Raw genomic sequence first — 57,671 nt, 5'->3', positions numbered from 1 at the left:
AGCGAGCATGGGCAGGCCCCGATAATCGACGCCGCGGTCGGTGGCATGCGCGCGCGCGGCTGCGGCCATCTGTTCGCAGACGACCTCGAAAACGCCGAGCGCCGCCTTTTCCGCCGAGACGCCGAGCTTGTCGCCCAGCGCCCCGAGCGCTGCGCGCGCGCCGTCGGCGTCGAGCTTCATGTCGCCGCCGAGGAAGTTGTCGGGATCGAGGATCCCGAGCACCACGTCGGCGTCCGTGATGCAGGGTTGTGTGCCGCCACGCCCGTAACAAACGGGACCGGGGTCCGAGCCAGCGCTGTCCGGCCCTGTTTTCAGAAGCCCGAGCGCATCTACGCGCGCTATCGAGCCACCGCCCGCGCCGATCTCTATCATGTCGATCGAGGGGACGGTGATCGGCATGCCGCTGCCCGGCTTGAACCGGTATCGGCGATCGACCTCGAACTCACCTGTAACGAGCGGTTCGTATTCGAGGATGAGGCAGGCCTTGGCGGTGGTGCCGCCCATGTCGAAAGAGATCAGGTTCGGGATATCGAAACGCCGGGCGAAATAGCTCGCCACCAGCGCTCCCGCGGCGGGACCGGATTCGATCATCCGCACCGGATTGCGGCCGGCCGTCGGCGCGCCCACCACGCCGCCGCTCGACAGCATGATCAGCGGCAACTGCGAAAAGCCGCGGTTCGAAAGTTCCTCGGTCAGCGCATTGAGATAGGGTCGCGTTATCGGCTGGGTGAACGCGTTGATCGCAGTCGTCGAGCTGCGCAGGTACTCGCGCATCTGCGGGGCGATATCGCTCGACAGTGAAACGAAGAGATCCGGCAGTTCCTCGGCGAGTACGCGGCCGACGACCTGCTCGTTTTCCGGGTTCTTGTAGGAATTCAGGAGGCATACGGCGACGGATTGGACGCCCTTCGCCTTCAGCTCCTTCGAGATGGCGCGAACCGCGTCCTCATCGATTGCCGCACCGATCCCGCCGTCGGCATATGTGCGCTCGGCGAGCGGGAAGGTCAGCTCCCGCGTGATCAGCGGATCGGCGAACTCGATCTGCGGATCATACATGTCATAGCGGTGCTCGTTGCGGATGTAGAGAACATCCCGGAACCCTTCGGTGACGATCAGGGCCGTCGGCGGGCCCTTGCGTTCGATCAGCGCGTTGGTGACGACCGTGGTCGCATGGACGATGACGTCGTCGACGTCACCGGGCTGAAGCCCGGCATGGTCCAGCACGAGATCGACACCTCGGAAGAACCCTTCCAGAAGGTTGTTATGGGTCGTGAGCGTCTTGTCGACGAAGCTCGCTCCGTCGTGGGAAACGAGTACGACGTCCGTGAAGGTTCCGCCGATATCGACCGCGAGCGCGTGGCGCGTCATACAGGGTACTCCGTGCAACCTAGATTCTCGGATATGCGTCGCGCCGCCTGCATGACCGACGCGAGAAGTGCTTCGGGTGGCCGGGCCGGAACGTGCTGCAGGGAGCCGGCCACCGTGATCGTCGCGATCAGTTCGCGATTGGCGCCGAAGATCGGCGCCGCCAGCGCATTGACGCCGACGAGCGTCTGTTCCGGCGCCGTCGCCCAGCCACGCTCCCGGGCTTCTGCGACTTCGGCTTCCAGCGTCGCCAGGTCGGTGTTGGTGTGTGGCGTCCACTGTGTCATCGGCTTGTCGCGTACCGCCTGCCAGAGGCTCGCCGACCCGAAGGCGAGGGCGACGCGTCCCTGAGCCGAGGAATGAAATTCGAGCAACGCGCCGGGACGGGTCACGATCTGAACCGGGGAGTGCGCACGCACGATATCGAGAACCCGCACACCGTCGTTCTCGATGCTCGACAGGGTGACTGTCTGTTGCGTTTCCTTCCGCAGCTGCACCATGGCGGCGCGGGCCTCGGTCAGAAGCTGCGTGGAGTCGGCGACCGCCTGGCCGATATGGAACAGGCGCAGCGTCAACCGATACTTCTCGGTGGAACTGTCCTGCGACACGTAGCCGAGCGTCTTGAGCGTCCGCAGGTAGCGGAAAGTGCGGGTTTTCGGAATGCCCAGTGCCTTGGCCAGTTCGGTGACGCCGATTGGTTCGCCGATCGCGGCCATCTTCTCGATGACCTCGAAGGCATGCTTCAGCGACTGGATGCCGGCCGGCGCGCTCTCCCCTGTCATCTCAGTTTCCCCCTTCCGCGATCAGGCTTGGCAGGAACAACGTCAGGTCGGGGACGAAGGCGACGAGCAGAAGCACTGCGACGCAGATGACGATCATCGGCAGCGCGGCGCGGCTCACGCCTTCGATCGGCACGCGGCCGATTGCACTGACGATGAAGAGACATAGACCGACTGGCGGCGTGATCATGCCGATCATCAGGTTCAGCACGACCATGACCCCGAACTGTACGGGATCGAGCCCGATCGTCTGAACCACCTCGATCAGGATCGGCATGACGAGGATCAGGGCGGCGAGCGGTTCCAGGAAAAGTCCGAGCATCAGAAGCAGCGCGTTGATCAGGAGGAGCAGCAGTGCGGGATCCTGCGTCAGCGATGTCAGACCCGCGGCAATCTGCCTTGGGACATTCTCGAAGCCGAGCACGAAGGCTGTCATCGATGCCATCGCGACGATCAGCATGATGCCGGCCGACAGCGTCGCTGTTTCGAACAGTGCGTTCCAGAAGGCTGCAAAGCCCATCGTGCGATAGAAGAAAACGGCGAGCAGCAGCGCATAGAGCGCTGCGATCGCCGCGGCCTCGGTCGGGGTGAAGATACCCGAGCGGATGCCGCCGACGATGATCACCGGCAGGAGCAGAGCCGGCGCGCCGCGGCGGAGCGAACGGCGGCGCTCCGCCTTCCCCAGCATCGGCGAAGGCGGATGTCCCTCGCGCCGCGCCTTGATCAGCACATAGGCGACGAGCGCCAGGCACAGGATGATCGCTGGGCCGATGCCGGCGATGAAGAGGTCGCCGATCGAGGTGCCAGTCAGGACGCCATAGAGGATCAGCGCCAGCGAAGGCGGTACCAGCGGCCCGAGGATCGAACTGGTGGCGACCAGTGCGGCCGCGTAGCGCGGATCGTAACCGTCTCGGCGCATGGCCGGAATCAGCACGCTGCCGAGCGCCGAGGCCTCCGCGGTCGCCGCGCCGCTGACGCCTGAAAACAGCATGCTGGCGACGACGGTCACGGCGGCAAGACCGCCGCGCACGCGCCCGACCAGCGTTTGCGCGAGTCTGACGATTTCATCGGTGATGCCGCCTGCGTTCATGAAGTTGCCGGCCAGCAGGAAGAATGGGATCGTCAGCAGTACGAACTGGTCGACGCCGGCGATCATGCGTTGCGGGAAAGCAATCAGGAGGTGCGTGTTGCCGGTCAGGTACAGGTACACAAGCGATGCGAGCCCCAGCGCCAGGGCGACTGGTACGCCGACCAGGAGAAAGGCCGCGAAGCCGGATAGATAGAAGATCACGGCGCGCTCCCCAATTCAGAGGGGGAGGTCGGCGGGGTTCCGCCCGCCAGCGCTTTCAGCGTGGAGAGCGTGTGAATGACGATGTGGACTGCGAGCAAGGCCATGCTGATCGGGATCGAGACATAGACCCAGAACAGCGAGAGATTTGCCGAGCCCTCTCCATGAAAGACGTCGGACCAGATGAAATCCGCCGCCGGCATGGTCTGGCCGCCGCTGAACACGGCGTAGCGCCAGCCGAAAACCACCAGGAAGGCCAGAAGCACCAGGATCGCGACATCGGCGATGAGGGTGAGTAGGGCGGCCGCGCGCGCCGGCAGCGCCTCGACGAGAATGCGCATCGCTGCGATCTCGCCGCGCTGATAGGCGACTCCGCAGGCCAGGAAGGAGACCCAGATAAGAAGATAGCGGCAGACCTCTTCCGCCCAGATCAGCGAGTTGTTCAGGCCGTAGCGGAAGAATACCTGAACGCACATCACCGCGAACAGGATCGCCATCATGGCGCCCAGCAGGGCGACCATCAGTGTCCTGTAGACCTTTGCGATACTGGTCAGTGTTTCCGTCATCTTGCTCTCGTCACCGCGGCGCCGTTGTCGGGCACAAAGCTGTCCTTTCGGCCGGCACGGTGCCGGCCGCGAAGGCGGCTGCCCCACGCCGAAGACGGTCAATTGGGTTCGAAGGTGCTCTTCTGATAGGTCACGAGGTGCAGGTAGTCCTGGCGAAGCGGCGAGAAGACGTCGAGGTTGAGGACCGTCTCGTCGCCGAGCACCTCGCCGCAATGAACGACATTCGGCGGAATGCGGACGAGGCCACCCTCCTCTACATCGACGGTCTCGTCGCCGATGTAGAAGCGCATCCTGCCCTTCACCACCATCACCAGCTGTTCCTCGGGGTGGCTGTGCGGACGCACCTCCATTCCTGGCTCCAGCCAGTTCATCACCATCATGGCCTGGTTGCCCCGGAAACCGGCCCGGGAGACCCCGGGCCGTACCTGCTCGCGGGGCAGGTCTTCCCAGCGGAAGGCTTGCGCCCCCTCGCTCTTTCCAGCGGTCATTGTCACGACCCCTTGCGGACGGCTTCGATGAACTCGACGATGATCGGGTCCTTGCCCGACCACTCCGTCACGACCGGCGCCGTCTTGTCCTGCATGGCCTTCAGGTCGTCGAGCTGGTTTATGGTGACGCCCTTCGCCTTCAGGGCCTCGGCCACCCGCGCCTCGTCTTCCTTGGCGAACTGGTAGTGCTTGGCGATGGTCTCGTGGCCGGCCTCGATCATCGCCTTCTGGATGTCCTCCGGCAGGGCGTCGAACTTGGCCTTGTTCACGACCAGCACACCCGGCCAGAAATAGTGGCCTGTGAACGTCACTTCCTTGGCGTTCTGGAACAGGTTTTCGGACTCGACGGAGGAGAGGTTGATTTCGACGGCGTCGATCACGCCGGTTTCGAGACCCGAGTAGACTTCGCCGTAGGGCATGCCGACCGGGTTCGTGCCGACCGCTTCCCAGGTCGCCTTGTGCAACGGGATCGGGACGATGCGGGTCTTCAGACCCTCGAAGTCGGCGACCGACTTCACCGGCTTCTCACGGCTTAGGAAGTGGCGCTGGCCGGCTTCGTAGAAGGAGAGGCCCTTCATGCCCTTGGCATCGAGGCTGTCGAGCAGCTTTTGGCCGACCGGGCCCGAGAGGACGGCCGACATGGAGTCGTAGGAGGGCACCACGAAGGGCAGCTGCAGCGCGTCGAACGCCGCCGCGCCAGCCGCCAGCGGGAAGACCGGCGCCGAAACCAGGGCGCCGTCGATCGTGCCGAGCTGCACGCCTTCCAGAAGCTGCTTGTCGTCGCCGAGCTGCCGGTCGCCCACCACTTCGATCGCAACCTTGCCGCCGGTCTTCTCCGCGACGGCCTCGGCGAACATCTCAACGCCGATGTTGAAGGCGTGCTTGCTGGAGGCCGCGTGGCCGATCTTGAAGTTGTAGTCGGCGGCAGACGCAGCAGCGCTCATCGCGCCGAAGGCAAATGCGCCGGCAAGAAGGGTGTGAAGAACCCGCATTGTTTGTTTCCTCCGGTGTTTCTCATTATGAAACATTGTTTCTAATTAAGATATAACGCAGTGTGCGAGGAGCGTCAACGCGACTGCTTAGTCGACTGGATTGATCGAAAATGCGGAACCGGGATCGACGAGCGTGTCGCTGCACACTGGCGCGACGGTGCGCGGTGCGAATGAACGGCTTCCGGCCGGGAATCCCAAGCGACAGTGCGCGTTTCGAGCTCGCCGATGGCTTGCTTCGCGACTGGCGCCTGATAGCGAAATCGTTCGCTTCAGTGGCCGGCGTGAGGGCCAGAATAGAGGCTGGCGCAGGAAGTACGACGAGGTGCGCCCGCATGGGGGATCGGGCACGGGGTGCCGATCTCGTTATTCAATCCCGACGGCGCCGCCGGCCCGCCATCGGGACAAGGCCGGGGAGCCCTGTCCTCAGCAGCTCCAGGGATGGGGGCTGGACCAATCCGACCGAACCCGCCCAGGTTCGAAGGTGATTTTCTGGGAGCGGGCCACGCGCCCCGGCACGCCTGGCCGCACCGAAGGGTCAGGCGTCTTTGATACCTGCGGCATGGATGGCCGCGACATAGCCGAATGTGATCGCCTGGCCGATGGTGATCCCCGGACCCGGATACTCGCCACCCATCATCGAGTTCATGTCGTTGCCGCAAGCATACAGACCGGGAATCGGCGCGCCGGCACCATCCAGGACTTGCGCATGGGTGTTCACGTCCAGGCCGCGGCAGGTGCCGATGTCGCCCTTGAAGACCTTGATCGCGTAGAACGGTCCCTTGTCGATCGGCGCAAGGCAGGGATTCCCGGGGTTGCCGGCATCGCCGAGATACCGGTTGTAGGGCGAGCCACCCTTGTCGAAGTCCGGATCCTGCCCTTGTGCGGCAGCCGTGTTGTAGCGGGCAATCGTCGCCTCCAGCGCGTCGGGGGCGATACCGATCTGTCGCGCCAGTCCGGAAATGCTGTCGGCCTTGATCAGATAGCCGGACCGCAGGAACTTCTGGCGCATCGCGAATTCCGGCGGGACCGGCCCGAAGGTGTATTTACTGAGGAACGTGCTGTCGGCGATCAGATAGGCGTTGTCGGCATTCTGCTTCAGCATGGCCTTGACGAACTCGTGGTACGAATCGGCCTCATTCGTGAACCGCTTGCCGTTGCTGGTGACCGCGATGAGCCCCGGTTTGGCGCGGTCGAACATCAGGTGCGGGAAATGGGCTACCGACCCGTCGTCGCGCGGCACCAGCGAAACGGGCGACCAGTAGGCGCCGTTGGAATTGCGGTCTGCGATCGTCCCGCCGACGGCTTCGGCCAGGGCGATACCGTCGCCGGTGTTGTCGGCGATGGCGGCCGACAACGGCTCCGGCGCGTCCGGAAGCAGGCGCTCGCGCATCCGCGCCGAGCCGGGGAAGCCGCCGCTCGCGAGGATGACGGCGGACGCGTTGATGACAAGGCGCTCGCCGGCGCGTTCGACCTCGACGCCACAGATCTGCCCGTCCGCCGTCAGCAGGCGGCGCGTCTCGGTCTCCAGCCAGATCGGCGTGTCCTTGCGCAGCAACGTCTTGTACAGGGCGGCAGCAAGGGCATTGCCGATCAGCAGCCGTGTGCCCCGCGGGTAGCCGCGCAGGCGGTCGCGAAAGTAGCGGAACACGATGCGGGCCGAATGCATGGCAGCCTTCGGAGAACGGCGCGCGGCGAGCAGCGCCTCAAGGTCCGCACGGTTGACCATCATCTTTCCGAACAGTCCGAACTCCGGAAGCGGCGGGCGAAGATCGTTGAACCGGTCGCCGAGTTCCCGGCCGTCGAACTCGGCAGGGTCCATCAGGCGCCCGCCCAGGCTCGATCCCGGCCGGTCGAGATAGTCCGGTCCGTAGGGGCGCGCCGAGAAGTGAAGGTCGGTGTTTTCCTCGATATACCGGATCGCCTCCGGTCCGCGCCGCAGGAACGCGTCCTTCATGTCGGCGCTCGCGAGATTGCCGACGACGGTATCGAGGAAGAGTCGGGCGTTCTCGTAGCTGTCTTCCACGCCGGTTGCGGCGAGATGCGGGTTGTTCGGAATCCAGACCGCGCCGCCGGAGACCGCGGCGGTGCCGCCGACATAGCGGCTCTTCTCCAGCAGGATGACTCGCCGCCCCTCGCTGGCGGCGACCGCGGCCGCTGTCAGACCGGCGCCACCGGCGCCCACCACGACGATATCGGCCGAATGGGAAGTCGCGTTCATCTTGGTCGCTTTCCTTCTGCGGGCATCGTGCCTTTCGGGGGGCTTCGAGACCGCCGCCGCGTGCCCGCTTGGCCGCCCGCCCGATTGGCTGCGCCCCGACTTGTTAGTTGACCGCGTGGAAGGCGTTCAACAGCGCGTTGCTGGCCTGGCCGACATCCTGGGGGCCGGCGATTCCGGCGACGAAGCGGTCGGGACGGAGAAACACCACGCTTCCATCGCCGCCCTGATCGGCGAACCATTCATGCAGGGCACCATCGGTATCACTGAGGACCTCGGTCCCCGGGAGGATGTTGCCCTGGAAGCCGCCGTGCTGCGTCTCCGGCACGATCGCGAAGAACCGCGCGCCGAGTTTCGACCAGCGTTCGCGCTCCTCGGGCTTCAGGAAAAGCTGTGGGTCGTTGCCCCAGGACAGGATGGCGATATCGAGACCGAGGACGTCGTCCAGCCTGCGGCGCGCGCCGTCGGCGTCGAGGACATTCGGCTGCGGAAACATCTTGCCGGTGGCGCTGCCCTGCACCTCGCCGCGGGCGGTCTTCATCACCACGCCGTCGCGATACCGCGGCATCGGCTTGAAGCGCATCTCGACGAAATAGCGTTTGACCGGCGGGATCGCGTTCATCAGCAGCCCGAGCTTGTCGCGCAGCCAGGATACGGTCTTGCTCGTCGGGGAGAATATCTTGCCGGCGGTCACCGACAGGTCGATCATAGCCTTGGCGTGATCGCGGCGTTCGACGCCATAGCTGTCGAGCAGTGCCTCGCGGGCTTCGCCCTTGGCGACCATCGCCAGCTTCCAGCCGAGGTTGGTCGCGTCGCGGATGCCGCTGTTGTAGCCCTGTCCCTGCCAGACCGGCATCAGGTGCGCGGCATCGCCGGCGATGAACACGCGGCCCTTCTGGAACTGGCGGGCGAGGCGGGCATTGTGGGTGTAGACCCGGCTGCGCATCACGTTGGCGTCCTCGGGACGCGGCATCACCCGGGCGAGCAGCTTGCGCACGCCTTCGTCCGAGCACAGCGTTTCCTCAGCCTCGGTATCGAACACCATGAACTCGACCCGCCGCTTGCCGTGCGGCAACGCGATCGAGACATAGGGCCGCTCTGGCACGCAGTGCAGGTAGGATCCGGGGCGCCCGATCGGATCGTCGTGCAGGTCGATCACGACCCAGCGCGTGGAATCCGTGACGCCCTCGAAGTCGATGCCGAGTTCTTTGCGGACCATGCTTCGCCCGCCGTCGCAACCTACGAGCCAGCGCGCCTCCACCTGGGCCGTCTTGCCGCCGTGGGAGATGTCGAGAGAGACGGAATCGCCCCGGTCCTGGAACGCTGTGACCTCGGCGCCCATCACGGTCGTCACGCTGTCGAAGCGGTCCAGGCCGGAATAGAGGATCCTGTCGACCATCGGCTGGATGAAGGAGTTGCGCCGCGGCCAGCCGAATACCCGAGTCTTCGGTTCGATCGAGGCCAGGATCTGGCCGTGCATCGTCACGAAGCGCATCTTCTGGTCGGGCGTGGTGTTGGCCGCGACCGCGTCGGCCAGACCGATCGCCTGGAAGCTTCGCAGGCACTCGTCGTCCATGCCGACACCGCGCGGGTAGTCGATGAGCTCGTCGCGTTGTTCCAGCACCAGCGTCGACACGCAGCGCGCACCGAGGAAATTCGCGATCGTCAGCCCGACGGGGCCGGCCCCGACGATGGCGACGTCCACTTTCTTCGGCAAACTGGTTTTCGATCTGCCCGCCATGGATCCTAATCTCCTATCGGGATGCCAATCCGGCCGACCTCAGCCTTTGACCAGGTCGAGGGCGACATCCACGATCATGTCCTCCTGCCCGCCCACCATCTTTCGCTTGCCCAGCTCGACCAGAATGTCGGAAGCGGGAATGCGGTGGTCGGCGGCAGCCTTCTCCGCGTGGCGCAGGAAGCTCGAATAGACGCCGGCGTAGCCCAGCATCAAGCTTTCCCGGTCGACCCGCACGGGGCGGTCCATCAAGGGCCTGACGACGTCGTCCGCCACCGCCGCGAGCTTGACGAAGTCGCAGCCGGTCTTGAGCCCCATACGGTCGAAGACGGCGATCATCGCCTCGATCGGCGCGTTGCCGGCGCCCGCGCCCAGCCCGGCGAGCGAGCCGTCCACCCGAACCGCGCCGGCGCGAACGCCGGCGATTGCGTTGGCAATGCCGTGATGCAGGTTCTCGTGGGTATGGATTCCGACCTCCGTCTCGGGCCTCAGCCCTTCACGCAGGGCTCCCACCCGCGCGGCAACGTCCTCGGGCAGCATCGCCCCGGCGCTGTCGACGACATAGACGCATTCCGCGCCATAGCTCTCCATCAGTCGCGCCTGCTCGAGCAGCAGCTCGGGGCTGATCATGTGGCTCATCATCAGGAAGCAGGCTGTGTCATATCCCAGATCCCGCGCCACGCCGATATGCTGGCGCGACACGTCGGCCTCGGTGCAATGCGTGGCGATCCGTACCGAGCGCGCCCCGACGCCATAGGCATCGACGAGGTCGTTGGCCAGGCCGATGCCGGGAACGAGGAGAACGGTCACCCGTGCCGTCTGCACCGCGTCGGCGGCGGCGGCGATCCAGTCGAGGTCCGAGTTGCTCCCAAAACCATAGTTGAACGAGCTGCCCGACAGTCCGTCGCCGTGCGTCACTTCGAGGGCGTCGACGCCGGCATCGTCGAGCGCGGCGGCGACCGTCCGTACGGTGTCGAGGGACATCTGATGGCGCAGGGCGTGCATCCCGTCGCGCATCGACACGTCCTGGATGTACAGCCGGTCGGGATTGGTAACGCTCATCTCAAGCCTCCTTGGCGCAGCTCTGCGCCCAGCGCTCCGCAACCGCCTTGGCCGCCGAGGTCATGATGTCCAGGTTGCCGGCATAGGCCGGGAAATGGTCGGCGGCGCCTTCCACTTCGAGGAAAATCGAGGTCTTCAGCCCGGCGACACGGCCGATGCCGGGAATCACCGCGGGGGCGTCTTCGGCGATCCGCTCGAACTGAACGTCCTGCTTCAACCGGTAGCCGGGGACGTAGCTCTGCACCGCCGCGACCATCTCCTCGACCGAGGCGCGGATAGCGCCTTCGTCGCCGCCCTGGCTCAGCGTGAACACGCTGTCGCGCATGATCATCGGCGGTTCGGCGGGATTGAGAATGATGATGGCCTTGCCGCGTTCGGCGCCGCCGACCGCCTCGATGGCACGGCTGGTCGTCTGCGTGAATTCGTCGATGTTGGCGCGCGTGCCCGGCCCCGCCGAACGGGAGGATACCGAAGCGACGATCTCGGCGTAGATCAGCCGGTCGACGACGCGATTGACCGCATAGACCATCGGCACCGTCGCCTGGCCGCCGCAGGTCACCATGTTCATGTTCGCCGCAGCAATGTGTTCGTCGATGTTGCAGACGGGCACGACATAGGGGCCAACGGCAGCCGGCGTCAGGTCGATCACCTGTTTGCCGTCGGCCTGGAGAACCTGCGCGTGGCCGATGTGTGCGCCGGCGGACGTCGCATCGAACACGAGGCGGATCGCGTCGTAGCCGGGCAGGCGGCGCAGCCCCTCCAGCCCCTCGTGCGTCACCGGCACGCCGCGCTCGGCGGCCATGCGCAACCCGTCCGACGCCGGGTCGATCCCGACCATCGCGCCCATTTCGAGCGTCTCGGAAGACTTGAGGATCTTGATCATCAGGTCGGTACCGATATTCCCGGAGCCGACGATCGCCACTTTCTGCTTCATTGCCTTCGTTCCCAACCCGATGTGCCTCTAGCCGGCGAAGCCGACGTGAAACGGCTCGAATCCCTGGATTTCGACCGAGAATTCGTCGCCTGCCGCTATCGGCACGACCGGGCCCAGCGAGCCTGAAAGAATGATGTCGCCTTCTTCGACCGGCCGCCCGATCGACGCCATCTTCCGCACCAGCCAGAGCACCGCGGTCAGCGGGTGGCCGAGACAGGCCGCGCCGAGCCCGAGCGAGGCCTGTGCGCCATTGCGGCTCATGATCATGCCGCACAGCCGCAGGTCGACGTCGCTGATCCGGCGCGGGCTCTTGCCCAGTACGAAACCACCGCCCGATGCGTTGTCGGCGACGGTATCGACGAGCCCGATGTTCCAGTCGGCGATGGCGCTGTCGATAACCTCAAGCGCCGGAACCGCGTAGGCGACCGCGCGGATCACGTCGGTCATGGCGGCGTCGGGGTCGGCCAGACCGCGGTCCATGACGAAGGCGATCTCTGCCTCAGCACGCGGCTGCATGAAGCGCGCCATGTCCACCGTGTCGCCGTCGGAAAACGCGTAGTCGGCCCACAGCACGCCGTAGTCGGGCTCGTCCACACCCATTTGTTTCTGGACGGCTTCGGCGGTTAGTCCGATCTTGCGGCCGACCAGGCGGCGGCCCCGGTCGAGCCACCGGCCGGTCACCGATTCCTGAACGGCCAGCGCGTCCTCGATCCGCGCCAGACCCATCGTTTCGCGCAGCGGCGCGATCTGACGCAGGTTCGAGCGGGCCTCGAACAGCGTCGCGGCCATATCCTCGATGCTCGTCGTCATACCTAGAAGCTCCTGCTGTCCCCGGTACGGCTCATCGGCCGAGGAGGAAGTCGATGTGCAGCGTGTTGAAGTGCGGCGCGTTCTCGAACTGCGGCCAGTGCCCGCAGCCGTTCATCACCTCGTAGCGCGCGCCGGGGATCATCCTGGAGATCATCTGCCCTTCCTCCGGTGTCGCCGTGGGGTCGTGCGAGGTCCACAGCACCAGCGTCGGCGCCGTGATTTTCGCCGTATCCTCTTCGGAGAGCATGTTGCGCTTGCGGGTCTCCATGTCCTGGAGGCACAGCACCCGTTCCATCGTCTCGACGTAGCCGGGCTGGGAGTAAATCGCGCGGCGCGCCTCGACGAGATCGTCGTTGACGTGCGCCTTGTCGTGCATGAGGAATTCCAGCCGCTCGCGGATCCGGTCGTAGTTCGGGTCGCGCACCGCTTCCATCGAAAGCCGGTGGATCCGCTTCATCACCTCGGGATGAGCCGTCCAGCCGCCCGACGTGTTGAGAACGAGGCGCTCGACCATCTCGGGATGATGAATGGCGATCCACGCCGCCACCCAGCCGCCCAGCGATTCGCCGGAGATATGTGCCTTGTCGCGTCCCAGCGCCTTGATCACGGACATCACATGGGCGCCGTAGGCGGGAATTTCATAATCGATGGTCGGCTTGTCGGACCAGCCGTGGCCGACCAGGTCGATCGACACGGTCCAGAAATGCGCGCCGTGCGCGGCCATGTTGCGGCTGTACGCTTCGGCGTGGCCGCCGGTGCCGTGAATGAGGATCAGCAGCGGCTTGTCGGGCGAACCCGACGAGAGATAGCGGGTCCTGATGCCGTCGGCATCGATATAGCCCTGGGAGAACGGAACCGCCGTCAGGTCGGTCCATATGGATTTATGCTGCGTTGTCACGACGATACTCCTGACGCAGTGGTCCGATGCGCTGCCGGGCGCGCGCGAAGGTGTGTGAATGGGGGGCTCGCCCCCGCTCAGGCAGGATCGGCCTTCAGCACGCCCATACCGGTCAGCCAGACGTTCATTGGCTCGTAGAACAGCTCTTCCGCCTTGTAGTTCGGCCCCAGTGCGGCGAGCGTCGCAAACCAGCTGCGCACCTCGTGGCCGCCGCGTCCGCCCGTTGCCGTGATCTCCTCGTCACTGCTGGCGTCGAGCGTGGTCAGGTCGCCGGAGAGGAAACCGTCCAGCAGTTTCCTGTCCCAGGCGGGATCGAGCGGAAGCGTCTTCGACGTGCCGGCAAGGACCTTCTCGCTTTCCTGAACCGCCTTGGATTGCCGCGCCACGCGCTGGGCGTGGGTCAGCTCACCACCGTTGATGAGGCGGTTGCGCACCTCCGGCGCGGCGCCGGCGAGCGCCGGCATGGGCGGATCGTGCGACAGCCCGCCCGAGCCGATAATCAGGATCCGCTCCGGACGCCGCTGCGCCCAGGCGCCGACGGCACGGCCGAGGGCGCGAACACGATCGAATGTCGGTCGCGGGGCGGCGGCGCAGTTGATGAACACCGGGATCAGGTTGGACAGGTCGTGCTTGGCCGACAGAATCTCTACCGGCTGCACCGCACCGTGATCGACTTCCATCTTATAAGAAATCGCCGTGTCGACTCCGTCGTCGAGGATGGAGCGCGCCAGATCCATCGCGGTGTCCTCGGGGATCGAGAGCTTGCCGGCCGCGGTGCCGAAATCGCCGATCGAGGTCGCCTGGATGCCGACGCAGAACGCGGGCAGAAGGTCATAGAAGAAGCCGTTGATGTGGTCGGGGTGGATGACGATCGTCAGATCCGGGGCCAAGTCGGCGACATAGTCGGCCGCTGCCGCGATCGCCGCGTTGAAGCGCTGTTCGATGCCGGGATCGGCGCGATTGCGCTCAAGCAGCGGACTGTGGGACATGCAAACAGACCCGACGATCATCGACACTTCTCCTTGTTCGACCGGCGCGCAGCAGCCCCGCCGACCCGTCATCCACTCGTGGCGTGAACCTGAAAAATGGCCCGACCCTTGACAACCTCGTTTCCAGGGTTGTTCGCTATGAGAACAGGGGGGTGCCCGAGAAGGATTAGGACGTGTCCCGGCCATACAAGGACGTGCGCTCGCTGGCGCGCGGGCTGCAGATTATCGAGGCACTTGGGGAACTGGGCTGGACGTCGCCGCAAATCCTGAGCAAGGCCGTGGGGATCGACCGCACAACGGTTTACCGGCTGCTCAGCACGCTAGCCGATCAGGGCTATGTCGTCCGCCGCGAGGAGGATGGTGCGGTCTCCCTGACCTCCAAGCTGTCGCAGATCGCGGACGGGATCAAAACCAATGACCTGCACGCGCAGATCGCCGCCCCCTATATCCGCGAACTGACCTCGGAGATCCTGTGGCCCAGCGACTTCGCCAGCTTCATCCTCGGCGAGGTCGTCATCCGATACTCCACCCACAAGATCAGCCCGATGTCGATCCATCACGCGATGATCGGCAAAAGCCGGCTATTGCTCCGGTCCGCGCTGGGCAAGGCGATCATATCGGCGATGACCGAACGGGAGCTGGAGGCGATCCGCGCGATCGTCTGTACCACCGGTGGCCAGGATGCGGAGGACCTGCGCAGCGAGTCCTTCGTCCGACGCACCATCGAGAAGGTGCGCCGGGACGGTTTCGCCAGTTCCGTGGGGGAATCCGAGCGCAAGATCAGCGCCATAGCCCGGCCCGTTCTCAGTTCGAACGGGCATGTGCTCGGGGCTCTGAACCTTGTCTACTTCACGACGGTCATGACCCCCGAAGAAGCCGCCAGGCGGTATATGGAGCCGTTCTCGGCCTGTATCGGCGCTATCGAGAAGGCGATTGCCGCCGAGAGGGCGGCACTGGCGGGAACCTGACGCGGCGCGTCGGGTCTCCAGGCGGCGTTCTCTAGATTCGCCGGCAAATGACCTCCTGTAGGGGAAGCTGCGCCCGTGCACGGGCCGGGTTTGTGCGCACAGTGCACTACGGTCTCCGGCGTGTTGCATGACGGCTATGTCCCGGGTCGTATTGCGCCCTGTTCCGAGAACGGGCTTTACCGACAAAAAGGAGGAGGGTCTTTATGACCAATCACTGGAAAACGTTCGCCGCGGTTGGACTTGCCGCGTCGCTGACGGCATTCGCCGGAAGCGCGGCCGCCGACGACGACAAAGTCTACACCCTGCGCTATCAGGTCTCGCACCCGTCGAACCAGGCCTACGCCACCAAGAACGGCGAAGGTTTCCGCAAGCTCGTCGAAGAGATGAGCGACGGCCGCATCAAGTTCGAAGTCTATGATGCCGGTGCACTGGTATCGGTCACCGGGATGCTTGAGGCGGTCGATCAGGGTGTGCTCGACATCAGTCAGTCCTGGGGCGGTTTCTATAGCGGTGATATTCCGGAGGCGGACGTCGAGGTCGGGCTGCCGCTCGCCTGGCAGGAGCCCTGGGAAGCCTACGACGCCTACTTCAACCGTGGCCTCAAGGACGTCATCGAGGAAGCCTACGAGAGCCGCTTCAACGTCAAGTGGTTCCCGGCGATCATCAGCCTTAACTACGGCATCGCCCTGCGCGAGCCGATCGAGAGCCTCGAGGATCTCAAGGGCAAGAAGATCCGGGCAGTCGGCGTTTACGGCGAACTGATGCAGAAGCTCGGCGCGTCGCCGGTCGTGGTGCCGGGCGCGGAGCTGTACACGGCGCTTCAGCTCGGCACCATCGATGGCATGGTCTACGGCCCCGCGGCCATCCACGAGCAGGACCTGCAGGGCTTCGTGAAATCGATGATCCTGTCGCCGAACCTGAATACCGGCGTGGGCCACTGGGTGGTCAACCGCGATACCTGGGAGTCTCTGCCGGAAGACCTTCAGGAGGTGATCGAGTTCGCCGCGTACTACGGCAATCTCGCGCAGACCATGAACTACTCGGCGGTGGAGACCGAAGGCGTGGGCACGATCAAGGCGGCGGGCGTGACTCCGGTCGAGCTGTCCGAGGCGGATCGCGCCAAGATGAACGCCGTGGCGCTTGAGCTGTGGAATGAAATCGCCACCCGTTCGGAGCTGGCTGCCAAGGGCGTCGAGATCGTCAAGCAGCAGCAAAAGGATTACGGCGAGCTTGATTGATCAAGGGTTTCCCGGGCGGCCGCTGGCCGCCCGGGACGGTCCGCAACGTCCCGCGAGGTCTGTGAAATGAGCATGCCGGATCCGACGAGCGCGCCGGGCGGAAAGACGACTTTCTTGGACCGTTTCAGCCAAGGCGTCGCCACGGTATCGTCGTTTCTGCTGGGCGCCATGGCGCTGGTCGTCGCCTACGAGGTGGGCTCGCGCTATTTCTTCGGCCGGCCGACGATCTGGGCCTGGGACGTCAACGTCCAGTTGATGATGGCGATGATCATGCTGGGCATTGCCGACGTCTATCGGCGTGACATGCATATTCGCGTCGACGTGTTCACCAGCAGGCTCTCCGAGCGGGCCCGTGCCTGGCTCGACGTCCTCTACGCCCCGCTGCTGCTGTTCATCGCGGTCATCATCCTTTGGACCGGCTGGGAATATTTCTACAAGGCCTTCTTGCGGGGACAGCGCGCTTCGACGCTGCTCGCGCCGCCGCTGTGGCCGATCAAGTTCCTGCTGCCGCTGTGCGGCGCCCTGCTTGCGGTACAGGTCGTCGTCAAGTTCTTCCGCGACCTGCGTGTCGCCCTCGGAAAGGCACGCGCGTGAGTCCCGAACTAGCCACGATCCTGATCTTCGGCAATCTGATCCTGTTTCTCGCGACGGGCCTGCCGGTTGCATTCGCTCTGATCGGCGTCTCGCTGATCTGGTCCCTGCTGCTGCAGGGAACCGTCATCCTGCACCTCCTGCCGGCGACGATCTTCGAGACCTCGACGACCGAGATCTATATAGCCGCGCCACTGTTCATCCTGATGGCGGTTGCGCTCGAGAAAACCGGCATCGGCGCGATGCTCTACGAAGTCATATACAAGTGGACCGGCGGCGTGCCGGGCGGATTGGCCGTCGGGACCATCATAGCCTCGACGCTTGTCGCCGCGATGACCGGCATCGGCGGCACGGCGGTACTGGTGCTCGGCATTCTGGCCGTGCCCGAGATGATCCGCCGTGGCTACGACGTGCGGCTTGCGCTCGGCGGTTTGCCGCCGGGCGGCGCGCTCGGCATCCTGATCCCGCCCACGGTGATCGGCGTCCTGCTGGGCGGCTTCACGGGCATCCCGATAGGCAGCCTTTTCTTTGGCGGCATGGTGCCGGGGCTCCTGATCGCATTGTGTTTCTGCATCTATGTGCTGGTCATCTGCGCCCGCGACCCGTCGCTGGCCCCGCCGATTCCGAAGGACGAGCGTCCGACGCTGCGGGAGAAGATCCGCGCCACGGGTTTGATCGTGTTGCCGGTCGGATTGATCGTGCTCGTGCTCGGCGCGATCTGGACGGGCGCCGCGACGCCGTCGGAGGCTGCCGGCATCGGCGCATTCGGTACGCTTGTCATCGGGCTTGCGCGCGGTCAGCTCGGCCCGAAGCGCATGAAGGAGGTCATGGTCACTTCCGGCCAGGTTTCCGTCATGGTGATGACGCTGTTGATCGGTGGCGCGCTGTTCTCGCGCCTGTTGCAGTTTTCCGGTTCGGCCAATCTCATTGCCTCCTACATCATCGGCATGGAGCTGGGCGTCACGGAGATGCTGCTGGTGTTCATCGTCCTTACGACGCTTCTGGGAATGTTCATCGACGGCGCCGCGATCATTTTCATCGTCAGCCCGATCCTGATGCCCGTGGTCCAGATGCTCGGCATCGATCCGGTCTGGTTCGGCGTGATCCTGATGATCTCGATCGCCGCGGGATACGTGACGCCGCCGTTCGGCATGAATCTCTTTTATCTCAAGGGAATTGTTGAACAGACGAAAGACATGCCCGGGTGCGATCGGCTTCGGGGCGTTACGATCGCCGACATCTGGGCCGCGGTCCTGCCCTATGTCGTGATCATCTACCTGGTGATCGGCCTGGTCCTGGTGTTTCCGGAGCTGGCCACCTGGCTCCCGACGCAACTGCGATAGCGGGCGCGCACGGGAAACGCCTTCAAAAGGCCCGTTGTCCTGTTCGCCTCGCTATGCCGTTGGCCGCGGCGTGGAACGGGCCATCGCCTCCGGCTCTCCCGCTGGTGGAACCGAAGCGACAGCACCCTGCCGGGCCTTCCCGCCGTCGACTGCTCGTTGGACAGGGGCGACACGGCTGAAGGGGCGCCGCTGGCGCGCCCTACAGGTACGGCTCCTGAAGCCGCCCTTCACGTACGACTGTTTGTCCGTCCAGTTCGACGGTGCATGCGCGCATCGGAAAATCGAAATGGCAGGGCGTATATCGATTGGCGAACTCGTTGGCGCCGGTCGAGATCAGGAAATTGCCCTCGACGGCCCGCAGCTCGGTCCCATTGATCTCGTTCTTGTCGTACATCATCAGGGAGTCCCAAGTAGCCCCGGGATTCAGCCCCCAGCCGACATGCGCGATCGTGTAGGCGACGGGATCGTTCCACGCGGCGAAGTACGAGCGCAGCGTGACGGCATCGAGCCCGTCACCTGATATTTCGACAACGATGTCGTTGTCGATCATCAGTGTCACGGGGGTCTCGATATACCGCTTGAACGTCAGGTTGACGTCGCCGACATCGAGAACGACGCGTCCGTTGACGCTCCCCGCCAATGGAAAGCACAGGGCAAGCCCGGCCGGCCAATAGGCGATCGGAACATTCGGCCCGAGGAATCCCGCCCCGCCGCGAACCGGCGCGCCTGCGATGTCGACCGTCAGGTCCGTTCCGGCCGACGACGTCACATGCATGCGTTTGCCCTCGGCGAGCCGCTTGAGAGAGTAGTCGACCCTGTCGGCCAACTTCGGGTCGGGCCGGCAGCGCTCCAGCACCTCGGGATGTTCATTCGAAATCATGTAGATCCGGCCGCCGGCCTTCAGCACCTCCTGCCGTACCGGGCTGTGCAGCAGCCCCTCGACGGTGACATCGACGATCAGTGCGCAGCCCGCGATCGCATTCAGAAGCATCCCGTAGTCATCATAGGCGGCGGCCGTGCCGGTAGAGCGTATCGGCTGCACTGTTCTGACCGCGGCGCTGGGCACAGTGACCGTGACGACGCGCGCTCCGCACAAGCCAAGACCGAGCTCCGCCAGCCTGACGAGGACGGGATTCGACTGGCTCTCCGAGACGATCGCGACCATCTGGCCCGGCTCGACGCCCGAAAGCTGGAAGCTCTCGTGAAACATCTTCACCCATTTGAGATCGAGGTTGGCTTCCATGGGCACGATACGGTTCCTTCAATGGCAAGAAGTCCAGGCCGGTAAGCGAGACATCAGGCGGGCAGGCTCTTGCCGCCGTCGACAAGTATGCACTCGCCGGTGACGAACCCCGCCCGCGGTGAGGCGAGGAACGCCACAGCCCAGGCGACATCGTCTGGCCGGCCTGCGCGGCCAAGCGGCTGTTTCGCGGCGAAGGCTTCGAACTGCTCGTCGTTCAGGGCGGACCTGGACAACGGCGTGTCTATGAAGCCCGGAAGGATCGCATTGACGGTAATGCCGCGGTCCAGCAATTCGGCCGCCATGCTGCGGGTCAGCGCGTTCACCGCCGCCTTCGTCGCGCCGTAGTGGGATATACCCTTTCCGCCAAGCGCGGCCCGCGACGAGATATTGATGATCCGTCCGCCGTCCCGCATCAGCGGCAGGGCGCATTGGCAGCATGTCATTACGCCCAGCAGATTGACCGAGATCAGCCGCTGGAATTCGTCCCGAGGGACGTCTTCGAAAGAGAGCTGCGACATCGTGCCGGCGCTGTTGACGAGCACGTCGCATCGCGTGATCTGGTCAAAGGCCTGCCGCACGGAGGCCTCGTCGCTCACGTCGCAGGCGATGCCGACAGCGTGGCCGCCTACCGTTTCGATTTCGCGGCGGACTTCGTCGGCGGCCTGCTGGTTGCGATTGAGCAGGACAATCTCGAAACCTTGGCCGGCCAGTTCCAGCGCAATGGCGCGGCCGATCCCGCTCGCCCCGCCCGTTATCACGGCGACCCGCGCGGACGATTCCGCTGACGAGCGCTGCGTCATTGGTTGGCTCCCGACAAGACGCGCGCCCGTTCGTCGCTGCCTAGCGTGTCGCGCAGATGGGCGAGGAAGGCTTCGGTCGATGGAGATGCGGTCGATCCGGCGCGGCGAAGCACCACGACATCCCATGGGATCTGTATGCTTGGGACGGAGAGTATCGCGATTTCATTCAACTCGACTTCCTGCATAACCAGATATGGCGGTACGAGGCTGACATAGAGACCGCTTCGCAGCAGGGCCTTGATGCAGCCGCCCGAGTTGGTCTCGACCCTCACGTCAGGCTGCCGGAGGCCAAGGGTGTCGAACGTCGTCTTGACGCTGTGCCACAGCATTCCGTCGCTCGGGGGAAGTACCCACGGAAAGTCGAGGAGATCTCCGGGGCGTACATTCCGGGAATGGGCGAGTGGGTGGTCGGGTCGAACGACGAAACGAAATTGACCGCTAAACAGTGGTTCGGACGAAAGCTCGTCGGAAAGCGGGAACGCCGGATTCGTGGTTACCGCGAAATCGAGCCGACCGCTCTCGACCCCTTCAGTCAGTTCGTCGAATAGCCCCTCCAGTAGCGACACAACGATCTTCGATCTCTCCTGCAGAAAGCTCGCGAGTGCTTCGGACACCAGCGACGTCGCAAGTGCAGGACCGACGCCAAGCCGGACTTCGCCCTGTGTGAGGGTGCGCAGCCCCAGGATCTCGAGGCGCGCGCGATCAAGTTCGTTGCTTATGACTTCAGCCCGCCTCGCAAGGGCGTCGGCATAGGTCGTCGGCTCCACGCCCGTCGGCGTTCGGTTGAACAGCGTCACCTTCAGCTCGTCTTCGAGGCGACGGATTGCATTGCTGATTGCCGGTTGCGACACGCCCACCTGTCGACTGGCCTTGCCTATGCCGCGGCGTCGATAGACGGCCAGAAACTGGAGGAGGGTTTCAGAGTTCACGACTCATAACTGTGGATTATGCCCTAGGCGTAACGTGCATACTTGTAATAATGAGTTTTCCCGCTGCATTGTCAATTCATGAACGTTGAGACCGTTGACATTCTGGGCTCGCCCGCCCTCGTCGCCGATGTTGTTGGCGATGGTCCCGTCGTGATTTTCGTCCATGGCATTGGAGGCAATCGATCCAACTGGGCCGATCAGCTTCGCAGTTTGTCCGGAAACTACCGGGCGGTCGCCATTGACCTCCGCGGTTACGGAGACAGCCAGGATCCGGCCGGGTCGCTCGATTTTTTCGACTTCGTCGAAGACATTTCGCGGACCCTCGAATTTATAGGCGCCAAGAGGGCTCATCTGGTCGGGCTGTCCATGGGAGGGCTCGTCGTACAGGCCTTCTACGCCCGCCATCGTGCCCGCACACTCAGCCTTACGCTGGCGGCCTGTCGGCCCGGCGACCGGCCGGTGTTCGACGATCCCAAGAGGTTCGCGGCCGAACGCATTTCGTCGACAGCGAGCGGGGAGGCTGCCATAACGGTGGAGAAGATGCTGCCGCGCCTGCTCGGCCCGAATCCGTCGGCGCACGCGACACGGACAATACGCGCCAGCCTCGAAGCCCTGCACCCGGAAGCCTACCGCAAGACGATGGAAGCGCGGTTGTCGATCGCGCCGTTCCTCGACATGTCGACGATTGATGTACCTACGTTGGTGGTCGCCGCGAGCCACGATGCGGTGGCAGCTACTACGCAGATGCGTGCGATCGCCGATCAGATCCCCGGCTGCCGATACGAAGTCGTCGACGATGCCGGGCATCTCATGAACATCGAGAAACCCGACGAGTTCAACACGGTACTCGCATCGTTCCTCAACACACACGCAACGCTCGAACAAACGGTCTGAAACTTAATCAATGACGCCCGGCAGAGGGCGCAACAACGAAGGGGATGAAATTATGAAATGGGTTCTTCCCGCTATCGCAGCCGTTGTCATGAACGTGACAGCCGCTCATGCGGAACCAAAGACGATCGCGATCGCCAATTTCGGCGATCATCCGGCGCTCCAGCTGGTGATCGACGGCCTGAAGGAGTCGATGGCCGAACGGGGTTACGACGACGTTACCTTCACCTATGATCAGGTGAACTGGGAGCGGAACGTCATTCCGCAGATGCTGGCGAAGATCGCTGCTGACAAGCCCGATGTCGTCGTGACGATCACGACGCCGGTGACGCAGACTGCGGTGCGGGCTTTGCAGGACCCCTCTATCCCGGTTGTCTTCGCCGCCGTGCAGGATCCGGTCGTCGCCGGCCTCGTTCCCGACTGGAGCACCGCCGCCCCGAACATGACCGGCGCGTCCAATCTGGTCGACATGGATGGCACGCTGGCCTTCGTGAAGGAACTGATGCCGGATCTCACTCGGCTCGGCGTGCCTTACAATCCCGGCGACGACGCCGACAACGCGCTGCGCGAACGTCTCGTCGAATTTGCGCCGAAGCATGGCATCGAGCTGGTGCTGGTCGGAGTAGACAACGTCAACGATCTGCCGCAGCGCATCCAGTCGCTGAATGGCAAGGTGGATGCGATTTACGTCTTCCCGTCCAACCTGTTTCAGCCTGCGACGGCCCAGATTGCCGCGATCGCGGAACGGATCGGTGTCCCGGCCTTCAACGGCCTGCCGGCGCCCGTCGAGAAGGGCGAGATGCTTGCGTCCTACTCGGTAGACTGGCCGAAGATCGGCGCAAGCGCGGCCGGTATCGTCGACCAGGTCTTCAAGGGAAAGAAGGTCTCGGAAATTCCGCCGACGGTGCCGACCCCTGCCGATCACAGCGTCGTCATCAGCAAGCCGCAGGTTGAGCGCTGGGGCGTAACGGTGCCCGACGCCTACGCCGACAGCGTTCAGTGAGCCTGGACTGATGGTGCAAACCCAGTCCGCCCTTGCAGTCTCGGACGTTTGGAAGACCTTCAACCCCAACACGCCGACCGAACGCCATGCCCTTTGCGGGATCGACCTTACCCTTGCCGAGGGCGATTTTACGGTGGTGATCGGCAGCAACGGGGCGGGGAAGAGTACGCTTCTGAACGTTGTGGCGGGCGAGGTTTCCCCCGACACGGGGCGGGTCATCATCGGGGACGACGACATTACGCTCGCCCCCGTCCACCGTCGGGCCCGGTATGTGGCGCGCGTGTTTCAGGATCCCTCGCAAGGGACCGCGGCCGGGTTGACGGTCGAGGAGAACCTTTCGGTTGCCCTGAAGCGCGGTCAGTATCGAACCTTGACCTACTCGCTGACGGGCGCCCGTCGCAAACGGTTTGCCGAAGCGCTGGAACCGCTCGGTCTCGGCCTGGAAGACCGGCTTCAGACCCAGGTGGAGATGCTTTCCGGCGGGCAGAGGCAGGCACTGTCCTTGATAATGGCGTGCCTTCAGCACCCCAAGGCGCTGGTGCTTGACGAGCACTGCGCCGCGCTCGATCCCAGGACAGCGGAAGCGGTCATGGCAGCGACAATCCACGCCGTGGAAAATTCGCGCATCACGACGCTGATGATCACCCACAACATGCAGCACGCGATCGATTGCGGGAACCGGTTGATCATGATGCATGAGGGCAAGATCGTGTTCGAGGCCTCCGGCGAGGAGAAGGCGAAACTGACGGTCGAAGCTCTCGTCGAGCGGTTCCACCTCTCCGACGACAAGGCGCTTCTGGTGCAATAATGATCGATTTCATAAGTGGCTTCTGGAGCCTCGTGCCGGTAACGCTGGCGCAGAGTCTGGTCTACGGGTTCGTCGCGCTCGGCATCATGATCCCGTTCCGATTGCTGAACTTTCCCGATCTGACATGCGAAGGCGCGTTTCCACTGGGCGGATGCCTGTGCGCCGCCTTGCTGGTTGCCGGCGTTCCGCCTTCCCTCGCGTTCATGATCGCCGTCGCGGCCGGTTTCCTTGCCGGGTGTGCGACCGCGCTCATCCACCTCAATCTGCGCATCAACACGCTCCTGGCCGGCATCCTGATGATCACGATGCTGTGGAGCCTGAACCTGCGCATCATGGGCAAGTCGAATACGCCACTGTTCACCGAGGCGACGTTCTTCGACAGCATCTTTCCGAACTTCAACGTCGATGTGCTGTTGCAGAACAGCATCTGGCTTCCGGTCGTGGTCGCGGTCGTCCTGCTGTTGAGCTGGTACTTGCGCACCGACAGTGGCCTGGGGCTGCGGTCGACCGGTGCGAGCAGCGCAATGGCGCGGGCGAACGGGATCAACACCTGGCAGATGACGCTTCTGGGCGTCGGTGCCGCCAACGCGTTCAGCGCCTTCGCCGGCGCCTCGGTCGCGCAGATCCAGGGCTACGCGGATGTGGCAATGGGGTTCGGCGTGCTGATCAACGGCCTCGCGGCGTTGATCATCGGCGAGGCGATCGTCGGTCGCTCGAGCGTCGGGCGACAGGTCGCTGCCCCGTTCGTCGGCTCGGTCGTTTACTACCAGGTGATCTCGGCAGGTCTCGCGGCCGGCGTGAACCCCTCCGATCTGAAACTCGTAACCGGGTTGTTCGTCCTCGTGATGCTCGCGATGTCCTCGCGACGCGGCGGTTTCAGGTCCGAAGCCAAACTGAACGCCTGAGCCGTAGCGATGCCGGCGCGACGTGAAGATACGGACCGCTTGCCTGCCATCCTCGGGCTGGACCATGTGATGGTGATGGTCGGCGATCTCGATGCGGCCTCGGCGGAAGCGGAAAGCGCGGGATTTACCCTGAGCCCGCCCAGTGTCATGCCCGGGCTGGTCAACCGGTTGATCTGTTTTGCCGAGGCCCCGCCCGGTGCCACCAGTTTCATCGAGTTTCTTCAGATTACCGACAAGGCGCAGGTGCCTCAGGCGGTTCTGGAGGTCCTCGGCGAGCGCCTTGGACCCGCCGCGATCGTCGTCGCCGTCGACGACATGGCGCGGTACTGCGCGCACCTGGATGCCATCGGCATTGGCCATTCGGGGCCGATGTCGATCCGCCGGCAATGGCCGGTCGGGGAGGGCAGGATCCTGGACGTTCATCTGGAGGTCGTCCTGCCCGACCCCGCGGAACTGCCGGTGCCCTGCGTCACGGTTCGCCACCACACGCCGCTTCACTACCGCCGACGCGAGTTCGTCACCCATGCCAACGCAATGGTCGCGATGCCAGCTGTCGCTGTCCAGGCGCCCGATCCGGGCGCCGCGGCAGCCATTTTAGGCAGACTGTTCGGCATCCGGCCTACGGAAGTACCGGATGGCTCCATACTGGAAATGGGCGGTACCTTCATCGTCATTCGGAATGGCCCGCCGGGCATTGTCGGGGCCTGTGTTTCCGAAACCGGCAATCGCGATTCAGTCGTTCTTGCGCCGCAATCTTCCTGGGCACCTTTCCAAACGCTTTCGGGACTGCAGATTGCGCGGTCGAATGAACGGGGCGTGTGAGCGCTGAAACCATAAGGCCGCATCGCCCCGCTGTCGGGGCGATGCGTGGTCGCGGCCGCGGCCTATTTGCCGAGCGCCAGGCAGACGGCCTTCACCTGGGCCCGGCGCAGCGCGGGGATCAGGGAGGCGGCGGCTTGCGTGTTGATGGAGAAGGTCACGCTGCGCCGGCCGTTACGGCTCGCCGCGACGAGTTGCGTATAGCCGAGGATAGACCCGGTATGGCCGTAGACGGTGCCGCACCGCGTCTTGTAGCGGAACAGGGCGAGCCCGGCCGCGTTCCGGCCCGGACCGGGCGGGCTGGATTGATCTCCGGCGCGAAACCGGAACTGCGCCCTGCGGGCCGTCCGGCCGAACAGGTCGCCACCGACATAGGCGCCGACATAGGTCGACAGGTCGGCAGGCGAGGCCACGATCCCGCCCGATGCCCAGGCATAGCCGCCAAAGGCGATTTCGGTACTCACGTCATCGTATGAGCCGTCGGCCTCGATCGAATAGCCGTGCATGTAGGGACGCGGCATCGCCGCGCGGTTTTTCAGTTCCGCGCGCCTCAGCCTCAGCGGCCGGTAGATCCGCTGCTTGAGAACCTTCGCGTAGGGGTCGCCCGCCGCCTTTTCGACCATGAGGCCGACGACGATATTGTCTGAATTCGAATACGCGTAGGCCGTGCCCGGCGCGAAGGCGAGGGGCTGGTCCTCGACGAACGACAGCAGCGTGCGCGGCGGCGGCGCCCGATGCGGCGAGGCGGCGATCGTCGGTCCGAATTTCGGGCTTTTGGCGAAATCGGGCAGTCCGCTCGTATGGTTGAGCAGGTCGCGCAGGCTGACCGGGTGCCAGTCGGCGGGCAGGTCGGGCAGGACGGTTCCGATGGTATCGTCGAGCGAAAGCGCGCCGTCGGTGACGAGGGCCAGTGCCGTGGCGCCCGAGAACGTCTTCGAGACACTGGCGATCCGCATCGCGTCGCCGGCGCGCGGACGCCGAAATGGGCGGCAGGGCAAGTCGGCCGGCAGCGTGCACACGGTCGCGGTGCCTGCCGTGAAGACCTGGCGCTTGCCGCCGCGCCGGACGACGACGATCGCGCCGGGCGGGCCGTCTGGCCGCATCACGAGCCGGTCCAGCGCCAGCTGCACCTGTTGCGGCGTCGCGCCGGCGGGCCCGGCCTCGGCCTGCGTGCCGGAAACGACGGTCATGAGCAGCGCACCGGCGGTGGCGGCCTGTCCGAGCGCGGCGGATTTCAGTAGTCGAGCGATCATGCGGAACCCTTCGGAAGCTGTCGGAGGCCCACACTAACCGTGTCTGATTAGGAACTGGTCAACGGCGCCAGTCGAAGTGCACTCGGGCGCCGATGCACCCATTTGGCGGAGTCATCGTGAACCGCGAGACAGTGTCATAGCCGTGGGAACGCGCGGTGATGTCTACCCCGCAGCGTCCCGCGTCAGGCGCATCGCAAAAGAATATCGGTCCGCCGGGCTCACGCTGACCGCATACTCGAACACCTCGCCGTCGTCGCCCACGTAGCAGCGCTCGATCCTCAGCGCCGGGCTTCCCGGCGCGACGCGCAGCTTGCCGGCGAGCGTTTCGTCCACGTTGACGGCGACGATCTCTTGTCGGATCTCCATGATCCGCACGCCATAGCGCTGCTCTATGAACCAGCCGATGGCGCCTTCGCGCTTCCCGATATCGTCGCGAATATCGGCATAGGCGGCCAGGACATAAACCTCGCTCCAGGCCAGCGGCAACGCTCCAGTGTCGTCGCTCGGCACCCGAAGCGCTTCGAAACGGACCAGCTTCTGCCCGCGCTGAAACTGGCCACGTTCTGCAAGGCGTGCGTCGGCGACCGTGTCCTCCGAGGTCACGTCGACGAGGGAAGTGCCCGTGGCGAAACGCAGCAGGTCATCGAACGACGTCAACATGTGGCTGTAGCCGCGCGACGGCGTCTGCGAGACGACGCGGGTGCCGACCCCTTGGCGCCGGGCGACGAGGCCCAGCCCTATAACTTCCCGGATAGCCTCGCGCACCGTGTGCCGGCTGACGCCGTACTGTATGCACAGCTCGGCTTCGGTCGGAAGCAGGTCTCCCACGGGGTAGCGACCGGTGGTGATGTCGTCGATAAGCCGTCGCGCCACAAGGATGTAGCGCGGCTGGGTCTTGCCAATCAGTGCAGTGTCACTCATCCCACACCAGTATCCAAAAGCCGCAACCGGGTCTCGGAATCATAGCCGAGTTCGTCCAGTAGCGCTTCTGTATCGCCGCCGAGCGCGGGGCCCGGGGATGCCGGGGGCGCTTCGCCGGGACACTGGATCGGACTCGCCAACATCCGGAACGTGCCGCCGCCGGGCTGCGACAGATCCTGAATGCGACCGCGGTTGGCGACAAACGGGTTGTCCAGGGCCTGCGCCACATCGTTGAGCGGCGCCGCCGGCACGGCGCCGGCAAACACGGCCATCCACTCCGCCGTGGTTTTCTCCGACAGTACGTCGTCCAGCATTCCCGTCAGCGCCTCGCGGTTGCGAAGCCGGTCGGAAAACTGCGCGAACCTTGGGTCGATTGCCCATTCGGCACGCCCGATCTTGCCGCAGAGCTCCTCCCAGAATTTTTCCTTGTTGCACATCAAATAGATCCATCCGTCCTTGGTCATATATAGCTGACAGGGAGTCAACGACGGATGGGCGGAGCGGGGTTCCCGCCCCTGATTGTGGCCGGACGCCAGGTACCACGTAGCCAGGTAGTTCAGGTTGAACACCGCAGTGTCGAACAGAGTTACGTCCATATCGCGGCCACGGCCGGTCTCGCGCGCCTGGTGCACGCCCGAGACCACGGCCAAGGCCAAGTAGGCGCCTGCCATGAAGTCGACGATCGACAGCCCCATGCGGGCCGGTGGGCTGCCCGGCTCGCCGGTTACCGCGAAATAGCCGGCCTCCGCCTGCAGCAGGTAGTCATAACCGGGCCACGCTGCGCGCTCGCCCTCGCGCCCATACCCCGTCAGGTGCGCGCATACGATGGACTGCTTGACCTTGCCGAGGTGAGCGTAGGTCAGACCAAGCTTGTCCTGGACATCGCCGCGATTGTTGCACGCGACGGCATCGGCAGTTCGCACCAGGTCATGGAAAACGCGACGACCGCCGGCGCGACTCAGGTCGAGTGCGATGCTGCGCTTGTTTCTGTTGAACGATTGGAAGAACAGGCTCGATGCCGAGCTTTCGCCCCCGTCCAGGAAATGCGGGCCGACGCTGCGCGCCACGTCGCCGCCGAGCGCGGGATTTTCCACCTTGATCACGTCGGCGCCCAGGTCGGCCAGATGCTGGGTTCCGAAGGGCCCAGCGCCGTACTGTTCCACCGCGACAATCCTCAGTCCCGCCAGCGGCAACATGGGAATCCTTTCCATCGTTATGCCGAACGTATGGCGGTTCAGCCTTCAGCTGCGTCGTCGACCGCGTGGCCACGCTTGGGAACGAGGAACGTGCGAACCATCGAAATGACCTGCGTCCCATCCGCCTTGAGTCCCCTGGTCTCCACTGTGACGACCCCGGCGTTCGGACGCGAGTTCGATTCCCGGGCCTCCAGCACCTCGCTCTCGGCGTAGAGCGTGTCGCCGGTGAATACCGGCGCTATCAGTCTGATCTCCCTCCAACCCAGGTTGGCGATCGCCTTCTGACTTGTGTCGCTGACGCTCATGCCGACGACGACCGCCAGGGTCAGCGTGCTGTTGACCAGCATCTGGCCGAACTCGCTCCGGATCGCGTACTCGGCATCGAAGTGCAGCGGATGCGTGTTCATCGTCAGCAGCGTGAACCACGTGTTGTCCGTCTCCGAGAGTGTCCGGCCGGGGCGGTGTTCATAGACATCGCCAACGCGGAAGTCCTCGAAGTGGCGACCGATATCCTCACGATAGCGGTTCGGTCCGACCTGTTTGTGGCCCTGTGTCATCGACGACTCTCCCTGATTGGGCGCGCGGGAAAACTGATGTGATCCACCGCACCGTCGCCACCCGCAGGGCGTTTCCGCGAAAGACCGCGGGTGCGATCCCGCGAATTCGTCTTGCGAGCAGCCGCGGCGCACATGGTGCGACCGGAGACCGGCGGGAGGCTGCAGCCGAGTTCGCTGCTTTGAACTGGATCATCGTGTACATGCGGCGTATTGACTTATACGGATATCCGTACAAATATGGCTGCGCCGTGTCAACGTGTTTCCGCATCGAGCATGAGCCGCGCCCTACAGAACACGGCCCAACAGAACACGGAGGAAAACGACGATGAGGAATTCTCTAAGCCGCGCCATCGCATGCGTTTCCGCATGTTGCGCCGTCCTTCTGGCCGCTCCGGTATCGCAAGCCGAAGACCTGCAGCGCGTCACCATCCGCGTCTCCGCAGACATTCCCGGGCCGCCGTTTCCGACCGCACTTGCCATGGAGCGGTTCAAGGAACTGGTCGAAGAGGCCTTTCCGGAAGGAAGCGAGGTCCGGAACTTCTATGCGGGCTCGCTGTACAAGGATGCCGACGCCATGGCCGCGCTGAGCGAAGGCAACCTGGAGATGGGCTGGTTGCTGGCCGGAAAGACGGCGAGCGTCGATTCCTGGCTGGGCATGGTTGTCCAGCCCGGGGTGCTGACGACCGTGGCCGCCGTCCACGAGCTCGAAAATCTCGAGACCGGGAAGATGCTGCTTGAACGGCTTCGCGAGCGCCACAACATCGAGCCGTTCGGGTTTTCGGACCTGAGCTTCTCCCTCGGGATCGCGGGCAAGAACCGCCTTCTCGCGCTCGACTCGATGCAAGGCAGTAAGATCCGGACCTTCGCCCCGGCCATCAATCCGGCCGTCGAGTCCTGGGGCGCGAACCCTGTCGTCATGGGCTTCGGAGACGTGCCGAGCGCTCTGGAATCGGGCGTGCTCGACGGTGTCGTCACATCGATCGGCGCCTGGCGGTCCATCTCCGAGCAGACCCCGTACTTCACGATCGCGGGTATCGGAACGATCACGTTCGACTCCTATTGGGTCGGCGCCAGCGGGGACTGGTGGGCCGGGCTCAACGAGCCGACTCGGAACAAGCTCGCCGAATTCGTCGCGGAGGCCATGCAGTTCCACGACGAGTTGAGCTGGTGCAACGATCGCTTCTCTATCGAAGCGTTTGCCGCCAAGAGCCTGTCCGACCCGGGCATCTACGCCGCCGGTGCCGACGAAGCCCGGCCGTTGCAGGAAGCCATCGGCACCAATGTTGCCGAGTTCCTCAAGAAGGACTTGCCGGACGAAGCCGATACGTGGATCGACCGATATCTCGAGGAGGGTCGGGAAGCGTCGAAGCGGCTTGGCCCTGGCACCGACCCGCTCGAAAAGCTGGATTGTGCGCAATACAGGGACATGCTGAAGGGATAGGCTGAGACGGCGTCCGGCCCGGCAGGCGGACTTAACCTCGGGAGGCATCGGTGCGAAGAGCGTATCTAGCCTGGCGAGCATTCGAGGAGCGGTTCCTGCAATATGCGGCCGCAATCCTCCTGCTGGGACCCACGCTTCTCGCCATCGTCGAGGTGGTGCGCCGCTACGGGTTCGGCGTGTCTTTCCCCTGGCGGCAGGACGCCGTCACCTACGGCATCCTCGCGGCGATCTTCCTGTTCTTTGGCATCACCCAGAGCCGCGGATTGCACTTGCGGGTGACGCTCCTGCCCAGCCTGCTCCGCGCCAAGGGTGGCCGGACGGGACGGGCCGCGGCGGAGGTGGTCGAGGCCGCCGTCGCAGCCGTCGGATTGCTGTTTTGCGCCTTCGTGGCGTGGCACGGCATTCCGGTTGCCCTGCGCATGATCGAGACCGGACGGATGACGCAGAGCCAGATCATTCCCCTCTGGCCGTTCTTCATCGTGTTCCTGGTGGGGATGGGCTTTATGGCTGTCAGCTTCTTCTTCCAGCTCTACGCCCAGATCCAGTCCATGCGCGGCGTAAATCTCGGGTCGCCGTACGTCGAGGGCACGGACAGGAACGGATCGATTCTTTAGTTCTGTGCGTGGCCGCAGGCTTCCAGTTCAGTCGGAGTTCCTACCATAGCCTCCTTCTTCCTCATTGCCGTCAGCCTAATCGGGTCCAGCGTGACCATCGGGGTCGCGCTCGGGGTGACCAGTATCCTGTTCATTCTCACGGACCCGATGCTGGACGCTCGCACCGTCGCGCAGAGCTTCTTCTCTTTTCTCGGAAGCTTCAGCCTGATGACCGTGCCGCTGTTCATCTATGCCGGCTTCCTTATGGAACGGACGGGCATGGTTCGACAGCTATTCGGCTTCGCCGAAGCGCTGGTCAGCCGGATCGTCGGCGGCTTCGGCCTGGCTACGGTTGCCACCTGCGTCATGTTCTCGGCGATCTCCGGCTCCAGCGTCGCTGTCGCATCGGCCATGAGCCTGATCGCCGTACCGGAGATGCGGGCGCGCAACTACCCCGACTGGCTTTCCGCCGGAATCGTTTCCTCCGGTGGCGGCATCGGGTTGCTGATACCGCCCAGTCTGTCGCTGATCATCTACGGTATCGCGACCGAGACCTCCATCGTCCGGCTCTTTTTCGCCGGGATCATTCCGGGACTGTTGCTTGCGGTGGGGATGGCGACGCTCATCGTCGTCGTGGCATGGCGGACTCCGAGCCTGACTTCGGGGCGCTTCTCTGGCCAACGCCTGCGCGAGAGCACCGTGGCAGCATTGCCCGGCCTCGGCATGCCGGTCCTTGTACTGGGGGGGCTATATGGGGGGCTTTTTACGCCTACCGAGTCCGCGGCGGTCGCGTGCGGTTACGCGATGGTCTACGGCCTCGCGACGCGCCCGCGGGAATTCCTGCGCGAACTGCTTCCCGTCACCGCGCGGGCGGTCAATCTGACGGCTGTCGTATTCTTCCTCATGGGCAGCGTCGGCGTTTTCCAGTTCGTAGCCGCCAACCATGCCTGGCCCCAGAAGATCGCCGAGGCGGTCGTGGCCCTGGAGCTGGGCGCCCTGCCATTCCTGTTCGGCTACCTGTGTGTTCTGCTGCTGCTCGGCATGTTTCTCGACGGCATCGCCATGATCCTCCTGACGGTCCCCGTGGTGTTTCCCATCGCCACGTCCGTCGGCGTTGACCCGGTCCACCTCGGAATCGTCGTGACCATGGGCGTGGAGCTCAGCGTCATCACGCCGCCGGTCGGATTCAACCTGTTCGCCGTCAGTGGCATCGCAAAGATCCCGATTCAGACTGTACTGCGCGGAGCGATGATTTTCTTCGTTTCGGACCTGCTGGTGACGGTCGCTATTATCGTGTTCCCCGCCCTGTCGACGTGGCTTCCCGAGTTGCTGGTCTCGGGATCGCCCTTCGGCGGATAGCTCGTAGGAAACGGACGCATCGCGATGCACCACACGGAAGACGAACCGATCATTGGATCGGGCGGCGAAACCCCGGCAACTGAGGCGCAGGACACGAGGTTCGCCCGCCGGCCCAGTGACGGGGCGCCCGAGCGCCCGTTCCTGGTCGTCCTCGAATGCTTTGCTGGAGCCGGGGAGGGGGCATGACCGCCACATGCGACCTAAGCCTGGTGGAGGCTGCGGGTGCGCTTGCCCGCGGCGAAATCACGGCGGGCGATCTCGTGGTCTCGTGCCTGGACCGCGTCACGGCCCGCCAGTCCACGCTCAACGCCTTTATCGATGTCCGTCGCGAGCAGGCGCTGACTGCTGCCGCCCGGTCGAACGCGGAGCGGCGACGGAAGCGAAACCCGAGCCGCCTCTCAGGGATCCCGCTTGCCCACAAGGACATGTTCTTCCGTGCCGGCGAGGTCTCCACGTGCGGATCGCGGATCCTGACCGGCCATCGGCCGACAGTGACGGCAACGGTGCTGGAGCGGTTGGATGCGGCAGGTGCGCTTGATCTCGGGACCCTGCACATGAGCGAATTCGCCTTGGGGCCGGCCGGCCAGAACGCCCATTTCGGCCATTGCCGCAACCCGCATGATCCCGATCGCATCTCGGGCGGCTCGTCCAGCGGTCCGGGCGCCGCGGTGGCCGCGGGCATGGTCTTTGGCGCCCTGGGCTCCGATACCGCCGGGTCCATCCGCCTGCCGGCGGCCATATGCGGCGTAGTTGGTCTCAAGCCGACCAACGGCCGTCTGAGCCTGTACGGGGCGATGCCCCTGTCAGCCTCGCTCGACACTGTCGGCGTCCTTGCTCGCCGCGTGGCGGATTGTGCGTGGCTGTTCGACGCCATCGCCGGCCCCGACAACAGGGACCCCGGGTGCACCGCGGTGCCGCACCGGCCATGCGCTCCGAGCGCGATACCCGGCAGCCTCTCCGGACTGCGGATCGGCCGACCGGTCGACTACTACTTCGACGGATTGGACGACGATGTCGCCGAGATCACTGGCTCCGCGCTCGATACCCTGTCGCATCTCGGCGCTGAATGCGTCGAGGTCAATATCCCCGAGCATGAGCCCATCGCCGATGCGGCGTCGATAATCATCACCTGCGAAGCCGCTGCCCTACATGCCGAATGGCTTGCCACGAGGCCGGAGGATTATGGCGTCCCCGTGCGCGAGCGCATCGAAGCCGGTTTCGGCCACTCCGCTCCCGACTATCTCCGGGTCCTGTCCGACCGCGGCCATCGGGTCCGGCGCATTGCCGAGCATGTCTTCGGGCTCTGCGATGTGGTTGTGGCCCCGGTCCTCGACATCGGCGTCCCGACGATCGCCGAGGTCGATGTGGCCGGCGGCCCCGATTCACTCCGCACCATTTCGCGGCTGAACCGCAAGACGCGCACCATCAACTACCTCGGCTTTCCCGCGCTCGCGGTGCCGGCGGGGAGGGACGCGCGGGGCATGCCGGTGGCGGTGCAGTTCATCGGCCGGCCATATGACGAGTCGCTGCTGTTCCGCGTCGCCGCCGCGTTCGAGGATGCCCGTGCGTTTTCGGGCGTGCCCGTTTCGGCCTGATCCGCTGACTCCGCGACAGACCTGCCGCAAGCGGGCGCTGTCGCGCCGATGACGTTTGACGCAAACCTGTTGGTTGGAACTTAGACTGTCACGATCCGCCCGAGGTGGACGGAAGGCCCGACCTTCACAAATGGCCAGCCGCCGATTCGAGAGGCGTCCAGTCTGATCGATACGCGGTCAGGGCTGTATTTGCGCGCCGATTTCCGCTGCCGCCTCCAGCAGGGCCGGCAGTTGCTCGGGCTGCCCGTTCTTTCTGGGGGCGAGCCGAGGGGTCAGGGTCGTGATACTGACGCTCGCTATGAAATTGCCGCCCCGATCGAATACCGGGGCGCCGAGGCCCGAGAGGCCGACGATGTAGTCGTCGACGGCCAGCTCCCAGCCGCGGGCACGGATTTCGGTGGCCGCGGCTTCAAGCGCCGCCGGATCGATTTCCGTGAATGGCGTGTACTTCGGCAGCGGTCCGCTAACGGCGGCGGCGCGTTGCGCCTCGGACAGGTTGGCGAGCACGACCCGCGGCCCGCCGGCGCAGTTCATCGAGATCTGCGTTCCGATGACGGCCGATCGAACGTCGATTTCCTTGTCGAGGGTCTTCACCCGTTCCAGGCAGAGGGCCATGCCACGATAGTACCCCCAGAGAAACGACGTAGCGGAGGTCTTTTCCGTCAGGCGTGCCAGCGCCTGCGCCGCGACGTCGCGCAGGTTTTCCCCGTAGGAAACGGCCGGCATCAGCGTCAGGACACCGGTGCCGAGCGCGTAGGTCTGACGGCGTTCGTCGGCCTCGATGAGATCCAGCGTCGAAAGCGTATGCAACAGCCGCCTTGTGGTGCTCTTGTCCAGGCCCGTTCGGCGCGAAAGTTCGGTGAGCGACAGGTGCATCTCGTCCGCCGAAAACACGCGTAGCAAGGCGACGGCACGTTCGACCGAGCGGACGATCGGCACCCCTGGTTTGTCGGTAGACCCGTTCTTCGAGCGTTCGTTGGTCGGCATGTCCCATCCGCTTTCATGAGTCTATGTATCACAGTGTGACACATCGTGCCACTGCTTGACACGATTAAAACACGCTTGTCATACTGCGAGCCTGATCGGAACGCTTCCGATGAGCCCGTGTTGCTTTGACGGCGGACCACTTAGAGGACTCCAGATGGTGCTTGCCTCGGACGTACGTAACGCGATCATCGCTTCGGTCGAACAGGGGTTCGCCGATCAGGTTGCCTTCCTTCGCGAGCTCGTCGCGTTTCAGTCCGTGCGTGGCGCCGAGCACGCCGTACAGGACTTCATATTCCGGGGGCTCTCCCAGCGTGGCTATGCGATGGACCGGTTCGCCATGGATCGGGACGCCATCGAGCGCCACCCCGGCGGATCGCCCTGGTCGGACGAGCACTCGACCGCGCCCATCGTCGTCGGCATCCATCATCCGGCCGAGGAGACGGGCCGGTCGCTGATCCTGCAGGCGCACGTCGATGTCGTGCCGACCGGGCCTCGCACCATGTGGAGCCACGATCCATACGCGGGCGTTATCGAAGGCGACTGGATGTATGGCCGCGGGGCGGCCGACATGAAGGCCGGCGCGTCGGCGAATGTCTTCGCGTTGGATGCGTTGCGGCGCATCGGCCTGCAGCCCGCCGCGACCGTCTATATCCAGTCGGTGGTCGAGGAGGAGTCGACGGGCAACGGCGCCTTGATGGCGCATCTTCGCGGCTACAAGGCCGACGCCGTCCTGATCCCGGAACCCGAGGACGAGAAGCTGGTCCGCGCCAATGCGGGCGTCCTGTGGTTTCAGGTCGAGGTGCAAGGCTACCCGGTCCATGTTCGCGAGATGGGGACCGGCGCGAACGCGATCGACGCTGCATACCGCGTGGTCGCCGAACTGCGCCGTCTCGAAGAGGACTGGAACGCGCGCAAGGTCGACCACGCGCTGTTCAAGGACGACCCGCATCCGATCAATCTCAATGTGGGCAAGATCGAGGGGGGCGACTGGGCGTCCTCGGTGCCGTGCTGGTGCCGGATCGACTGCCGTATCGCCATCTATCCCGGTGTCAGCGCGACGAGCGCCGCCCGGGAAATTCGCGAGGCGATCGAGCGCTTCTCCAAGCACGACCCGTTCCTGTCGAACATGCCGCCCAAAGTCACGTTCAACGGCTTCCACACGGAAGGCTATGTGCTGGAGCCGGGTTCGGAAGCCGAGGCGGTGCTTGCCGGTGCGCATGACGCGGTTTTCGCAGCGCCGCTCGAGACCTTTGTGACGCCGGCCTATCTCGATACGCGCGTCTACGCGCTCTACGACGAGATTCCGGCGCTCTGCTACGGGCCGGTTTCACGGGGAATTCATGGCTTCGACGAGTGCGTCAGCCTCGAATCGCTCAAGCGCATCACCACGTCGATGGCCCTGTTCATCGCCGAATGGTGCGGCACCGAGCCCGTCCCGTCGGGTTGAGGTCGGGCCGAGTCGGGAAGGCACAAAAACGAAGTCGTTTTGTTCTTGATCCAAACATCAAGCAATCAGAGAGGGGAGACTGTATGAAACGCAAATACCCGGGCCTTCGCCACGTAGTCGCCACGCTGCTCGTCGGTGCCGCGTCGTCCGGCATCGCCGCGCCGTCAATCGCTGCGGATCTGACCATCGGCGTCATCGGCCCGCTGAGCGGTCCCGCTGCCAATTCGGGCATCTCGATGCGGCAGGCCTACGAGGCGGTCGCCGAACAAGTCAACAAGGATGGCGGCCTCGAGATCGACGGAGAGACCCATCAGATCAAACTGATCTTCGAGGACAGCGCATCGCGCCCGGAGGTCGGTGTCAGTGCGGCGCAGAAACTGCTGACCAGGGACAATGTCGACGTTCTGGTCGGAGACTCCATCGCCAGCTCGGTGACGCTGGCGCTGATGGAGGTCGCTCCCAGCTTCGGCAAGTTCATGATGAGCGGTCAGCCGGTATCCATCGAGATCGCGAAGAAGATCCAGGGCGATCCCGAGCGTTTCGGCAATTTCTGGAAGGGCAGCTTCAACAGCGACGCCTACGCCAGGACGTTGTTCGAGACCGTCAATTCCCTGATCGAGGACGGAAAATTCGCGGCCGAAGGCAAGAAGGTGGCCTTCATCGTCGAGGATACCGATTACGGAAAGTCCAACGTGGAATTCACCCGTCCCCTGTTTGAGGAAGCAGGTTGGACCACGACGTCAGACGAAACGGTTCCGCTGGGCTATGCCGATTTCTATCCGCAGCTCTCCAAGCTGCGCGGCGACGCGCCCGACGTGCTGGTTTCGATCTTCACGTCCGTGAACTCGGGCATCGCGCTGGTCAAACAGATCGATGAGCAGGATCTCGATGTGTTGCATCTGGCCGTCTACTACCCGATCCGTCCGGAGTTCCTGCCCGGTGCCGGCGAGGCCGCCAACGGTCTTCTCTGGACGCCGTTGTTCTTTGATCCGGCCAACAACCCGAAGCACAAGGAATTCGCCGACACGTTCAAGGAACTGACCGGCGTGGACGGCAACGGCGACCATGCCCAGGGCTTCTGCCAGATGTCGATGCTGCTGGACAACATCAAGAAGGCGGGAACCGTGCAGCCCGACAAGCTGTCGGAGGCCTTTGCCGAGACCGACTTCCCCTGTGTCATAGCGCGCTATGTCTACGACACCGACATTCATACGCCGAAGGTCGGGGCCGACTACCTGCCGGTTCCGATGGCCCAGATCCAGGATGGCGTCAGCTTCGCGATCTGGCCGAAGAGCGCGGCCACGGCCGAATTCAAGCCCGCCAACTGAACGCGATGATGCAGGCACCAGGGGCCGGCCCGGCCCCTGGTGCCTCGCTTCGCCGTTCAGCCTTTCGTCCGACGCGCGGAAACCACGACCCTATGCCGATTTCGACGCCCCCGGCCTTGTTGGAGGTCGACGACATAACGATGGCTTTCGGTGGAATCGTCGCCGTCGAAAGCCTGTCCTTCTCGGTTCGAGAGGGGGAGATCCTGGCGCTGATGGGGCCGAACGGCGCCGGCAAGACGACGACTTTCCATGTGATAGCCGGCGTACACACCCCCACCAAAGGCAAGATCCGCTTTAACGGACAGGACATCACCACGCTGCGGCCCGACGGCCGGTGCCGCGCGGGCGTGGCGAGAACGTTCCAGATCACGCAGCCGTTTCACGAACTGACCGTCGAGGAGAATGTGATGGTCGGCGCGCTCGCCTTTCATCGCCGAATGGCGGATGCGCGCACCGACGCGCGCCGCTTCGTCGAAATGGTGGGGCTTGGCGACCGCGCGCAAGTGCCGGCCAAGGGGCTCAGCACCGGCCAGCGCAAGCGGCTGGAGATGGCCCGCGCGATGGCGACGCGGCCGAAGCTCCTGCTGCTCGACGAAGTGACGGGCGGCGTCGACCAGAAGAGCCTCCCCGGGATCGTGAACCTGGTGAAGCAATTGCGCGAGGACGGGCTCACCCTTGTTGTCATCGAACACAACATGGGGGTGATCAACGAGCTCGCCGATCGCGCCATCTTCATGAACCGCGGCGTTCGGATGGCCGAGGGCACGCCTGAGGAAATCGCCAAGCACCCCGAAGTTGTCGAGCTGTATCTCGGAGAGGGAGGCGAGGATGGCTGAGCCTCCGATGCTGCAGGTCGAGGACCTGAACGTCCTCTATGGCGACTACCAGGTGCTGTGGGACGTCTCGATGAGCGTCGGGCAGAAGGAGATCGTCGCCGTTCTCGGGCCCAACGGGTCCGGCAAGAGCACGGTACTCAAGGCGATCATGGGGCTGGCGCCGGTCCGGTCGGGAAAGATCCTCTTCGAGGGGCAGGACCTGACCCGGGTTCCGACCCACGAGATGGTCGCCATGGGCATCTCGATGGTGCTCGAACGCCGTCGCCTGTTCGGTCAGATGACGGTGCGCGAGAACCTCCTGCTCGGCGCCTACCATCGCAGCGTCAACAAGGACACCCGGAGCCGGCTGGAATGGGTGGAGAGCCTGTTCCCCATTCTGGCGGAACGGCGCGACCAGATCGCCGGCAAGATGAGTGGCGGTGAGCAGCAGATGGTGGCGATCGCCAGAAGCCTGATGTCGCGCCCCCGCCTGCTGCTGATGGATGAGCCCTATCTCGGCCTGGCGCCGCGCGTGGTGAAGCAGATCGCCGGGATCATTCGCCGGGTCAACGAAGAGGGCATCGCCGTCGTTTTCAACGAGCAGAATGTCAAGCTGTCGTTCGGGCTGTCGGACCGCGGCTATCTGCTCGAGGGCGGTCGAATGGTTCTTTCGGGCACGGGCGAGGAAATGATCAATTCCGATGTGATCAGCCGCGTCTATCTCGGCGTCTAGAGGGGGTAGAGCCGGTGACCTTTTCCATCTTTCTCGAACAGATCATCAACGGCATCGTCATCGGGTCGATGTATGCCCTCATCGGCAGCGGCATCGCGCTGATCTACGGGACGATGCGGGTTCTGAACCTCGCCCATGGCGAGTTCTACATGCTGGGCGGGTACTTCGTTTTCTTCCTGATCGTCACCTACGGGGTCCCCGCCTACCTCGCCATTCCCGTGGCCGTCCTGTTGACCTTCCTTCTGGGCGCGATAATCCAGCGGCTGACCATATTCTATCTGCTGTCGCGCGAAGGCTGGGCCTTCTCGACGATCGCCGTGACCCTGGGTCTGTCGATCTTCCTGCAGAACGCGGCGCTGCTGCTGTTCGGCGAGCAGTTCCAGAGCGTGCCCTATTACCTGGAAGGCGTGATCGAGTTCGCGGGCATCCGCTTGCCGGTCCAGCGCCTGCTGATCTTCGTCGTTGCCCTGATCACGATCGGCGCGATGACCTTCGTGCTCAAGAAGACCCGGCTCGGCTGGGCCATCCGGGCGACGTCTCAGGATCTCGACGCCAGCGCGGTGGTCGGCATTCCCGCCCAGCGGATCTACATGATCACGTTCGGCCTCGCCGCCGCCCTCGGCGCGGTCGCCGCGGCGATGCTCGCTCCGATCTACGCCATCAATCCCTGGAGCGGTCTTCCGATCCTGCTCAAGGGGTTCGTCGTCGTCATCCTCGGCGGGCTGGGCAGCTTCCCGGGCGCCATCGCTGGCGGCCTCATCCTGGGCGTCGTCGAAGCGATCGGCGTTCAGCTCACCTCTTCGGAATGGCGCGATGTGATCGCATTCACCCTGATGATCCTCGTTGTCTGGATACGGCCCTGGGGCCTGTTCGGGCAGAAGCCGTAATGAGCCTGCCTGTGCGCGCCGCTGCCCCAACGATCGACCGGAGACTTTGATGTTCCAGCCGCTGAAACCCTGGCAATGGGCGCTGGTCTCGGCCGCTGTCGTCGTGGCGGCGCTCATCCCCGCCGTGACGCAGAACACCTACCTGCTGCACGTCCTGATCCTGTCGATGATTTTCGGGATCTTCGCCCTTGCCTGGAACCTGGTCACCGGCTTCGCCGGCCTGAAGACCTTCGGACACCACGCCTTCTTCGGGATCGGGGCGTATGTGTCGGCGCTGATCAGCATCAATGCCGGCCTGTCGCCGTGGCTGACCATTTGGATCGCCGCGATCGCGGCAACGATCGCCGGCATCTTTGTCGGCGTGCCGATCCTCAGGATCAAGTCGATGCCGCACGTGGCCATCGTCACGCTGGGCTTTGCCGAGATCGTCCGGATCGTCATCTCCAACCTGCAGTCGATCACCCGCGGCGAACTCGGGCTCTGGGGGATCCCGCCGTTTACCGGGTTCTCGATCCCGGGGATCGGCCAAGTCGTGTTCTCGCCCGCCGACAAGGTGCCCTATTATTATCTGATCCTGATCTTGCTGGCGTTGTCGACGGCGGTAGTCGCGCTGCTTATGCGCTCCAAGACAGGGCTGTCCATCGTCGCGATGCGCGACGCCGAGGATGCCGCGGAGAGCCTTGGCGTAAACCTCACCTGGCAGAAGCTGCTTGTCTTCGGGGTCAGCGCTTTCCTGGTCGGCGTCGCCGGTGCCTTCTATGGTCATTACATCGGAATTCTGACTCCGACGGCCGCTGTCGGTGTCGACCTGATGATCCTCATCATCGCGATGGTGCTGGTCGGTGGGCTGGGGACGCTCAGCGGACCGCTGATCGGCGCGCTGATCCTCACCGCTGCGGTCGAGCTGTTGCGCGATCTGGAGGATTACCGGCTGCTCGTCTACGGCGCGATCATCATCGTCGTGACGATGTTCCTGCCGCGGGGGCTTGCCAGCCTCGGCCCCATGATCGTCAAGCGGCTTCGCACCCGTTCCCCGGAAAACTCGTAAGGACGAGACATGCTCGACAAGAACGTTGCGGCGGCGATCATCGACGCCGTCGATCGGGGCTTCGACCAACAGGTCCGCTTCACCCAGGACATGGTCCGCATTCCCTCGACTCGCGGCGAGGAACAACGGGTGCAGGATTTCATGGCCGACGCCATGGCGTCCCGAGGCTTCGCGGTCGATCAGTGGCGCCTCGATGTCGACGCGATCAAGGACCTGCCCGGATTTGCCCCGGTCTCGATTTCTTATGAGAACTCCTACAATGTCGTCGGCACCTACCGTCCTGCCGTTCGGCGCGGCCGGTCCCTGATCTTCAACGGTCATGTCGATGTCGTGCCGACGGGACCCTGGGACCGCTGGACGACGCCGCCGTTCGAGCCGCGCATAGACGGCAAGTGGCTCTATGGCCGCGGCGCGGGCGACATGAAGGCCGGTCTTGCTGGCACCCTGTTCGCGTTCGATGCGGTGCGGGCCGCAGGCTTTGCGCCGACCGCGCCGATCTACTTCCAGTCCGTTGTCGAGGAAGAGTGCACGGGCAACGGTACGCTCGCCTGTCTGCAGCGCGGATATCGCGCCGACTGCGCCTTCGTTCCAGAGCCGCTGGAGCCGAAGCTGATGCGCGCGGAGGTCGGGTTGATCTGGTTCCAGGTCCATGTCGAGGGCGATCCGCAACATGCCTCGGGGTTCGTGTCGAGCGGAACCAACGCCATCGAGAAGGCCATGGGGCTATGGCCACATATCAAGGCCCTGGAAGCCGAATGGAACGCGCGCAAGGCCGACCATCCCCTCTACCGGAACCATCCGCATCCGATCCGCGTGAACCTTGGCGAGATCACGGGGGGCGAATGGACGTCGAGCGTGGCCGCCACCGCGACGCTCAACGTCCGCGTCGGTGTCCTGCCCGGTGCCCGGCTGTCCGATATCCGCGATGAAATCGAGGCACGGGTGCGCCAAGCGGCGCTGGACGACCCGTTCCTGTCCAACAATCCGCCACGCATCGAGTATCACGGCCACATGGCGGAGGGGTACGTGCTGGAGGATGCCGACGAGGCCGAAGCTGTTCTGGCCGAAAGCCATGCCGCCGTCTTCGGTGCGCCGCTTCAGGAAGAAATCACGTCGGCTGCGACGGATGCGCGTTTCTTCGGCCTCTACGCCGACACGCCGGGCATCGTCTACGGGCCGATCTGCGAACGGCCGCACGGCTTCGACGAGCGCGTCGATCTCGATTCGCTCCGCGCCGTTACCAAGACCATGGCCCTGTTTCTCGCCGATTGGTGCGGCGTCGAGAAAAGCCAAGCGTAGTACGGAAGGTTTGTCATGAAGACGGTCAAGGTCGACGGCGAACGGTTGTGGGCGTCGCTGATGGAAATGGGGCGCATCGGGGAAACGCCGGGCGGCGGTTGCCGGCGCCTCGCCCTGACGGACGAAGACAAGGCGGCGCGGGATCTGTTCTGCCGATGGGCGCGTGACGCGGGCTGCACGATCACGGTCGACGGGATCGGCAATATCTTCGCCCGCCGCGACGGCACGGATCCCGATGCCGCGCCGGTCATGATCGGAAGCCATCTCGATACGGTACCGACCGGCGGAAAGTTCGACGGCGTTTACGGGGTTCTGGCCGGGCTGGAAGTGGTCCGTCGGCTCAACGACCTCGACATCGCGACGTCGGCGCCGATCGAGATTGTCGTCTGGACAAACGAAGAGGGAGCGCGGTTCTCGCCGATGACGCTCGGATCCTCGGTGTTCACCGGCGACATCGCGCTCGACTTCGCCCTGTCGCGAACCGATCCCGAGGGCGTCACCATCGCCGAGGCGCTGGAGCGGATCGACTATGCCGGCAACGAGCCGATCGGTGGCCGGCCGGTGGGCACCTATTTCGAAGTCCACGTGGAGCAGGGGCCGCTGCTCAAGGAAGGTGGTGAGAGGATCGGCGCCGTCACCGGGTCCTTCATGGCACGGTACTTCGTGGCGACCGTGACCGGCGAAGCCGCCCATGTCGGGCCGACCTTGATGGAGCAGCGCCATGACGCCCTCGTCGGCGCCGCGGCCCTGACGCTGGAAATCGACCGGATCGGACGGTCGAGGGGGCGTGAAGGCCGCTCCAACGCGCCGCATATCGAGCTGTTCCCGAACGTGCGCGGTGTGATCCCGTCGGAGGTTCGGCTCAGTTGCGATCTGCGCAATTCCGATCCCGCCGAACTGGCCAAGATGGAGCAGGACCTGCAGGCCGCGATTGCCCGTATCGAGGGGGAGCGCGGCGTTTCGATCGCACTCGAACCGTATTTCGAGTTCGGGCCGATCCGCTTCGACGCGGCAATGTCCGGCCTGATATCGGAAACGGCGCGGGAGATCGGGCTGTCGTGCCGGGATATCCTGACGGTGGCGGGCCACGATGCGGTTCCCATGACGACCTGTTGCCCGACCGCGCTGTTCTTCATTCCCAGCGATACCGGCATTAGCCACAACGAGACGGAATACAGCACGCCGGAACAGTGCGTCGACGGGGCCGATGTGCTGTTGAACGCCGTTCTCAGGATTGCTTCGGTCGAAGTCGTTCCGCCGTCCAACTGAGGCCGGCGGACGTACGCCGTTCCGACACGACCGCCCGCGGTCGTGTCAGTCGTCTTTGCCGTCACCGACGCCGGGCGCGTCCGGCCAGAAGCGGATTCCCTGCCGCGCCAGTCCGCCTCCGATCCCGATGGCGACACCGTCCGCGCGCCAGCAGGCGGCGCCGGTATGGTTGCCGTCGCCATCGAAGGCGATGGCGGCCATCCCGCCACCCACATGCGGAACCGGCAGGACGTGCCAGCCCATCGCGGTCAGGCCGCCGTGGGTGCTGTCCGGATAACCGTCCTCGACCTCGAGATCGCCGCCCTGCGTCCACAGCCGCGGCGCTTCGACCGCCTCCTGAAGCGACATGCGGTGGTCGATGAGATTGACCAGGGCCTGCATGACGCAGCCGAAGATGCGCAGGCCGCCGGGCAATCCGAGCGCGAAGGCGGGCTGTCCGTCGCGCAGGACGATCGTCGGTGCCATCGATGTCGTCACGCGTTTGCCCGGCGCGATCGACAGGGCGCGTCCGGGGTGGGGAACGAACAGCGCCATGTTGTTGTTCGGTATGATCCCCGTGCCGGGAATGACGAACCGCGCGCCAAAGAGGCTGTTGATGGTCTGCGTGCTGGACACGACGTTGCCGAGCGAGTCGCTCACGGTGACGTGCGTGGTGTTGTCCGACTCGGCAGCCGGGGTCGCAGGCGTCGCGGGGGCGGCATGCGTCCTGCTGATCTGCGCCCGGCACGCCTCGGCGTAGCGCTGCGAGATCAGCCGGTCGACCGGCACGTCGACGAAGGCCGGATCGGCCGTCGATCTGGCCCGGTCGGCGAAGGCGATCTTCAGGGCCTCGCCGAGAAGGTGCATGGTCTCGATCGATCCGAAGCCAAGCGCGGCAAGATCGTAGCCTTCCAGAATGTTCAGCATCTGGATGACATGGACGCCACCGGCCGAGGGGGGCGGGGGCCCGTAGATGTCGAAGCCGCGATAGCTGCCGCGCACCGGGGCGCGTTCGATCGTCGAGACGGCGGCGAGATCGGCTAGCGTCAAAAGGCCGCCGACGCTGGACATGTGGCGGTCGATGACGCCGCCCAGGTCCCCGCTGTACAAAGTCTCGGGACCGCCGGAGGCGATGCTCGCCAGCGTTTCGGCATAGTCGCCCATGACGAAGCGTGTGCCCGCGCGCCGCGCCTGTCCATCGGGCAGGAAAAGCCGGGCGATTTCGGGATCGCCGGCAAGATCGGCCGCCGCCTCTTCGATGCATCCGGCCAGATAAGGCGTCACCGAAAATCCGCGGCGGGCATGTCGAATGGCCGGTTCCATGACGTCCGAAAGGGACATCGTCCCGAAACGCTCCAGCGCATCGCACCAGCCGCGCAACGCCCCGGGTGTCGCGACGGCCTTTGGTCCGACCGCGTTTTCGCGGCCCACCGTATCCATGGAATGCGGCGGGTGATCCGAAACCGAACGGTAGAGGTCGGGCGCTGCGGCGGCCGGGGCGGCGCTCAGGCCGTCGAGAACGATATGGCGCCCGTCCGTCGTGCGAATGTGGGTGATGCCGCCGCCCAGAATACCGACCATCATCGGTTCCACGACCGTCAGCGTGAACAGCGCCGCGATCGCCGCGTCGACGGCATTCCCTCCCGCCGCCAGCATCTCCGTTCCGGCAGCGGAGGCGAGGGGATGATTCGTCACCACCATTCCGCCGGCTGCGCGCGCCGGCCGTTTCTCGCATGCGAACACTGTCGCGGCTCGCGGTCTTGCGTTGTCTCGTACGTCCGTCACGATTTTTCCGATGAGGGTTCAGCTAGAGGGGGGCACGCCACTGGGAAACGATGCGTCAATCCAAGGACACGGTCTGACGCCCCCTGAATGTCCAGAGGATGCCAGACTTCATTTCTAACGCCGTCCACGCCTCCTCCGATAGCCGGAACAGGGATGCCATGATCCGTTTCCGCGCCTGAGCGTGAGTCGACGGCGGAAAAACAGCCACGTCAAACGCCTCATATCGGTTCACAACGTCAAATAGCGGTTGAGCTGGTTTGCTGGGCAGGCGAATGACGGAGCAGGGCACTTTCCGAGGGAAAGTGATAGGGTGGTGACGCGCATCTGGCGTTGCCGTGCCGGGACGGAGTAGAAGGTTGCGCATGACGCACAAAAACACCCGACTTTTCGGCTTCGCCGTTTTGCCGCTTCTTTTGGGACTGGTCTTCTTCTCGGCCTCCCTCACGCCGTCGCTGATCCCGCGCCCGTGGATCGTGCAGGGGGCGCTTGCGGGGCTTGTCACCGCCATCGGCTATGTGATTGGGCAGCTCGTCCTCGCCGCCTGGCGCGCGATCGAACTGCCGCGTCTTTCGGGGCGGGCCGCGGTCGTCGCTCATGTCGTTGTCGCGGTGCCTGTCGTCGGGCTGTGGATCAACAACCTGACCAAGGCGGCGGACTGGCAGGACTCGATACGAACGCACGTCGGCCTGGAGCCGACCGAAGAGTTCCACATCTTCGCGATGCTGGGCGTCGCCCTTGCCGTCTTCCTGATCTGTTTCGCGATCGGTCTGGCCGTGCAGTGGATCTTCGACATCCTGCGCCGTCGCCTCTACCGGGTCATGCCGATGCGCACGGCCAATGCGCTGGGCCTGATCCTCGCGACCGCGCTCGTTTTCTTCGTGACCCGCGACGGAGTCATCCGCTGGGTGTTCGAGGCGATGGACCAGTCCTACGAGGCGGCGCAGGATCTGTTCGTGAAGGCGCCGCCGGCGCCTGACAATCCGCGCATTCCCGGTGGCCCCGGATCGTTCGTCGACTGGGGCGCGATGGGCCAGCCTGGACGCGACTACGTGCTCGGCGGGCCGGATGCGGAGGCCATCTCCGACTTTACGGGCCGGCCGGCCAAGGATCCGATCCGCGTCTATGTCGGGCGGGCGCAGGCCCAGACCCCCGAGGAGCGCGCGAAGGTGGCCCTGGAAGAGTTGAAGCGTCTTGGCGCGTTCGAGCGCAAGGTGCTGATCGTCGCGAGCCCGACCGGCACCGGCTGGCTCGATCCCGGCGGGCACGATCCGGTCGAGTACATGCATGACGGCGACATCGCCACGGTCGCGGTCCAGTACTCCTACATGCAATCGCCGTTTGCGCTGATCTTCGAGACCCAGACCGGTCTCGAACAGGCGACCGCGACGATGCAGACCGTCTACCGTTACTGGAGGACGCTTCCCGAGGACGACAGGCCCGAGTTCTACGCCCACGGCATCAGCCTCGGGGCCTGGTCGTCCATGTACTCCTTCGACATCTTCGAGATCGTCAACGATCCCATCCAGGGCGCGCTGTGGACCGGCCCGCCGTTCCCCTCGGCCCTCTGGAACAAGGCAACGAGCGCCCGGAACCCGGATTCGCCCTATGTCCTGCCGCTCGTCGGCAGCGGCGCGCTCGTTCGCTTCATGTCCCAGTTCGACGGCCTCGACCGCGACGCCGGCCCGTGGGGCCGCCTTCGCATCGCCTACCTGCAATACGCGTCCGATCCGATCGTCTTCTACGAGCCGAACTCGGTCTGGCGTGCCCCGCAATGGATGCGCGAACCACCGGCTCCGGACGTCTCTCCGGAGATGCGTTTCATGCCGGTCGTCACGCAGTTTCAGCTGGTGGTCGACATGATCCTCGCGCTCGCGGTCCCGCCGGGATACGGGCACAGCTATAGCGCCGAAGACTACATCGATGCCTGGGTCGGCGTGACCGCGCCTGCAGGCTGGACCGAGGCCGACGCCACCCGGCTCAAGGAGCGGTGCGGCGTCGAATGGGGTCTTGGATGCCGAAACTGATCCGCTGGGGACTGATAGCCGCTGGCGTCATTCTCCTCGGACTGGCACTCAACACCACCCGCCAGTACGCGCGCTGGTCGCCCTTCGGCGAGCCGCCTGATGCGCGTGCTGCGCGTCTGGCCGAACACTGGCGGCTGGTCCTGCCCGAAGGGCCGGGGCCGTTTCCCGCCGCGATCCTGCTGTCGGGCTGCGATGGCGTGCGCGACAACATGGACTATTGGGCCAGCGTGTTCGTAGAGACGGGTCGCGCCGCGCTGATCGTCGACAGCCACACGCCCCGCGGCCTCGTCGAGCTGGAGGCGTGGCGGCTCGTCTGTGGTGCACAGGCCCTGTCCGGCGCTGAGCGCAGCGGCGACGTGGCCGTGGCGCTCAAGGGGCTTTCGGATCGGGGCGACATCGCCGATGACATCGTCATTTTCGGCGCCTCGCATGGGGGCTGGACCGCGATGGAGTTCGTGGCGCACGCGGCCAGTAACGAACGGCCGCCAGCACTCGCGCACTGGCCCGACACGCCCGAAGCACTCCTGCAATCGGTCTCGGCGCTGGTGCTGCTCTATCCCTATTGCGGAGTGCTGAACAGCGCGACGGCGGCCCGCTGGGCGGGCGCCCCGCCGGCGCTGTTCGTCCTTGCCGAGGACGACTCGATTGTCAGCACGCCGGATTGCGTTGCCCGGGCGGAGGCGCTGCGGCAATCGAACGCCGGGGTGGAGATCGTCGTTCTTGCGGATGCGGACCACGGCTTCGACCAGCAGGAGAGGTCGCCGCTTTCGATGCTTCGGTTCGATGCCGAAAAACAGGCGCAGGCGCGGCAGGCGGTACTCGATTTCCTGAAGACGGTCGATCCGCTCTGACCACGGATGCGCCCGCCGCTACGGGGCACCGAACATCGACATTGCGTGCTCAAGGCGTCGCAGTCGCCTTTACGCCTATTTTGTAAAGGCCCGGCGGGCTTTTCCCGATGGTTTCGGTGGCGTTCGGGACGATGCGGTCCGTGCTCCTCGGCGTGGCGCCCCTCTTCGCCATCATTGTCCGCGTACCAACGCGTCGCATCGCCGAAGCGCGCAAGGCGGCAGGCACGGCTTTGCGGGCGGATCGAGATTGCAAATGCCTTCCGGGTCATCCTCCGCTATGCTGATATTGCATTGCACCTAAGCGCCGCGAATGGCGCAATGCGAGAGATCAGCCACTATCTTCGCGGTCTCTCGTCGCGTTCGTTGCTGCAACACAACGGAACTGCCCATGCCCAAGGCTGCACGCTCCATCCTTCGCCTCGTCCTTATCGCCGTCGCCGCCGGCGGTCTCTACGCGGCATGGCTTTACGCTCAGCCGCCCGGCGTTCCCAAGGGCTTTGCCAAGAGCAACGGCCGCATCGAGGCCGTCGAGATCTACATCGCCGCCAAGACGGCGGGGCGGGTGCAGGACGTCTACGTGAGCGAAGGCCAGTTCGTCAAAACCGGTGACAAGCTGGCCAAGATCGACACCCGGGCGTTGGAGGCGCAGCTCCGCGAAGCGCAGGCCCAGCTCGAGAGCGCCAAAATCGGCGTGACGATCGCCGAGTCCAGGGTCAGGCAGCAGGAAGCGCAGAAGGCATCCATGCAGGCGCTGATCGAGCAGCGCCAGGCCGAACTCACGATCGCGGAGAAAAGCCTAGCCCGCGCCGAGGAGCTGGCGACCACGGGGACGGCGACCCAGCAGCGCCTCGACGAGGACCGCGCCAATGTGCAGGGCGCGAAGGCGGCCGTCAGCGCCGCCGTTGCCAACCTCGCCGCGTCGGATGCCGCGCTCGGCTTCGCCCGCTCGCAGGTGATCGCCGCGAAATCCGATATCGAAGCGGTGCGGGCGACGATCGACCGCATCCAGGTCGAGATCGACGATAGCCTGCTGGCCGCGCCCCGCGACGGGCGCGTGCAGTACATCGTCGCCCGCCCCGGCGAAGTCGTCGGCCCGGGTAACACCGTCCTCAACATGGTGGACCTGGACGAGGTCTACATGACCTTCTTCCTGCCGACCGCGGAGGCCGGGGTGTTGGCCGTGGACGCGGAGGCGCGTCTGATCCTCGATGCCGCCTCCCAATATGTCATTCCCGCCAAAGTCTTCTTCGTCGCCGATGTGGCGCAATTCACACCGAAGACGGTCGAGACGACGGATGAGCGTCAGAAGCTGATGTTTCGCGTCAAGGCGCGCATCCCCTCCGAGTTGCTGCGCGAGTACGTCCGCAACGTGAAAACCGGCCTTCCCGGCATAGCCTATGTGCGCCTCGACCCGACGGCGGATTGGCCCGAAGACCTGAAGGTCCGTCTGCCCGAGGACACGGCTGCCGGATGACCGGCCCGGCCATAGACCGCGCCGAGCTGGGCGACGCGTCCCCTGTCGCGCGGCTGTCCGGCGTCAGCCTGCGGTACGGCAAGACCGTCGCCCTGGACGGGCTGGACCTCGCGCTGCCCTCTGGCTGCATGGTCGGACTGGTCGGCCCGGACGGGGTCGGCAAGTCGAGCCTGCTGGCGCTTGTCTCGGGCGCCCGCGAGATCCAGTCCGGCAGCGTCTCGGTGCTGGGGGGCGACATGGCGAGCGCGCGTCACCGCCGCGATGCCTGCCCGCGGATCGCCTACATGCCGCAGGGGCTGGGCAAGAACCTCTATCCGACCCTGTCGGTGTTCGAGAACATAGAGTTCTTCGGTCGGCTGTTCGGTCATGACCGCGCCGAGCGCATCCGGCGTATCGCCGCGTTGACCGAGAAGACCGGGCTGGCGCCCTTCATCGATCGCCCCGCGGCCAAGCTTTCGGGCGGCATGAAGCAGAAGCTCGGCCTGTGCTGTGCGCTCATCCATGATCCCGATCTCCTCATCCTCGACGAGCCGACGACGGGCGTCGATCCGCTGTCGCGCCGGCAGTTCTGGGAATTGATCGACGACATCCGCGCCGAGCGCCCCGGCATGAGCGTGGTCGTGGCGACCGCTTACATGGAGGAAGCCGCCCGCTTCGACTGGTTGGTCGCGATGAACGCGGGGCGGATCCTGGAAACCGGCTCTCCGGCCGAGTTGCTTGCCCGGACCGGCGCGGAGACCCTGGATCGGGCGTTCATCGCCCTGTTGCCGGAGGACCAGCGCCGCGCCTATCGCCCCGTCGAGATCGTGCCGCGCGATGCCGACAGTGAGGGAGAGATCGCGATCGAGGCGCATGACCTGACCCGCCGGTTCGGTGACTTCACCGCGGTGGACAAGGTCAGCCTGCGCGTCGGCAAGGGTGAGATCTTCGGCTTCCTCGGCTCGAACGGCTGCGGCAAGACTACCACGATGAAGATGCTCACCGGTTTGCTGCCGCCGACCGAGGGGCAGGCCTGGTTGTTCGGTCACGAGGTGGATTCCAACGACATCGAGACGCGCCGGCGCGTCGGCTACATGTCGCAGGCGTTCTCGCTCTACACCGAGCTGACCGTTCGCCAGAACCTCGAGCTTCACGCCAAGTTGTTCAAGGTTCCCGCCGCCGAGCTGGCCGGGCGCGTCGCCGAGATGGTGACGCGGTTCGATCTTGAGGACGTGGTGGACGTCCTGCCGGACGCCTTGCCGCTCGGCCATCGCCAGCGCCTGTCCCTAGCGGTGGCCATGATCCACAAGCCCGACATGCTGATCCTCGACGAGCCCACATCGGGCGTCGATCCGGTCGCCCGGGACGATTTCTGGAGAATGCTGATCGAGCTGTCGCGCGGGGACCAGGTGACGATCTTCATCTCCACCCATTTCATGAACGAGGCCGAGCGGTGCGACCGCGTCTCGCTGATGCACGCCGGCAAGGTGCTCGTCACCGATGCGCCCGGCAGTCTCGTGACGAAACACGGCGCGGACACGCTCGAAGAGGTGTTCATCGAATATCTGGAGGCAGCGGCGGGCGCCGGCGCCACCCAGCCGGCCGGGTCGCCCGGCACCGCACAGGTGGCCGACGACGAAACCGACCACGACGATGGCAAGGTGTCGGAATCGTGGTGGAGCCGCCATTTCGATCCGCGACGAATGCTGAGCTATGCCCGGATCGAGTCGCTGGAACTGCGTCGCGATCCGATCCGTCTCACCCTCGCCCTTATCGGCAGCGTCATCCTGATGTTCGTCATGGGCTATGGCATCAGCATGGACGTAGAGGACCTGACCTTCGCGGTCCTTGATCGCGATCAGACGGCGGCCAGCCGGGACTATGCCTTCGATCTTTCGGGCTCCCGCTACTTCATCGAGCGCGAGCCGATCACCGACTATCAGGAGCTTGACCGGCGCATGCGCTCGGGCGAGTTGAGCCTGGCGATCGAGATCCCGCCCGGGTTTGCCCGCGATATCGAGAAGGGGGGCGTGGCGCGCATCGGGGCGTGGATCGACGGGGCGATGCCCCAGCGCGCCGAGACCGTTCGCGGCTATGTCGAAGGAGTCCACGCGAACTGGCTCGCCGCGAAGGCGCGCGCGCGCGGCCAGGGCGCACTGCTGGCGGCCCCGGTCGATATCGCCATCCGCTATCGCTACAACCCCGACGTCAGGAGCCTCGTTGCGATGGTGCCTGCCGTCATTCCGATCCTTCTCATGGTGCTGCCGGCGATGCTGGCGGCGCTCAGCGTGGTGCGCGAGAAGGAGTTGGGGTCCATCGTCAATTTCTATGTGACGCCGACGACGCGCCTGGAATTCCTGCTGGGAAAACAGCTTCCCTATATCGGGCTTTCGATCCTCAGCTTCCTCTTGTTGACAGTGCAGGCCGTGGCGATATTCCGCGTGCCGCTGACGGGGAGCTTTCCGACGCTGGCCGCCGCCGCGGTGCTCTACGTTGCCGCCGCGACGGGGTTGGGCCTGCTGATCTCGACCTTCATGCGCAGCCAGATCGCGGCGATCTTCGGCACCGCCATCCTGACGATCCTGCCGGCGGTGCAGTTCTCCGGGCTGCTCGATCCCGTTTCCTCGCTCGAAGGCTTCGGTCGTCTTGTCGGGGAGATCTATCCGACGACGTATTTCCTGATCATCGCACGCGGCACCTTTTCCAAGGCGCTGGATTTTGCCGATCTTCAGATGGCCTTCGTGCCGTTGCTGCTGTCCGTGCCGGTGGTTGTCGGTCTGGCGGGCGTTTTCCTGCGGAAACAGGGGGCCTGAGCGATGCGTCTGGCCAACATTTTCGATCTCGGGGTAAAGGAGCTTCGCAGCCTGCGCCGCGACCCGATGATGGTGCTCCTGATCGTCTACGCGTTCAGCGTCGCCATCTACACGGCGGCGACCGCGATGCCGGAGACGCTCAACAGGGCTACGATCGCCATTGTCGACGAGGATCGCTCGACCGTGTCGACGCGTATCGTCAGCGCGTTTTATCCGCCGTACTTCAGCGAGCCGGAACTGATTTCGCAGTTCGAGATGGACGAGCGGATGGATTCAGGCATCGACACGTTTGCCATCAACATCCCCCCCGATTTCCAGCGCGATCTTCTGGCCGGTCGCCGCCCCGAGGTCCAGCTCAATGTCGATGCGACCCGCGTGTCGCAGGCGTTCACCGGATCAGGCTACATCCACACCATTATTCTCGAGGAAGTGCAGGCTTTCCTGGAACGGCGCCGCGATGCCTCCGAACTGCCCGTCGAGATCGTGGTGCGCGCCAGGTTCAACCCGGAACTTAACCAGTCCTGGTTCGGCGCGATTATGGAAATCATAAACAACGTGACGATCCTGACGATCGTTTTGACCGGAGCCGCCCTGATCCGCGAACGAGAGTACGGAACGGTGGAGCACCTGCTGGTCATGCCGGTAACCCCGTTCGAAATCATGACCGCGAAGGTCTGGTCGATGGGGCTCGTCGTTCTCCTGGCCTGCGCCTTTTCGTTGTGGTTCGTCGTCGAGGGCATGCTAGCCGTCCCGATCGAAGGGTCCGTTCCGTTGTTCCTCGCCGGCGCGGCCATGCACCTGTTTGCCACGACCGCGCTTGGCATCTTCCTGGCGACGCTGGCGCGCTCCATGCCGCAGTTCGGCCTGCTTCTGATCCTCGTGATGTTGCCGCTGCAGATGCTGTCGGGCGGCATGACGCCGCGCGAAAGCATGCCCGAACTTGTTCAGACGGTCATGCTGGCCGCCCCCACGACGCACTTCGTCATGCTGGCGCAGTCGATTCTCTACCGCGGCGCCGGTTTCGACGTCGTCTGGCCGCAGTTCCTGTGGCTGGCCGTGATCGGCGCCGTCTTGTTCGGTATCGCGCTGTCCCGCTTTCGGAAGACAATCGAAGCCAGCTCATAGGCGCCGACGGGACCCGGTTTTGTCGCCGGCAGGTGACCTGAAGATGGGGTGGGTCGCCAGGGACCGGACGACCGGCGGGCTCGTCTGAATGCGACCGTGCAGGCTGCCCCCGCAAAGGGTCTTGTTGTCTCTGGAAGACGACCGTTCCGGCCAATCCGTTCAATCCGGCTAATTGCAGTGGTCGGGTTCGGTGCCCTGGCTCCGAAAAACTGTGTCCACCCCGCCGCAATCAATCTGAAATGTCCTGACAGCACTCGCGAAGCATTCGCCGTGATCGATGGTCAGTGCCAGAACTCAGCTTCTGACCGTCGTCGTTGACGCAGTCTCCACAATGTCTGGTTTGTCGCGGCGCATGGCCATCTTGCTGCTGTCTTTCGACTGGTCATGAAGTGATTAGGATCGATATTCGAACTTCAATGCGAAAGAAGCATTGACATTCGAACTTATATGGCTCAAAAAATTCGATATAGATAATGGGGGCGTATATGGACAATCTAAATTCGAAAATTCGGTCTCTGAAAGAGCAGGGCGTCGAGTATGTTTTCGGCTTTTATGTCGACATCAACGGCGCGCCGAAGAGCAAGTGCGTCCCGATAGAGAGCCTGGCATCGATGTTGGGCGGATCCGAGCTCTATACAGTCGGTGCTCTCGAGGGGATGGGCGAACTTGGTCCCCACGAGGACGAGTGCGCGGGGTATCCGGACCTCGATCGTATGATCGTCCTGCCGTGGGACAGGCGCTTTGCGCTTATTCCCTCCAGCCTCCGCCTGGACGGAACGCGGTACAATCAGGACTCACGGAATCTACTGCTCAATGTCACCGAAGAAGCGGCGGAGCTTGGCTTCGTCGCGAATGTCGGAATCGAGCCCGAGTTTTACGTCGTTCGAGATACCGAAGGCGGATGGGAGCCGCTCGTCGCTTCGGACAGGATCAACCCCCCGACCTGTGGCTACGACATCGAAGCGACCATGCTGGCCGAACCATTCCTCGGGCCGATGGTCAAGTACATGAACGAGCTCGGTTGGGGCGTCTACTCATTCGACCACGAAGGCGGTGACGGCCAGTACGAGTTCAATTTCCGCTATGCCGATGCGCTGACGATGGCCGACAGGATGACCATCTTCAGGCTGATGGCCAAGCACGTCGCGCGACAGAATGGCTGCATCGCGACCTTCATGCCGAAGCCCTTTCAGGATGATTTTGGGTCGGCATCGCACATCAATATCAGCATCGCGTCGGCAAAAGACGGAGAAAACCTGTTCGCGTCCGGGGGTGCCTACAGCGAACTGGCGATGCATTTCGTCGCCGGTGTCCTTGAACACGCCCGAGCAATCAGCGCCGTGGTTTGTCCGACCGTGAACTCCTACAAGCGCTTCACGAGCAAGGGGTTCATGGACGAGATTTCCTGGGCTCCGATCTTCCAGGCGTGGGGCGAAAACAATCGCACGCTGATGTGCCGCATGCCGGTAAACCGGCACTGCCTGGAAGTGCGGACCGCCGACAGTGCGGTGAACTACTACCTTGGTATCGCGATGGTACTCGCGGCCGGCCTTGACGGGATCAAGCGGAAGCTGACGGCTCCCGAGCCCGTGAATGTCGATACCTACAAGCTGGCACCGGCCGATCTCGTCGACCGCGGCTGCGTCCCCCTCCCGCGGACGCTGGATGAAGCCTTGGATGCGTTCGAAGAAAGTGGCTTCGCCAGGGAAGTGTTCGGCGAAGAATTCCACGCCACGTTTCTCAAGCACAAAAGACACGAGAGTCACGAATTCCGCACCGTTGTGACGGAGTGGGAGATTCAAAAGTATCTCCAGAGAATTTGAGCTTCATATCCCGGGAGGAAGGCACATGAACGATCCCGCGCGCGCCGCCGCCAACGACATCGCGGTTGGCAGGATGCTCGCGAGCGAGCCCCAGCTAGTCGGGATAGAGCCGGCCGTAGATGTCGTGCCCGGCATGACGCCGCAGACGATCCTTACGTCGGGCGCGCCGCTCGAGTGGTCGGCCTATACCGGTGGGCAGCGCCGCGCCGTTCTCTTCGGCGCGGTGTACGAGGGACTGGCGCGCGACATCGACGAAGCCGACCGTCTGATCCGGGATGGAAAAATCCACGTCCGATCCACCCAGGACCATAGCTGTATCGGCTCCGTAGCCGGGATTTTTTCCGCTTCGATGCCCGTGGTGATCGTGGAGGATACGGCTCATGGGCATAAGGCGTTCTGCAGCCTCTACGAGGGGCCGAGCCGGCTGAAGCTGAATTATGGAGCGTACGACGACAATGTCCGCGATGCCTTGAATTGGCTCCGGGACTCGTTGGCGCCGCTTCTATCCGCTGCCATCGAAATCAGCGGGCCCATTCCCCTGAAGCCGCTGATGGCCCGGGGGCTGCGAATGGGCGATGAACTACATAGCCGGAACACCGCCGCGACGATTCTGTTTGCTCGAGAGATCAATAAGTCGCTTCTCGAATTGTATGCGGGCGGTCGACAGACGGAGGTGCTCGCCGCCTTCGATTTTCTCTACGAGAACGAATACTCGTTCCTTCGGCTCGGAATGGCGGCTGCCAAAGTTATGGCCGACGCAGCCCACGGCGTCGACGGAAGCAGCCTGGTCACCGCAATGGCGATCAGCTGCCAGGACTTTGCGATCCGAGTGAGCGGCCTCGGCGACACATGGTTTCGTGGCCCGCATCCGACCCTCGAAGGCCGGTTCTTCGATGGTTTCACCGATGAAGACACGGAGTGGATAGGCGGCGAGAGCTGCGTAACCGAAGTCGTGGGCCTTGGAGGATTTGCCCAGGTCTGCGCGCCGACGCTGCAGGCCTACCAGGGTGGGAACTACGCGACGATGCAGCGCACCAATGACGAGATGTATCGGATTTGCGTGCGTGAAAACGATCAGTTCTTGCTGCCGCCCTTCGGTTTCCGCGGCGCGCCAACAGGGATCGACATTTTCAAGGTTCTCGATACCGGGATCACACCGGCGATCGACGGCGGACTCGCCGGAAAGGATGGGGGACAGATCGGTGCGGGCATCCTGCGGCCCCCGATCGATTGCTTCGCAAAAGCCGCTGCAGCTCACGAGGAAATGAAATCAACCCCGTGAGGGGACCCAACAAGGGGGGGGAAATGGCAAATATCGAAAATAACCTGTCAAAGGATTTTGTCTTAACGTCGAGCAACGAAGGAATGGGGCCACTGGAATTGGCCTTCTTCGTCGTGGCTGCGGCAGGGCCGCTTCTCGTGGTGGCG

At 64.4% G+C, this 57,671-nt stretch carries 51 protein-coding genes (2 of these 51 cut by a window edge); 29 read left to right on the top strand and 22 right to left on the bottom strand.

The window, feature by feature from the left end:
* The 13 genes from MUB46_RS19055 to MUB46_RS18995 all read right to left on the bottom strand — a co-directional run.
* Positions 1–1,368: the 5' portion of a hydantoinase/oxoprolinase family protein gene (locus MUB46_RS19055; protein ID WP_261617546.1), read on the bottom strand. The gene continues 705 nt to the left of window position 1, outside the view; the window shows 1,368 of its 2,073 coding nt (coding positions 1–1,368); its start codon is at positions 1,366–1,368; its stop codon lies off the left edge, out of view.
* The gene (locus MUB46_RS19050) at positions 1,365–2,147 is read right to left on the bottom strand and encodes an IclR family transcriptional regulator (RefSeq protein ID WP_261617545.1); all 783 of its coding nucleotides are present in this window, start codon (positions 2,145–2,147) and stop codon (positions 1,365–1,367) included. Before MUB46_RS19050 ends, MUB46_RS19055 begins: the two co-directional genes overlap by 4 nt.
* Before the next feature lies 1 nt (position 2,148).
* Complete coding sequence (locus tag MUB46_RS19045; protein ID WP_261617544.1) at positions 2,149–3,435, bottom strand: TRAP transporter large permease; 1,287 nt, start codon at positions 3,433–3,435, stop codon at positions 2,149–2,151.
* The gene (locus tag MUB46_RS19040; protein ID WP_261617543.1) at positions 3,432–3,998 is read right to left on the bottom strand and encodes a TRAP transporter small permease; all 567 of its coding nucleotides are present in this window, start codon (positions 3,996–3,998) and stop codon (positions 3,432–3,434) included. Before MUB46_RS19040 ends, MUB46_RS19045 begins: the two co-directional genes overlap by 4 nt.
* A 98-nt stretch (positions 3,999–4,096) precedes the next feature.
* On the bottom strand, positions 4,097–4,486 hold the full coding sequence (locus MUB46_RS19035; RefSeq protein WP_261617542.1) for a cupin domain-containing protein: 390 nt from the start codon (positions 4,484–4,486) through the stop codon (positions 4,097–4,099).
* A 2-nt stretch (positions 4,487–4,488) separates the two neighbouring features.
* Entirely contained in the window at positions 4,489–5,478 is a 990-nt protein-coding gene (locus tag MUB46_RS19030) for a TRAP transporter substrate-binding protein (protein WP_261617541.1), read from the bottom strand.
* Between the two features lie 535 nt (positions 5,479–6,013).
* Complete coding sequence (locus tag MUB46_RS19025) at positions 6,014–7,696, bottom strand: FAD-dependent oxidoreductase (RefSeq protein ID WP_261617540.1); 1,683 nt, start codon at positions 7,694–7,696, stop codon at positions 6,014–6,016.
* A gap of 103 nt (positions 7,697–7,799) precedes the next feature.
* Complete coding sequence (locus MUB46_RS19020) at positions 7,800–9,434, bottom strand: bifunctional 3-(3-hydroxy-phenyl)propionate/3-hydroxycinnamic acid hydroxylase (RefSeq protein WP_261617539.1); 1,635 nt, start codon at positions 9,432–9,434, stop codon at positions 7,800–7,802.
* Positions 9,435–9,473: 39 nt separating this feature from the next.
* Complete coding sequence (gene dmpG, locus MUB46_RS19015; protein WP_261617538.1) at positions 9,474–10,493, bottom strand: 4-hydroxy-2-oxovalerate aldolase; 1,020 nt, start codon at positions 10,491–10,493, stop codon at positions 9,474–9,476.
* Position 10,494: 1 nt separating this feature from the next.
* Positions 10,495–11,427: an acetaldehyde dehydrogenase (acetylating) gene (locus tag MUB46_RS19010; protein WP_261617537.1), complete on the bottom strand. Its 933-nt coding sequence runs from the start codon at positions 11,425–11,427 to the stop codon at positions 10,495–10,497.
* 27 nt (positions 11,428–11,454) lie between these two features.
* Entirely contained in the window at positions 11,455–12,237 is a 783-nt protein-coding gene (locus MUB46_RS19005) for a 2-keto-4-pentenoate hydratase (protein WP_261617536.1), read from the bottom strand.
* A gap of 31 nt (positions 12,238–12,268) precedes the next feature.
* Positions 12,269–13,135: an alpha/beta fold hydrolase gene (locus tag MUB46_RS19000; RefSeq protein ID WP_261617535.1), complete on the bottom strand. Its 867-nt coding sequence runs from the start codon at positions 13,133–13,135 to the stop codon at positions 12,269–12,271.
* A gap of 77 nt (positions 13,136–13,212) precedes the next feature.
* The gene (locus MUB46_RS18995; protein WP_261617534.1) at positions 13,213–14,145 is read right to left on the bottom strand and encodes a 3-carboxyethylcatechol 2,3-dioxygenase; all 933 of its coding nucleotides are present in this window, start codon (positions 14,143–14,145) and stop codon (positions 13,213–13,215) included.
* A 152-nt stretch (positions 14,146–14,297) separates the two neighbouring features.
* On the opposite strand from MUB46_RS18995, the gene MUB46_RS18990 reads away from it, so the two are divergent.
* The 4 genes from MUB46_RS18990 to MUB46_RS18975 all read left to right on the top strand — a co-directional run bounded on the left by MUB46_RS18990 (position 14,298) and on the right by MUB46_RS18975 (position 18,264).
* Complete coding sequence (locus tag MUB46_RS18990) at positions 14,298–15,092, top strand: IclR family transcriptional regulator domain-containing protein (RefSeq protein ID WP_261617533.1); 795 nt, start codon at positions 14,298–14,300, stop codon at positions 15,090–15,092.
* 203 nt (positions 15,093–15,295) lie between these two features.
* A complete protein-coding gene (dctP, locus tag MUB46_RS18985) occupies positions 15,296–16,330 on the top strand; it encodes a TRAP transporter substrate-binding protein DctP (RefSeq protein WP_261617532.1) in 1,035 nt (344 codons plus the stop codon).
* Positions 16,331–16,444: 114 nt separating this feature from the next.
* A complete protein-coding gene (locus MUB46_RS18980; RefSeq protein ID WP_261617531.1) occupies positions 16,445–16,924 on the top strand; it encodes a TRAP transporter small permease subunit in 480 nt (159 codons plus the stop codon).
* Positions 16,921–18,264 (top strand): TRAP transporter large permease, encoded by a 1,344-nt coding sequence (locus tag MUB46_RS18975; RefSeq protein WP_261617530.1) that lies wholly within the window; start codon positions 16,921–16,923, stop codon positions 18,262–18,264. Before MUB46_RS18980 ends, MUB46_RS18975 begins: the two co-directional genes overlap by 4 nt.
* Before the next feature lie 199 nt (positions 18,265–18,463).
* Here the strand turns inward: MUB46_RS18975 and MUB46_RS18970 are convergent, their stop codons facing one another.
* Genes MUB46_RS18970 through MUB46_RS18960 form a run of 3 tightly spaced genes read right to left on the bottom strand, consistent with a single transcriptional unit; the run spans position 18,464 to position 21,236 of the window.
* Positions 18,464–19,507: a 2,5-dihydroxypyridine 5,6-dioxygenase NicX family protein gene (locus MUB46_RS18970; RefSeq protein ID WP_261617593.1), complete on the bottom strand. Its 1,044-nt coding sequence runs from the start codon at positions 19,505–19,507 to the stop codon at positions 18,464–18,466.
* A 53-nt stretch (positions 19,508–19,560) separates the two neighbouring features.
* Entirely contained in the window at positions 19,561–20,307 is a 747-nt protein-coding gene (locus tag MUB46_RS18965; protein WP_261617529.1) for an SDR family NAD(P)-dependent oxidoreductase, read from the bottom strand.
* Entirely contained in the window at positions 20,304–21,236 is a 933-nt protein-coding gene (locus MUB46_RS18960; RefSeq protein ID WP_261617528.1) for a LysR family transcriptional regulator, read from the bottom strand. Before MUB46_RS18960 ends, MUB46_RS18965 begins: the two co-directional genes overlap by 4 nt.
* Before the next feature lie 78 nt (positions 21,237–21,314).
* Here MUB46_RS18960 and MUB46_RS18955 point away from each other — a divergent pair, with 78 nt between their 5' ends.
* The 5 genes from MUB46_RS18955 (at position 21,315) to MUB46_RS18935 (ending at position 25,665) form a co-directional block, all read left to right on the top strand.
* On the top strand, positions 21,315–22,130 hold the full coding sequence (locus tag MUB46_RS18955; protein ID WP_261617527.1) for an alpha/beta fold hydrolase: 816 nt from the start codon (positions 21,315–21,317) through the stop codon (positions 22,128–22,130).
* 88 nt (positions 22,131–22,218) lie between these two features.
* Entirely contained in the window at positions 22,219–23,130 is a 912-nt protein-coding gene (locus MUB46_RS18950) for an ABC transporter substrate-binding protein (RefSeq protein WP_261617526.1), read from the top strand.
* A gap of 10 nt (positions 23,131–23,140) precedes the next feature.
* On the top strand, positions 23,141–23,938 hold the full coding sequence (locus tag MUB46_RS18945) for an ABC transporter ATP-binding protein (RefSeq protein ID WP_261617525.1): 798 nt from the start codon (positions 23,141–23,143) through the stop codon (positions 23,936–23,938).
* Positions 23,938–24,843 (top strand): ABC transporter permease, encoded by a 906-nt coding sequence (locus tag MUB46_RS18940; RefSeq protein ID WP_261617524.1) that lies wholly within the window; start codon positions 23,938–23,940, stop codon positions 24,841–24,843. The genes MUB46_RS18945 and MUB46_RS18940 overlap by 1 nt, the downstream gene beginning before the upstream one ends.
* Before the next feature lie 39 nt (positions 24,844–24,882).
* Positions 24,883–25,665: a VOC family protein gene (locus tag MUB46_RS18935; RefSeq protein ID WP_261617523.1), complete on the top strand. Its 783-nt coding sequence runs from the start codon at positions 24,883–24,885 to the stop codon at positions 25,663–25,665.
* A gap of 62 nt (positions 25,666–25,727) precedes the next feature.
* Here the strand turns inward: MUB46_RS18935 and MUB46_RS18930 are convergent, their stop codons facing one another.
* The 4 genes from MUB46_RS18930 to MUB46_RS18915 all read right to left on the bottom strand — a co-directional run bounded on the left by MUB46_RS18930 (position 25,728) and on the right by MUB46_RS18915 (position 29,589).
* Entirely contained in the window at positions 25,728–26,915 is a 1,188-nt protein-coding gene (locus MUB46_RS18930) for a serine hydrolase domain-containing protein (protein ID WP_261617522.1), read from the bottom strand.
* A 162-nt stretch (positions 26,916–27,077) separates the two neighbouring features.
* Entirely contained in the window at positions 27,078–27,836 is a 759-nt protein-coding gene (locus MUB46_RS18925) for a GntR family transcriptional regulator (RefSeq protein WP_261617521.1), read from the bottom strand.
* On the bottom strand, positions 27,833–29,032 hold the full coding sequence (locus tag MUB46_RS18920) for a CaiB/BaiF CoA transferase family protein (RefSeq protein WP_261617520.1): 1,200 nt from the start codon (positions 29,030–29,032) through the stop codon (positions 27,833–27,835). Before MUB46_RS18920 ends, MUB46_RS18925 begins: the two co-directional genes overlap by 4 nt.
* A gap of 38 nt (positions 29,033–29,070) precedes the next feature.
* Entirely contained in the window at positions 29,071–29,589 is a 519-nt protein-coding gene (locus MUB46_RS18915) for a MaoC family dehydratase (protein ID WP_261617519.1), read from the bottom strand.
* Between the two features lie 325 nt (positions 29,590–29,914).
* Between MUB46_RS18915 and MUB46_RS18910 the strand changes: the two genes are divergently transcribed.
* The 4 genes from MUB46_RS18910 to MUB46_RS18895 all read left to right on the top strand — a co-directional run bounded on the left by MUB46_RS18910 (position 29,915) and on the right by MUB46_RS18895 (position 34,577).
* Positions 29,915–31,030, top strand: coding sequence for a TRAP transporter substrate-binding protein (locus MUB46_RS18910; protein WP_261617518.1), 1,116 nt, complete (start codon positions 29,915–29,917; stop codon positions 31,028–31,030).
* A 50-nt stretch (positions 31,031–31,080) separates the two neighbouring features.
* Positions 31,081–31,644 (top strand): TRAP transporter small permease, encoded by a 564-nt coding sequence (locus MUB46_RS18905; RefSeq protein ID WP_261617517.1) that lies wholly within the window; start codon positions 31,081–31,083, stop codon positions 31,642–31,644.
* 45 nt (positions 31,645–31,689) lie between these two features.
* Positions 31,690–32,982, top strand: coding sequence for a TRAP transporter large permease (locus MUB46_RS18900; protein ID WP_315902762.1), 1,293 nt, complete (start codon positions 31,690–31,692; stop codon positions 32,980–32,982).
* 182 nt (positions 32,983–33,164) lie between these two features.
* A complete protein-coding gene (locus tag MUB46_RS18895) occupies positions 33,165–34,577 on the top strand; it encodes an amidase (RefSeq protein ID WP_261617516.1) in 1,413 nt (470 codons plus the stop codon).
* 177 nt (positions 34,578–34,754) lie between these two features.
* On the opposite strand, the gene MUB46_RS18890 is transcribed toward MUB46_RS18895, so the two are convergent.
* Positions 34,755–35,564, bottom strand: coding sequence for an IclR family transcriptional regulator (locus MUB46_RS18890; protein ID WP_261617515.1), 810 nt, complete (start codon positions 35,562–35,564; stop codon positions 34,755–34,757).
* A 154-nt stretch (positions 35,565–35,718) separates the two neighbouring features.
* Between MUB46_RS18890 and MUB46_RS18885 the strand changes: the two genes are divergently transcribed.
* From MUB46_RS18885 to MUB46_RS18850, 8 genes are all read left to right on the top strand, one after another.
* The gene (locus MUB46_RS18885; RefSeq protein WP_261617514.1) at positions 35,719–37,011 is read left to right on the top strand and encodes an ArgE/DapE family deacylase; all 1,293 of its coding nucleotides are present in this window, start codon (positions 35,719–35,721) and stop codon (positions 37,009–37,011) included.
* 83 nt (positions 37,012–37,094) lie between these two features.
* Entirely contained in the window at positions 37,095–38,339 is a 1,245-nt protein-coding gene (locus tag MUB46_RS18880; protein ID WP_261617513.1) for an ABC transporter substrate-binding protein, read from the top strand.
* 92 nt (positions 38,340–38,431) lie between these two features.
* Entirely contained in the window at positions 38,432–39,175 is a 744-nt protein-coding gene (locus MUB46_RS18875) for an ABC transporter ATP-binding protein (protein WP_261617512.1), read from the top strand.
* Complete coding sequence (locus MUB46_RS18870) at positions 39,168–39,887, top strand: ABC transporter ATP-binding protein (protein WP_261617511.1); 720 nt, start codon at positions 39,168–39,170, stop codon at positions 39,885–39,887. The genes MUB46_RS18875 and MUB46_RS18870 overlap by 8 nt, the downstream gene beginning before the upstream one ends.
* A gap of 14 nt (positions 39,888–39,901) precedes the next feature.
* A complete protein-coding gene (locus MUB46_RS18865) occupies positions 39,902–40,774 on the top strand; it encodes a branched-chain amino acid ABC transporter permease (RefSeq protein WP_261617510.1) in 873 nt (290 codons plus the stop codon).
* A 49-nt stretch (positions 40,775–40,823) separates the two neighbouring features.
* Positions 40,824–41,822, top strand: a complete 999-nt coding sequence (locus MUB46_RS18860) for a branched-chain amino acid ABC transporter permease (protein WP_261617509.1) — start codon at positions 40,824–40,826, stop codon at positions 41,820–41,822.
* 9 nt (positions 41,823–41,831) lie between these two features.
* Positions 41,832–43,121 carry an ArgE/DapE family deacylase gene (locus MUB46_RS18855; protein ID WP_261617508.1) on the top strand — a complete coding sequence of 430 codons (1,290 nt, stop codon included), beginning with the start codon at positions 41,832–41,834 and terminating at the stop codon, positions 43,119–43,121.
* Between the two features lie 15 nt (positions 43,122–43,136).
* Entirely contained in the window at positions 43,137–44,390 is a 1,254-nt protein-coding gene (locus tag MUB46_RS18850) for a Zn-dependent hydrolase (protein ID WP_261617507.1), read from the top strand.
* Between the two features lie 45 nt (positions 44,391–44,435).
* Here the strand turns inward: MUB46_RS18850 and ggt are convergent, their stop codons facing one another.
* Complete coding sequence (ggt, locus tag MUB46_RS18845; RefSeq protein ID WP_261617506.1) at positions 44,436–46,070, bottom strand: gamma-glutamyltransferase; 1,635 nt, start codon at positions 46,068–46,070, stop codon at positions 44,436–44,438.
* Positions 46,071–46,516: 446 nt separating this feature from the next.
* On the opposite strand from ggt, the gene MUB46_RS18840 reads away from it, so the two are divergent.
* The 8 genes from MUB46_RS18840 to MUB46_RS18805 all read left to right on the top strand — a co-directional run.
* Positions 46,517–48,178: an alpha/beta hydrolase gene (locus MUB46_RS18840; RefSeq protein WP_261617505.1), complete on the top strand. Its 1,662-nt coding sequence runs from the start codon at positions 46,517–46,519 to the stop codon at positions 48,176–48,178.
* Positions 48,166–49,029: a dienelactone hydrolase family protein gene (locus MUB46_RS18835; protein WP_261617504.1), complete on the top strand. Its 864-nt coding sequence runs from the start codon at positions 48,166–48,168 to the stop codon at positions 49,027–49,029. Before MUB46_RS18840 ends, MUB46_RS18835 begins: the two co-directional genes overlap by 13 nt.
* A gap of 388 nt (positions 49,030–49,417) precedes the next feature.
* On the top strand, positions 49,418–50,503 hold the full coding sequence (locus MUB46_RS18830; RefSeq protein WP_261617503.1) for an HlyD family secretion protein: 1,086 nt from the start codon (positions 49,418–49,420) through the stop codon (positions 50,501–50,503).
* Positions 50,500–53,295 (top strand): ribosome-associated ATPase/putative transporter RbbA, encoded by a 2,796-nt coding sequence (gene rbbA / locus MUB46_RS18825; RefSeq protein WP_261617502.1) that lies wholly within the window; start codon positions 50,500–50,502, stop codon positions 53,293–53,295. Before MUB46_RS18830 ends, rbbA begins: the two co-directional genes overlap by 4 nt.
* A 3-nt stretch (positions 53,296–53,298) precedes the next feature.
* Positions 53,299–54,420 (top strand): ABC transporter permease, encoded by a 1,122-nt coding sequence (locus MUB46_RS18820; protein ID WP_261617501.1) that lies wholly within the window; start codon positions 53,299–53,301, stop codon positions 54,418–54,420.
* A gap of 485 nt (positions 54,421–54,905) precedes the next feature.
* Entirely contained in the window at positions 54,906–56,243 is a 1,338-nt protein-coding gene (locus MUB46_RS18815) for a glutamine synthetase family protein (protein ID WP_261617500.1), read from the top strand.
* 25 nt (positions 56,244–56,268) lie between these two features.
* Positions 56,269–57,525, top strand: a complete 1,257-nt coding sequence (locus MUB46_RS18810) for a YlbE family protein (RefSeq protein WP_261617499.1) — start codon at positions 56,269–56,271, stop codon at positions 57,523–57,525.
* Positions 57,526–57,548: 23 nt separating this feature from the next.
* Positions 57,549–57,671, top strand: the start of a protein-coding gene (locus MUB46_RS18805; RefSeq protein ID WP_261617498.1) for an APC family permease. It continues 1,332 nt past the right edge of the window; 123 of the gene's 1,455 nt are visible here — the first part of the coding sequence; the start codon lies at positions 57,549–57,551; the stop codon falls past the right edge of the window.

The sequence above is a fragment of the Microbaculum marinisediminis genome, assembly GCF_025397915.1.
Taxonomy (GTDB): domain Bacteria; phylum Pseudomonadota; class Alphaproteobacteria; order Rhizobiales; family Tepidamorphaceae; genus Microbaculum; species Microbaculum marinisediminis.
This window is presented reverse-complemented; position numbering and strand designations above follow the sequence as displayed.

What these genes read in the sequence shown, in the direction of transcription:
- MUB46_RS19050 (WP_261617545.1), bottom strand. Translation starts at nt 2,147, where the DNA reads ATGACAGGGGAGAGCGCGCCGGCCGGCATCCAGTCGCTGAAGCATGCC.
- MUB46_RS19040 (WP_261617543.1), bottom strand. Translation starts at nt 3,998, where the DNA reads ATGACGGAAACACTGACCAGTATCGCAAAGGTCTACAGGACACTGATG.
- MUB46_RS19035 (WP_261617542.1), bottom strand. Translation starts at nt 4,486, where the DNA reads ATGACCGCTGGAAAGAGCGAGGGGGCGCAAGCCTTCCGCTGGGAAGAC.
- MUB46_RS19030 (WP_261617541.1), bottom strand. Translation starts at nt 5,478, where the DNA reads ATGCGGGTTCTTCACACCCTTCTTGCCGGCGCATTTGCCTTCGGCGCG.
- MUB46_RS19025 (WP_261617540.1), bottom strand. Translation starts at nt 7,696, where the DNA reads ATGAACGCGACTTCCCATTCGGCCGATATCGTCGTGGTGGGCGCCGGT.
- MUB46_RS19020 (WP_261617539.1), bottom strand. Translation starts at nt 9,434, where the DNA reads ATGGCGGGCAGATCGAAAACCAGTTTGCCGAAGAAAGTGGACGTCGCC.
- dmpG (WP_261617538.1), bottom strand. Translation starts at nt 10,493, where the DNA reads ATGAGCGTTACCAATCCCGACCGGCTGTACATCCAGGACGTGTCGATG.
- MUB46_RS19010 (WP_261617537.1), bottom strand. Translation starts at nt 11,427, where the DNA reads ATGAAGCAGAAAGTGGCGATCGTCGGCTCCGGGAATATCGGTACCGAC.
- MUB46_RS19005 (WP_261617536.1), bottom strand. Translation starts at nt 12,237, where the DNA reads ATGACGACGAGCATCGAGGATATGGCCGCGACGCTGTTCGAGGCCCGC.
- MUB46_RS18995 (WP_261617534.1), bottom strand. Translation starts at nt 14,145, where the DNA reads ATGATCGTCGGGTCTGTTTGCATGTCCCACAGTCCGCTGCTTGAGCGC.
- dctP (WP_261617532.1), top strand. Translation starts at nt 15,296, where the DNA reads ATGACCAATCACTGGAAAACGTTCGCCGCGGTTGGACTTGCCGCGTCG.
- MUB46_RS18970 (WP_261617593.1), bottom strand. Translation starts at nt 19,507, where the DNA reads ATGGAAGCCAACCTCGATCTCAAATGGGTGAAGATGTTTCACGAGAGC.
- MUB46_RS18965 (WP_261617529.1), bottom strand. Translation starts at nt 20,307, where the DNA reads ATGACGCAGCGCTCGTCAGCGGAATCGTCCGCGCGGGTCGCCGTGATA.
- MUB46_RS18955 (WP_261617527.1), top strand. Translation starts at nt 21,315, where the DNA reads ATGAACGTTGAGACCGTTGACATTCTGGGCTCGCCCGCCCTCGTCGCC.
- MUB46_RS18950 (WP_261617526.1), top strand. Translation starts at nt 22,219, where the DNA reads ATGAACGTGACAGCCGCTCATGCGGAACCAAAGACGATCGCGATCGCC.
- MUB46_RS18945 (WP_261617525.1), top strand. Translation starts at nt 23,141, where the DNA reads ATGGTGCAAACCCAGTCCGCCCTTGCAGTCTCGGACGTTTGGAAGACC.
- MUB46_RS18940 (WP_261617524.1), top strand. Translation starts at nt 23,938, where the DNA reads ATGATCGATTTCATAAGTGGCTTCTGGAGCCTCGTGCCGGTAACGCTG.
- MUB46_RS18930 (WP_261617522.1), bottom strand. Translation starts at nt 26,915, where the DNA reads ATGATCGCTCGACTACTGAAATCCGCCGCGCTCGGACAGGCCGCCACC.
- MUB46_RS18925 (WP_261617521.1), bottom strand. Translation starts at nt 27,836, where the DNA reads ATGAGTGACACTGCACTGATTGGCAAGACCCAGCCGCGCTACATCCTT.
- MUB46_RS18920 (WP_261617520.1), bottom strand. Translation starts at nt 29,032, where the DNA reads ATGTTGCCGCTGGCGGGACTGAGGATTGTCGCGGTGGAACAGTACGGC.
- MUB46_RS18915 (WP_261617519.1), bottom strand. Translation starts at nt 29,589, where the DNA reads ATGACACAGGGCCACAAACAGGTCGGACCGAACCGCTATCGTGAGGAT.
- MUB46_RS18910 (WP_261617518.1), top strand. Translation starts at nt 29,915, where the DNA reads ATGAGGAATTCTCTAAGCCGCGCCATCGCATGCGTTTCCGCATGTTGC.
- MUB46_RS18895 (WP_261617516.1), top strand. Translation starts at nt 33,165, where the DNA reads ATGACCGCCACATGCGACCTAAGCCTGGTGGAGGCTGCGGGTGCGCTT.
- MUB46_RS18890 (WP_261617515.1), bottom strand. Translation starts at nt 35,564, where the DNA reads ATGCCGACCAACGAACGCTCGAAGAACGGGTCTACCGACAAACCAGGG.
- MUB46_RS18885 (WP_261617514.1), top strand. Translation starts at nt 35,719, where the DNA reads ATGGTGCTTGCCTCGGACGTACGTAACGCGATCATCGCTTCGGTCGAA.
- MUB46_RS18880 (WP_261617513.1), top strand. Translation starts at nt 37,095, where the DNA reads ATGAAACGCAAATACCCGGGCCTTCGCCACGTAGTCGCCACGCTGCTC.
- MUB46_RS18875 (WP_261617512.1), top strand. Translation starts at nt 38,432, where the DNA reads ATGCCGATTTCGACGCCCCCGGCCTTGTTGGAGGTCGACGACATAACG.
- MUB46_RS18870 (WP_261617511.1), top strand. Translation starts at nt 39,168, where the DNA reads ATGGCTGAGCCTCCGATGCTGCAGGTCGAGGACCTGAACGTCCTCTAT.
- MUB46_RS18860 (WP_261617509.1), top strand. Translation starts at nt 40,824, where the DNA reads ATGTTCCAGCCGCTGAAACCCTGGCAATGGGCGCTGGTCTCGGCCGCT.
- MUB46_RS18855 (WP_261617508.1), top strand. Translation starts at nt 41,832, where the DNA reads ATGCTCGACAAGAACGTTGCGGCGGCGATCATCGACGCCGTCGATCGG.
- MUB46_RS18850 (WP_261617507.1), top strand. Translation starts at nt 43,137, where the DNA reads ATGAAGACGGTCAAGGTCGACGGCGAACGGTTGTGGGCGTCGCTGATG.
- ggt (WP_261617506.1), bottom strand. Translation starts at nt 46,070, where the DNA reads ATGGTGGTGACGAATCATCCCCTCGCCTCCGCTGCCGGAACGGAGATG.
- MUB46_RS18840 (WP_261617505.1), top strand. Translation starts at nt 46,517, where the DNA reads ATGACGCACAAAAACACCCGACTTTTCGGCTTCGCCGTTTTGCCGCTT.
- MUB46_RS18835 (WP_261617504.1), top strand. Translation starts at nt 48,166, where the DNA reads ATGCCGAAACTGATCCGCTGGGGACTGATAGCCGCTGGCGTCATTCTC.
- MUB46_RS18830 (WP_261617503.1), top strand. Translation starts at nt 49,418, where the DNA reads ATGCCCAAGGCTGCACGCTCCATCCTTCGCCTCGTCCTTATCGCCGTC.
- rbbA (WP_261617502.1), top strand. Translation starts at nt 50,500, where the DNA reads ATGACCGGCCCGGCCATAGACCGCGCCGAGCTGGGCGACGCGTCCCCT.
- MUB46_RS18820 (WP_261617501.1), top strand. Translation starts at nt 53,299, where the DNA reads ATGCGTCTGGCCAACATTTTCGATCTCGGGGTAAAGGAGCTTCGCAGC.
- MUB46_RS18815 (WP_261617500.1), top strand. Translation starts at nt 54,906, where the DNA reads ATGGACAATCTAAATTCGAAAATTCGGTCTCTGAAAGAGCAGGGCGTC.
- MUB46_RS18810 (WP_261617499.1), top strand. Translation starts at nt 56,269, where the DNA reads ATGAACGATCCCGCGCGCGCCGCCGCCAACGACATCGCGGTTGGCAGG.